The organism is Inquilinus limosus DSM 16000, assembly GCF_000423185.1.
GTDB lineage: Bacteria > Pseudomonadota > Alphaproteobacteria > DSM-16000 > Inquilinaceae > Inquilinus > Inquilinus limosus.
Genome location: NZ_AUHM01000019.1, coordinates 1 through 56,651, shown reverse-complemented (window position 1 = coordinate 56,651; position 56,651 = coordinate 1). Strand labels below are relative to the sequence as shown.

53 protein-coding genes (1 of these 53 running past the window's edge) are annotated in these 56,651 nt (G+C 70.3%); 28 read left to right on the top strand and 25 right to left on the bottom strand.

What is annotated here, in order from left to right; genetic code table 11:
• On the top strand, nt 1–340 hold the 3' portion of the coding sequence (locus tag G537_RS0117380; RefSeq protein WP_064742162.1) for an NADPH-dependent FMN reductase. Its footprint begins 236 nt before the window's first position; 340 of the gene's 576 nt are visible here — the last part of the coding sequence; its start codon lies off the left edge, out of view; its stop codon occupies nt 338–340.
• 51 nt (nt 341–391) lie between these two features.
• Nucleotides 392–880 carry a VOC family protein gene (locus G537_RS0117375; RefSeq protein ID WP_026871207.1) on the top strand — a complete coding sequence of 163 codons (489 nt, stop codon included), beginning with the start codon at nt 392–394 and terminating at the stop codon, nt 878–880.
• A gap of 147 nt (nt 881–1,027) precedes the next feature.
• Here the strand turns inward: G537_RS0117375 and G537_RS0117370 are convergent, their stop codons facing one another.
• From G537_RS0117370 to G537_RS0117355, 4 genes are all read right to left on the bottom strand, one after another.
• A complete protein-coding gene (locus G537_RS0117370; RefSeq protein WP_026871206.1) occupies nt 1,028–1,933 on the bottom strand; it encodes a DMT family transporter in 906 nt (301 codons plus the stop codon).
• Between the two features lie 15 nt (nt 1,934–1,948).
• Nucleotides 1,949–2,725, bottom strand: coding sequence for an SDR family oxidoreductase (locus tag G537_RS0117365; RefSeq protein ID WP_026871205.1), 777 nt, complete (start codon nt 2,723–2,725; stop codon nt 1,949–1,951).
• 151 nt (nt 2,726–2,876) lie between these two features.
• Nucleotides 2,877–4,259 carry a glutamine synthetase family protein gene (locus tag G537_RS0117360; RefSeq protein ID WP_051248523.1) on the bottom strand — a complete coding sequence of 461 codons (1,383 nt, stop codon included), beginning with the start codon at nt 4,257–4,259 and terminating at the stop codon, nt 2,877–2,879.
• 191 nt (nt 4,260–4,450) lie between these two features.
• Nucleotides 4,451–5,968, bottom strand: a complete 1,518-nt coding sequence (locus G537_RS0117355) for an amino acid permease (RefSeq protein ID WP_026871203.1) — start codon at nt 5,966–5,968, stop codon at nt 4,451–4,453.
• Between the two features lie 170 nt (nt 5,969–6,138).
• Between G537_RS0117355 and denD the strand changes: the two genes are divergently transcribed.
• Entirely contained in the window at nt 6,139–7,137 is a 999-nt protein-coding gene (gene denD, locus G537_RS0117350; RefSeq protein ID WP_026871202.1) for a D-erythronate dehydrogenase, read from the top strand.
• Between the two features lie 161 nt (nt 7,138–7,298).
• On the opposite strand, the gene G537_RS0117345 is transcribed toward denD, so the two are convergent.
• Entirely contained in the window at nt 7,299–8,105 is an 807-nt protein-coding gene (locus G537_RS0117345) for an alpha/beta fold hydrolase (protein WP_026871201.1), read from the bottom strand.
• 373 nt (nt 8,106–8,478) lie between these two features.
• Between G537_RS0117345 and G537_RS0117340 the strand changes: the two genes are divergently transcribed.
• The 11 genes from G537_RS0117340 (at nt 8,479) to G537_RS0117290 (ending at nt 17,575) form a co-directional block, all read left to right on the top strand.
• Nucleotides 8,479–9,537, top strand: coding sequence for an ABC transporter ATP-binding protein (locus G537_RS0117340; protein ID WP_026871200.1), 1,059 nt, complete (start codon nt 8,479–8,481; stop codon nt 9,535–9,537).
• A 53-nt stretch (nt 9,538–9,590) separates the two neighbouring features.
• On the top strand, nt 9,591–10,907 hold the full coding sequence (locus G537_RS0117335) for an ABC transporter substrate-binding protein (protein ID WP_026871199.1): 1,317 nt from the start codon (nt 9,591–9,593) through the stop codon (nt 10,905–10,907).
• Between the two features lie 197 nt (nt 10,908–11,104).
• Nucleotides 11,105–11,881 (top strand): pentapeptide repeat-containing protein, encoded by a 777-nt coding sequence (locus G537_RS0117330; protein WP_051248522.1) that lies wholly within the window; start codon nt 11,105–11,107, stop codon nt 11,879–11,881.
• A gap of 89 nt (nt 11,882–11,970) precedes the next feature.
• Nucleotides 11,971–12,915, top strand: a complete 945-nt coding sequence (locus G537_RS0117325; protein ID WP_026871197.1) for a carbohydrate ABC transporter permease — start codon at nt 11,971–11,973, stop codon at nt 12,913–12,915.
• Entirely contained in the window at nt 12,915–13,799 is an 885-nt protein-coding gene (locus G537_RS0117320; protein ID WP_034852054.1) for a carbohydrate ABC transporter permease, read from the top strand. The genes G537_RS0117325 and G537_RS0117320 overlap by 1 nt, the downstream gene beginning before the upstream one ends.
• A 22-nt stretch (nt 13,800–13,821) precedes the next feature.
• Complete coding sequence (locus tag G537_RS0117315) at nt 13,822–14,715, top strand: alpha/beta fold hydrolase (RefSeq protein ID WP_026871196.1); 894 nt, start codon at nt 13,822–13,824, stop codon at nt 14,713–14,715.
• 156 nt (nt 14,716–14,871) lie between these two features.
• Nucleotides 14,872–15,969, top strand: a complete 1,098-nt coding sequence (locus G537_RS0117310) for a DUF1176 domain-containing protein (RefSeq protein ID WP_162146121.1) — start codon at nt 14,872–14,874, stop codon at nt 15,967–15,969.
• 122 nt (nt 15,970–16,091) lie between these two features.
• Entirely contained in the window at nt 16,092–16,670 is a 579-nt protein-coding gene (locus tag G537_RS0117305) for a TetR/AcrR family transcriptional regulator (protein WP_051248521.1), read from the top strand.
• Between the two features lie 43 nt (nt 16,671–16,713).
• A complete protein-coding gene (locus G537_RS43690) occupies nt 16,714–16,869 on the top strand; it encodes a hypothetical protein (RefSeq protein WP_155888640.1) in 156 nt (51 codons plus the stop codon).
• 68 nt (nt 16,870–16,937) lie between these two features.
• Entirely contained in the window at nt 16,938–17,177 is a 240-nt protein-coding gene (locus G537_RS0117295) for a type II toxin-antitoxin system VapB family antitoxin (RefSeq protein WP_026871193.1), read from the top strand.
• Complete coding sequence (locus tag G537_RS0117290; protein ID WP_026871192.1) at nt 17,177–17,575, top strand: type II toxin-antitoxin system VapC family toxin; 399 nt, start codon at nt 17,177–17,179, stop codon at nt 17,573–17,575. The genes G537_RS0117295 and G537_RS0117290 overlap by 1 nt, the downstream gene beginning before the upstream one ends.
• 112 nt (nt 17,576–17,687) lie before the next feature.
• On the opposite strand, the gene G537_RS0117285 is transcribed toward G537_RS0117290, so the two are convergent.
• Both G537_RS0117285 and G537_RS38450 read right to left on the bottom strand, forming a co-directional pair.
• Nucleotides 17,688–18,434 carry a DsbA family protein gene (locus G537_RS0117285; protein WP_026871191.1) on the bottom strand — a complete coding sequence of 249 codons (747 nt, stop codon included), beginning with the start codon at nt 18,432–18,434 and terminating at the stop codon, nt 17,688–17,690.
• Nucleotides 18,435–18,534: 100 nt separating this feature from the next.
• Complete coding sequence (locus G537_RS38450) at nt 18,535–19,875, bottom strand: M48 family metalloprotease (protein WP_064742161.1); 1,341 nt, start codon at nt 19,873–19,875, stop codon at nt 18,535–18,537.
• Nucleotides 19,876–19,979: 104 nt separating this feature from the next.
• On the opposite strand from G537_RS38450, the gene G537_RS0117275 reads away from it, so the two are divergent.
• From G537_RS0117275 to G537_RS0117245, 7 genes are all read left to right on the top strand, one after another.
• Nucleotides 19,980–21,122: an aminotransferase class I/II-fold pyridoxal phosphate-dependent enzyme gene (locus G537_RS0117275; protein ID WP_026871190.1), complete on the top strand. Its 1,143-nt coding sequence runs from the start codon at nt 19,980–19,982 to the stop codon at nt 21,120–21,122.
• Between the two features lies 1 nt (nt 21,123).
• Nucleotides 21,124–21,891 (top strand): monofunctional biosynthetic peptidoglycan transglycosylase, encoded by a 768-nt coding sequence (gene mtgA, locus G537_RS0117270; RefSeq protein WP_081688869.1) that lies wholly within the window; start codon nt 21,124–21,126, stop codon nt 21,889–21,891.
• A gap of 134 nt (nt 21,892–22,025) precedes the next feature.
• Entirely contained in the window at nt 22,026–23,519 is a 1,494-nt protein-coding gene (locus G537_RS0117265) for a hypothetical protein (protein ID WP_162146120.1), read from the top strand.
• Nucleotides 23,482–24,315 (top strand): hypothetical protein, encoded by an 834-nt coding sequence (locus G537_RS0117260; protein ID WP_026871187.1) that lies wholly within the window; start codon nt 23,482–23,484, stop codon nt 24,313–24,315. Before G537_RS0117265 ends, G537_RS0117260 begins: the two co-directional genes overlap by 38 nt.
• Nucleotides 24,312–25,415, top strand: coding sequence for a hypothetical protein (locus G537_RS42135; protein ID WP_026871186.1), 1,104 nt, complete (start codon nt 24,312–24,314; stop codon nt 25,413–25,415). Before G537_RS0117260 ends, G537_RS42135 begins: the two co-directional genes overlap by 4 nt.
• 182 nt (nt 25,416–25,597) lie before the next feature.
• On the top strand, nt 25,598–26,443 hold the full coding sequence (locus tag G537_RS42130; protein ID WP_162146119.1) for an OmpA/MotB family protein: 846 nt from the start codon (nt 25,598–25,600) through the stop codon (nt 26,441–26,443).
• A gap of 216 nt (nt 26,444–26,659) precedes the next feature.
• Nucleotides 26,660–29,017 carry a xanthine dehydrogenase family protein molybdopterin-binding subunit gene (locus G537_RS0117245; protein ID WP_026871185.1) on the top strand — a complete coding sequence of 786 codons (2,358 nt, stop codon included), beginning with the start codon at nt 26,660–26,662 and terminating at the stop codon, nt 29,015–29,017.
• Nucleotides 29,018–29,297: 280 nt separating this feature from the next.
• On the opposite strand, the gene G537_RS0117240 is transcribed toward G537_RS0117245, so the two are convergent.
• From G537_RS0117240 to G537_RS0117220, 5 genes are all read right to left on the bottom strand, one after another.
• Complete coding sequence (locus G537_RS0117240; RefSeq protein WP_026871184.1) at nt 29,298–30,815, bottom strand: tripartite tricarboxylate transporter permease; 1,518 nt, start codon at nt 30,813–30,815, stop codon at nt 29,298–29,300.
• 11 nt (nt 30,816–30,826) lie between these two features.
• Nucleotides 30,827–31,318 (bottom strand): tripartite tricarboxylate transporter TctB family protein, encoded by a 492-nt coding sequence (locus tag G537_RS0117235; RefSeq protein WP_026871183.1) that lies wholly within the window; start codon nt 31,316–31,318, stop codon nt 30,827–30,829.
• On the bottom strand, nt 31,315–32,262 hold the full coding sequence (locus tag G537_RS0117230; RefSeq protein ID WP_026871182.1) for a Bug family tripartite tricarboxylate transporter substrate binding protein: 948 nt from the start codon (nt 32,260–32,262) through the stop codon (nt 31,315–31,317). The genes G537_RS0117235 and G537_RS0117230 overlap by 4 nt, the downstream gene beginning before the upstream one ends.
• A gap of 230 nt (nt 32,263–32,492) precedes the next feature.
• On the bottom strand, nt 32,493–34,982 hold the full coding sequence (locus G537_RS0117225; protein ID WP_026871181.1) for a HAMP domain-containing histidine kinase: 2,490 nt from the start codon (nt 34,980–34,982) through the stop codon (nt 32,493–32,495).
• Nucleotides 34,979–35,656 carry a response regulator transcription factor gene (locus G537_RS0117220; protein WP_026871180.1) on the bottom strand — a complete coding sequence of 226 codons (678 nt, stop codon included), beginning with the start codon at nt 35,654–35,656 and terminating at the stop codon, nt 34,979–34,981. Before G537_RS0117220 ends, G537_RS0117225 begins: the two co-directional genes overlap by 4 nt.
• A 297-nt stretch (nt 35,657–35,953) precedes the next feature.
• Between G537_RS0117220 and G537_RS0117215 the strand changes: the two genes are divergently transcribed.
• Entirely contained in the window at nt 35,954–36,661 is a 708-nt protein-coding gene (locus G537_RS0117215; protein ID WP_026871179.1) for an SDR family oxidoreductase, read from the top strand.
• A gap of 204 nt (nt 36,662–36,865) precedes the next feature.
• Here G537_RS0117215 and G537_RS38435 read toward each other — a convergent pair whose 3' ends face one another.
• Entirely contained in the window at nt 36,866–37,924 is a 1,059-nt protein-coding gene (locus G537_RS38435; RefSeq protein WP_064742160.1) for a bile acid:sodium symporter family protein, read from the bottom strand.
• Nucleotides 37,925–38,062: 138 nt separating this feature from the next.
• Nucleotides 38,063–38,551 (bottom strand): class I SAM-dependent methyltransferase, encoded by a 489-nt coding sequence (locus G537_RS0117205; protein WP_034852051.1) that lies wholly within the window; start codon nt 38,549–38,551, stop codon nt 38,063–38,065.
• Nucleotides 38,552–38,696: 145 nt separating this feature from the next.
• On the opposite strand from G537_RS0117205, the gene G537_RS0117200 reads away from it, so the two are divergent.
• Nucleotides 38,697–40,316, top strand: a complete 1,620-nt coding sequence (locus G537_RS0117200) for an OpgD/OpgG family glucan biosynthesis protein (RefSeq protein ID WP_026871177.1) — start codon at nt 38,697–38,699, stop codon at nt 40,314–40,316.
• Between the two features lie 21 nt (nt 40,317–40,337).
• Here G537_RS0117200 and G537_RS0117195 read toward each other — a convergent pair whose 3' ends face one another.
• Nucleotides 40,338–41,009, bottom strand: coding sequence for a hypothetical protein (locus tag G537_RS0117195; RefSeq protein ID WP_155888637.1), 672 nt, complete (start codon nt 41,007–41,009; stop codon nt 40,338–40,340).
• A gap of 11 nt (nt 41,010–41,020) precedes the next feature.
• Nucleotides 41,021–41,533: an RNA polymerase sigma factor gene (locus tag G537_RS38430; RefSeq protein WP_245579044.1), complete on the bottom strand. Its 513-nt coding sequence runs from the start codon at nt 41,531–41,533 to the stop codon at nt 41,021–41,023.
• Here G537_RS38430 and G537_RS43685 point away from each other — a divergent pair.
• Nucleotides 41,487–42,848, top strand: a complete 1,362-nt coding sequence (locus G537_RS43685) for a hypothetical protein (RefSeq protein ID WP_211230420.1) — start codon at nt 41,487–41,489, stop codon at nt 42,846–42,848. The genes G537_RS38430 and G537_RS43685 overlap by 47 nt on opposite strands.
• 39 nt (nt 42,849–42,887) lie before the next feature.
• Here G537_RS43685 and G537_RS0117180 read toward each other — a convergent pair whose 3' ends face one another.
• The 3 genes from G537_RS0117180 to G537_RS0117170 form a co-directional block, all read right to left on the bottom strand.
• On the bottom strand, nt 42,888–43,340 hold the full coding sequence (locus G537_RS0117180) for an anti-virulence regulator CigR family protein (RefSeq protein ID WP_026871175.1): 453 nt from the start codon (nt 43,338–43,340) through the stop codon (nt 42,888–42,890).
• 73 nt (nt 43,341–43,413) lie between these two features.
• Nucleotides 43,414–43,728 (bottom strand): hypothetical protein, encoded by a 315-nt coding sequence (locus G537_RS38420; protein ID WP_034852048.1) that lies wholly within the window; start codon nt 43,726–43,728, stop codon nt 43,414–43,416.
• Between the two features lie 86 nt (nt 43,729–43,814).
• The gene (locus G537_RS0117170; protein WP_026871174.1) at nt 43,815–44,603 is read right to left on the bottom strand and encodes an aldolase; all 789 of its coding nucleotides are present in this window, start codon (nt 44,601–44,603) and stop codon (nt 43,815–43,817) included.
• Nucleotides 44,604–44,732: 129 nt separating this feature from the next.
• Between G537_RS0117170 and G537_RS0117165 the strand changes: the two genes are divergently transcribed.
• Nucleotides 44,733–45,566, top strand: coding sequence for an AraC family transcriptional regulator (locus tag G537_RS0117165; protein ID WP_026871173.1), 834 nt, complete (start codon nt 44,733–44,735; stop codon nt 45,564–45,566).
• On the opposite strand, the gene G537_RS38415 is transcribed toward G537_RS0117165, so the two are convergent.
• The 5 genes from G537_RS38415 to G537_RS0117140 all read right to left on the bottom strand — a co-directional run bounded on the left by G537_RS38415 (nt 45,497) and on the right by G537_RS0117140 (nt 51,290).
• Nucleotides 45,497–46,276: a helix-turn-helix transcriptional regulator gene (locus G537_RS38415; RefSeq protein ID WP_051248513.1), complete on the bottom strand. Its 780-nt coding sequence runs from the start codon at nt 46,274–46,276 to the stop codon at nt 45,497–45,499. The genes G537_RS0117165 and G537_RS38415 overlap by 70 nt on opposite strands.
• A gap of 142 nt (nt 46,277–46,418) precedes the next feature.
• Nucleotides 46,419–49,076, bottom strand: coding sequence for an ATP-binding protein (locus G537_RS0117155; RefSeq protein ID WP_026871172.1), 2,658 nt, complete (start codon nt 49,074–49,076; stop codon nt 46,419–46,421).
• Nucleotides 49,077–49,167: 91 nt separating this feature from the next.
• Nucleotides 49,168–49,788, bottom strand: a complete 621-nt coding sequence (locus tag G537_RS0117150) for a LysE family translocator (RefSeq protein WP_051248512.1) — start codon at nt 49,786–49,788, stop codon at nt 49,168–49,170.
• 162 nt (nt 49,789–49,950) lie between these two features.
• Nucleotides 49,951–50,496 (bottom strand): hypothetical protein, encoded by a 546-nt coding sequence (locus G537_RS0117145; protein WP_155888635.1) that lies wholly within the window; start codon nt 50,494–50,496, stop codon nt 49,951–49,953.
• Nucleotides 50,497–50,714: 218 nt separating this feature from the next.
• A complete protein-coding gene (locus tag G537_RS0117140; protein WP_026871169.1) occupies nt 50,715–51,290 on the bottom strand; it encodes a hypothetical protein in 576 nt (191 codons plus the stop codon).
• A gap of 170 nt (nt 51,291–51,460) precedes the next feature.
• On the opposite strand from G537_RS0117140, the gene G537_RS0117135 reads away from it, so the two are divergent.
• Together G537_RS0117135 and G537_RS0117130 are read left to right on the top strand one after the other, a co-directional pair.
• Complete coding sequence (locus G537_RS0117135; protein ID WP_026871168.1) at nt 51,461–52,891, top strand: hypothetical protein; 1,431 nt, start codon at nt 51,461–51,463, stop codon at nt 52,889–52,891.
• 107 nt (nt 52,892–52,998) lie between these two features.
• Nucleotides 52,999–54,657: an NAD+ synthase gene (locus tag G537_RS0117130; RefSeq protein WP_026871167.1), complete on the top strand. Its 1,659-nt coding sequence runs from the start codon at nt 52,999–53,001 to the stop codon at nt 54,655–54,657.
• A gap of 38 nt (nt 54,658–54,695) precedes the next feature.
• Here G537_RS0117130 and G537_RS0117125 read toward each other — a convergent pair whose 3' ends face one another.
• The gene (locus tag G537_RS0117125; RefSeq protein ID WP_026871166.1) at nt 54,696–55,028 is read right to left on the bottom strand and encodes a four-helix bundle copper-binding protein; all 333 of its coding nucleotides are present in this window, start codon (nt 55,026–55,028) and stop codon (nt 54,696–54,698) included.
• Nucleotides 55,029–55,602: 574 nt separating this feature from the next.
• Between G537_RS0117125 and G537_RS0117115 the strand changes: the two genes are divergently transcribed.
• Complete coding sequence (locus tag G537_RS0117115; protein ID WP_026871165.1) at nt 55,603–56,409, top strand: sulfite exporter TauE/SafE family protein; 807 nt, start codon at nt 55,603–55,605, stop codon at nt 56,407–56,409.
• The last annotated feature ends 242 nt before the right edge of the window (nt 56,410–56,651 follow it).

Here is a 56,651-nt window from a genome sequence, read left to right as displayed (position 1 = left end):
GTACAACCACGCCTATCCGGCCGTGCTGAAGTTCATGATCGACTGCGCCTATGCCGAATGGCAGGCCAAGCCGGTGGCCTTCGTCTGCTACGGCGGCATCTCCGGCGGGCTGCGCGCGGTGGAGCAGCTGCGCCTGGTCTTCGCCGAGCTGCACGCGGTGACGCTGCGCGACACGGTCAGCCTGGCCTTCGCCCCGCGCCGCTTCGACGCCGCCGGCCGGCTGGTCGAGCCGGAGCAGACGACCGCAGCCATGACGGTGATGCTGAAGGCGCTGCGCTGGTGGGCGACGACCCTGCGCCAGGCCCGCGCCGTCGCCCCCTATGCCGAGGCGCTGGCGTAGGCGGATCTGGTGTCGAGCCGAGATGCTCGTTCGACCGAAGGGAAGGCGGCCATGGCGGTTGTTCCAATCCGCTCACTCTACGAAACGCACCTGACCGTCAGCGATCTCGATCGCTCCATCCTGTTCTACCGGGACGTACTGGGGCTCGAGATGGCCCACAGGGTGCCGGAACGCCACGCTGCGTTCTTCTGGGTCGGCACGAGGGAACGAAGCATGCTGGGGTTGTGGTCGATCCACTCCTCTCCCCTGCGGTTCCGGCTGCACATTTCCTTCAGGGTCGATCTGGAGGATGTGAGCCGCTCGATCCAGGCCCTTCGCGCGGCCGGGGTCGAGCCGAGGCCGGCTTTCGGCCTGCCCGCAATGGAGCCGATTGTCTTCTCCTGGATGCCGGCCGCCAGCGTCTTCTTCGATGATCCGGACGGCCACTCCTTGGAGTTCATCGCAGGCCTTCCCGAGGAGCCCAGACCGGAACTCGGGGTCGTGTCCCTCGGTCGCTGGCGGATGCTCAATCAAGCCGACAATGCCGAGACATCGGGGTAGGCGTTCCCGGCCGGCGAAAAAAGAACCCCGCCGGAGGAGGCGGGGCTGAGGGGTCCAGTGGTGGAGGGAGCTTGGCCCCCCGTAACCAGAGACGATCCGGGGGCGCTCCTTATTCCAAAAAAATCGCATGCGGAGGTCGGCCCCGCCTCACCGCGCCAGGGCGGCGAGGGCGACGCCGCCGAGGGTCAGGGCCAGGGCGGCGATCTCGCGCAGGCCGAACGGGTCACCCAGCATCGCGACGGAGGCGAGCACGCCGATCACCGGCGCCATCAGCGACCCGATGGTGGCGACCAAGGCCGGCAGCCGCCGCAGCGCCGCGAACCAGGCGACATAGGCGAGGCCGAAGGCCAGGGCGCCGCCATAGACCAGCGCCAGCCAGCCGAAGCCGTCCAGCGCCGCGAAGTCCGGCTGCTCGAACAGCAGCCAGAACAGCAGCAGCGGCAGCAGGCCGAGCCCGGTCTGCCACGCCACCAGGGCGGTCGGCGGCATCGCCACCGGCGCCCGCTTGGCCAGCACGGTGCCGAGCGCGAACAGCATCGACCCGGCCAGGGCGAGGGCCACGCCCGGCAGCTTGGCGCCGATCTCGGCATCGCCCGGCGCCTCATGCGCCACCAGCAGCACGATGCCGGACAGGCCGAGCACCAGGCCGATGCCGCGGGCGAGCGTCGGCTTCTCGCCCAGCAGCGGCCAGGCCAGCAGCGCGGCCCAGAGCGGCAGGGTGTAGGCCAGGATCGTCGTCTCCGACGCCCGCAGCCACAGCAGCGACAGGGTGGTCAGCGCCATCCAGGCGGTGACGTTGAGGCCGGCGGCCAGGCACAGCCGGCCCCATTGGCCGCGCGGCGGGCGCAGGGATTCGCGGCGCGCCAGCGCGATCGCCAGCACGATGGCCGTGCCGATCAGCCCGCTGGCGGCCCGGACGGAGAAGGGCGGCAGCACCGTCACCAGATGCTTCACCAGGGGCCAGTTGAACCCCCACATCAGGCTGGTCGCGACCAGGAAGCCCAGCCCCTGGACCGATACGCCCGGCGCCCTGGATGCGGCGTTCGTCGCCATCGGCGAGCGGCCGCCTCAGACGAGGACGGGGCTCTGCAGCCCGTCCATGCTGATGTTGACGCCGGTGATGTAGCTGGCCTTGGCCGAGGCCAGGAACAGCACGGCGTCGGCGATCTCCTCCGGCCGCGCCGGGCGGCCGAGCGGGATGCGCGACACCGCCCGCTGCCGCGCCTCCTCCAGCGAGATGCCGTGCAGCCGGGTCTCGGCGGCGAGCCCCTCGGCCACGCGCTCGGTCTCGGTCAGGCCGGGGTTGAGGCCGACGACGCGGACGCCCTTGCCGGCATAGGCGGTGGCGAGGCCGGCGGTGGCCAGCATCAGCGCGGCGTTGGCGGCGCCGCCGGCGATATGGACCGTGGCCGGCACCTTGCCGCCATTGCCGATGATGTTGACGACGACGCCGGCGCCCCGCGCCGCCATCCGCTTCACCACCGGGTCGATGACGCTGATGTAGGAGAAGAACTTGGCGTCCATCGCCGCCCGGTAGGCGGCCGGCGTCAGCTCGTCGGCCGGGGTGCGCCGCGCAGCGCCGGCCGAGTTGACCAGGACGTCGATCGGGCCCAGCGCGCGCTCGGCCGCCTCCACCGCCGACAGCGCCGCCGCGGCGTCGGTCAGGTCGGCGGCGATGGCGACGGCGCCCGGAAGCCCCGCCGCGGCGCGGTCGAGATTGGCCTGGCTGCGCGAGGCGATGGCCACCCTGGCGCCCTCCGCCAGGAACGCCTTGGCGCAGGCCAGGCCGATGCCCTTCGATCCGCCGGTCACCAGCACGGTCTTTCCGGTCAGGCCGAGATCCATGGAACGCTCCTCTATGGCAGCGCCGCCGGTCCCGGCTCGTCATTGCGAGGAGGCGAAGCCGACGAAGCAATCCAAGGGCCGGTGCGAGCAGCCCTGGATTGCTTCGCTTCGCTCGCAATGACGCGTTGGAGTGCGTAGCCGGTACGGCGACTCAGATGATCTCGAAGTACCGTGCCAGTTCCCAATCGGTGATGTGCTTGCGGAATTCGCGCTCCTCCCATTCGCGGGTGGCGGCGAAATGCTCCACCCAGTCGTCGCCGAACAGGGCGCGCGCCGGCTTCGAGGCGCGCAGCCGCTGCGCCGCCTCCCACAGGGTGCGCGGCAGCTCCATCTTGCGCGGGAAGGTCTTGGCGTAGGCGTTGCCCTTCACCGGCTCGCCCAGCTCCAGCTGCCGCTCGATGCCCCACAGCCCGGCGCCCAGGGCCGCGGCCAGGACGATGTAGGGGTTGGCGTCGGCGGCGGCGATGCGGAACTCGACCCGCTGGCTCTTCGGCCCGCCCTGGATCACGCGCAGCGCCGTGGTCCGGTTCTCCACCCCCCAGGTCGCCGAGGTCGGCGCCCAGAAGCCCGGGATCAGCCGGGAATAGGCGTTCACCGTCTGCGCGATCATGGCCAGGAACTCCGGCATCAGCGCCTGCTGGCCGGCCACGAAATGGCGCATCGTCGCGCTCATCCCGTGCGGGTCCTTCGGGTCGTGGAAGGCCGGCTTGCCCTTGGCGTCGACCAGCGACATGTGGATGTGGCCGCTCTGCCCCGGCACCTCGTTCGACCACTTCGACATGAAGGTGGCCATCAGGTTGTTGCGCTGGGCGACGACCTTGGTGAAGGTGCGGAAGATCGTCGCCTTGTCGGCGGCGGCGAGGCCGTCATCGACCGCGATCGCCGCCTCCAGCACGCCGGGCCCGGTCTCGGTGTGCAGCCCCTCGATTTCGCAGTCCAGCGCCTGCATGGTGCCGAGCAGCTCGTGGTACAGGTCCGACCACACCGAGCTGCGCAGCACCGAATAGCCGAAGAAGCCGGGCGTCAGGCAGGTCAGGTTGCGGTAGTGCTTCTCGCGCACCGAATGCGGCGTCTCGTCGAACAGGAAGAACTCGTATTCGAACGCCGCCTTCAGGCCGAAGCCCATGGCCTTGGCCTTGTCCAGGACCCGGCGCAGCAGGGCGCGCGGGCACACCGCCTCGGCCTGGTCGGCCAGCTCGCACAGGAAGAAGGGCAGGTCGTTCTCGAAGGGCAGGCGGCGCATCGTTTCCGGCAGGATGCGCACCGGCGCGTCCGGATAGGCGGTGTGCCAGCCGGTGTAGCGGGCGTTGTCGTAGAGCTGGTCGTGGCTGTCCCAGCCCACGATCACGTCGCAGAAGCCGAAGCCCTTCTCCAGCGCCGACAGGAACTTGTCGCGCGAGATGTACTTGCCGCGCAGGATGCCGTCGACATCGGTCAGCGCCACCTTGACGTGGCTGTATTCGCTCTCCTCGACCAGCTTGCGGGCATCGACCGCGGTCACGGGGGCCGCGGCCCGGGTGGTGGGTTGCGCCATGATCTCTCGAAGTCTCCCGTTTCCTGTCGCCCGCTCTTGCGCCCGGTCCGTCCGGCGCGGGTCGTGATCTGCGGCTCTATTCTGAGCACGCCGAGCGAAGCGGCGGCAAGAGAGGCTGCGCCGCCTCCGGATGACTCGCGAGCTGTATCGAAATGGCCGGGGAGGGGCCGCGCCGGCCCCTCCCGCAGCCGTCAGTGCGACTCGTAGGCCGCCTTGCCGCGCTCCAGCGCGAACTTCTCCTCCGGCGACAGCACCAGCTTGTGCCGGCCCCAGATCAGGAAGTAGGCGAGCCCGATCAGGATCCAGACGGCGACCGGCAGCACCGCCTGGCGGTAGGCGGCGTCCTGCATCTGGAAGCCCAGCGTCACGATCGCGATGCCGGCCGTCAGCACCGCGCCGGGAATGCCCAGCGGGCTGCGGTAGGGCCGCTCGATATGCGGCAGCCGGACCCGCAGGACGATGAAGGAGATCGCCTGCAGCAGGTAGGACAGCATCGCCCCGAACACCGCCATGTTCAGCAGCGTCGTGCCGATCACCGTGGTGGCCACGCTGGTGTCCGTGGTCAGCCAGATCACGATCATTACCGCGAAGCCGACCACCGCGCCCGCGATCAGGGCGAGGTGCGGGGTCTTGCGCGTGCCGTGCGTGACCGACAGGCCGCGCGGGAAGTAGCCGGCCCGCGACAGCGAATAGATCTGCCGGCCGAAGGCGAAGATGATGGTGTGGAAGCTGGCGACCAGGCCGATCACCGCGGCCAGGGCCAGCAGCTTGGCCAGCCCCTCGCCGTAGAAGGCGCGGAACCCGTCCAGGATCGGCTCTCCCGACGACCCCATCGTGGCCGAGCCGCCGCCGACGCCGGCGACCAGGAACAGGGTCAGGAAGGCGGTCAGGATCAGCGTGAAGATGCCCAGCAGGATGCCCTTGGGCATGTCCCGCTTCGGGTCGTGGCTTTCCTCCGCCGCCAGGGGCAGCTGCTCGATCGCCAGGAAGAACCAGACGGCGAAGGGCATGGCCTTGAGAATGCCCTCGACGCCGAAAGGCAGCCAGGCGGAGTGGCCCTCGGCCGGCGGGATGTTCAGCGCCAGCGCCATGTCGAAATGCGGTATCGCGCTGATCCAGTAGATCGCCAGCACCGCCAGCGCCAGCACCGTGACCAGCACCGAGATGCGGAAGGACATCTCGACGCCGACGATGTTGAGGCCGACGAACAGCAGGTAGAAGCCGGCCCACCACAGCGGCATGGCGGCGGCCGGCGTCTCGAAGATGCTGCCCATATAGGTGCTGATGAAGAACACGATCACCGCGGGGGTGAGGATGTATTCGACGTTCTCGGTCAGGCCGGTGATGAAGCCGGCCCAGGGCCCCATGGCCGAGCGGGCGAAGGAATAGGCGCCGCCCGTGTGCGGCATCGCCGGCGACATCTCGGCCAGGCTGAAGGTCAGGCCGAGATACATGATCATGATGATGATCGTGGCATAGAACAGCCCGCCGAAGCCGCCGGCGCCGAGGCCGAAATTCCAGCCGGAGAAGTCGCCGGAGATCACGGCGCCGACCCCGAGGGCCCAAAGCGAGGCGACCCCTGCGTACCGTTTCAGGCCGCGCTTCTCGAAATAGCTGCGGTCGACCGTCTCGTAGCGGACGGCGCCGGTCTGCGCGCCCCCAGCCTGCGCGCCATCAGTTTGCGCGCCCGTTGACTCTTGATTTGTCATACAAACGCCCCCCTTATTGATCCACGGCCAGCGTGGACTCCTCGATCAGACACCCGATGGGGGAGGTTTCACAAGGTCCGCTGAGAAAACGGGCGTCGCCGCCGGCGGCGGTCTATCGTGGTGTTGGGGCCGTCGGGGGATGCCCGGCGGCAGCGGAGGAGCGTTCGGATATGAAGGTCGTCATCACCGGTGGTCTCGGTTTCGTCGGGCTGAACTTGGCCCGGGCGCTGCTGAAGCGGGGCAGCCTCACCGGCATCTCCGGCCAGCAGGAGCCGATCGACGCGATCACCCTGTTCGACATGGCGGCGCCGGCCGAGCGGCCGGCCGGCCTCGACGACCGGGTGTCGATCGTCACCGGCGACATCTCGGACCGCGCCACGGTCTTCGGCCTTGTCGACCGCGACGACATCTCGGTCTTCCACCTCGCCTCGATCCTGTCGGGCGGCGGCGAGAAGGATTTCGACCTGGCGCTGAAGGTCAATCTCGACGGCGGCCTGAACGTGTTCGAGGCGGTGCGGGCCCGCAAGGGCGTGGCGCAGCGCCTGGTCGCCGCCAGCTCGATCGCCGTGTTCGGCGGCTCGGTGATGCCGAAGGTCGTCACCGACGAGACCAAGCAGACCAGCCAGACCACCTACGGCATCACCAAGACGATCTGCGAGCTGCTGGTCAACGACTACAGCCGCAAGGGCTTCTTCGACGGCCGCTCGGCCCGGCTTCCGACCATCTTCATCCGCCCGGGCAAGCCGAACTCCGCCGCCTCCAGCTTCTGCTCCGGCGTGTTCCGCGAGCCGCTGAACGGCGAGGAATGCGTGCTGCCGGTGACCCGGGCGCAGCTGCCGATGCTCGGCTACCGCAACTGCATCGCCAGCTTCATCGGCCTGCACGAGGCTCCGGCCTCGGCCCTGGGCGACGACCGCGCCGTCAACCTGCCGAGCCGCGCCTACACGATCGAGGACATGGTCGCCGCGGTGAAGCGGGTGGCCGAGAAGTACCAGATCAAGCTCGGGCCGATCACCACCAGGCCGGACCCGGTGATCCAGGCGATCGTCGACGGCTGGGCCACCGACGCCTCCTGGGACCGCGCCCGCGCGCTCGGCCTGCCGATCGACGAGAGCATCGACCGCGTGGTCGAGGACTATATCGAGGACTTCCTGCCCAGCCGTCACTGAGGCCGCCCGATACTGCTACTGGTGTGGCCGTCTGACGGCGGTTTCTCCGCTTCCGGTGCTCACGGACTTTCACGTCCGCTGCGCTCCGGTTCTCGAAACCACCGCCAGCCGACTCACACCAGCGCAGTCTCGGACGACCTCACGCTGCATTCGCCTCCTCGTCACGCCGCGCCGGCGGCCTCCAGGATCAGCGCCGCGATCTCCTTCGGATGCGAGACGATGCCGAGATGGCTCGACGGCAGCTCGATCGTCTTCGCGTTCATCCGCCTGGCCATGAAGCGCTGCAGGTCGGGGTTGATCGTCCGGTCCCGGGCCGAGACCTGGTAGAAGCTCGGCTTCGACCGCCATGCCGCCTGCGTCACCTTGGCCGTGAACAGCGTGTCGGAGACGCGGCCCTGGACGGCGTGGAGCACCCTCGCCCTGGCCGGGTCGACGTCGCCGGCGAAGTCGCGCAGGAACGCCTCCTCGTTGAGCCAGAGAGAGCCGCCGGCATGCACCAGCCCCGCGCTCGCCGGCGGGGTCGGGTAGGTCTTGGCCAGCGCCGTGTAGTCCTCGTCCGCGTCCGGCGCGCGGGCGGAGCAGTAGACGAGGGCCGAGACCTTGGGGTGGACGCCGGTCTGGGTGATCACCTCCCCGGCATAGGAATGGCCGACCAGCACGGTCGGACCGTCCTGCAGGTCCAGGATGCGCTGGGTGAAGGCGCAGTCCTCGGCCAGGGACTGCAGCGGGTTCTGCACCGCCGTCACGGTCAGCCCGGCCTGCTGCAGCCGGGGGATGATCTCCACCCAGCAGGATCCATCGGCATAGGCGCCGTGCACCAGCACGACGTTGCGGGCGCGAGGCGCCGCGACCGGCGTAGCCGGTGCGGCCGCCGCCGCGGCGCGGGCATGACCGGCCGCCAGCACGGCCGCGCCGCCGGCGGCGGCCAGGCCCATCAGGAACTCACGGCGATCGATGGCGTTCAGCATGGTCTCTCTCCGCAATGCAGGGGGCGCCTCCGGCCCTTCCGGAGGCGGCGCTCGATCGCCTCTGTATGTGGAGTGCGGGTCTGAGCGGCATCTGTGTATTCGGATGCTGTCAAAGGATAGTTTCATGAATACGTTGTAATGATCGTCGTCGGCCGAGGCCCTTCGCGACGGAGGGCTGCCGAGGCTGGTTTTCGGGTTCCTGCGCCGCTATCGGGGCGACCATCTCGGCGCCCCGCGCCGTGAGCGGTTGATACCGGTAACAAATTTGTACGATCAAAGCGCCGAATCCGTTTGACCCGCCCGGGCCATCCGCTACCCTCTGCGGCAACGATCGGCGGCCGTAAGCCTCCGGCATCGCTCATAGGGAGGGGGAATGGCCTCGGTCTCGATCCGTGGTGTCACCAAGAGCTTCGGCACCGTTCCGATCATCCATGGCGTCGACATCGAGATCGGCGACCACGAATTCGTGGCGCTGGTCGGGCCCTCCGGCTGCGGCAAGTCCACCCTCCTGCGCATGATCGCGGGGCTGGAGCGGATCACCGGCGGCGACATCTCCATCGCCGGCCGTCGCATCAACGACGTCCCGCCGAAGGAGCGGGACATCGCCATGGTGTTCCAGAACTACGCGCTGTATCCGCACATGACGGTGCGGGACAACATGGCCTTCGCCCTGATGCTGGCCAAGACCGACAAGGCCGAGATCGACCGGCTGGTCGGCGAGGCCGCCGGCATCCTCGGCCTGTCGGCTCTGCTCGACCGCTATCCGCGCCAGCTCTCCGGCGGCCAGCGCCAGCGCGTCGCCATGGGCCGCGCCATCGTGCGCAACCCGCAGGTGTTCCTGTTCGACGAGCCCCTGTCGAACCTCGACGCGAAGCTCCGCGTACAGATGCGCACCGAGATCAAGCTGCTGCACCAGCGGCTGAAGACCACCTCGATCTACGTCACCCACGACCAGGTCGAGGCCATGACCATGGCCGACCAGATCGTGGTGATGCGCGACGGGCGGGTGGAGCAGGCGGGCGCGCCGCTGGAGCTCTACGACAACCCGGCCAATGTCTTCGTCGCCGGCTTTATCGGCTCGCCGGCGATGAACTTCATCGACGGCACGGTGGCCGACGGCGGCGTCCGCGCCGGCGACGGCACGCTGCTGCCGCTGCCGCCGGGGGCGAAGATCGAGGCCGGCAAGCGGGTGCGCTACGGCGTGCGGCCGTCGCATCTGCGCGTCGCCGCCGACGGCGCCGGGCTGCCGACCGAGGTCGAGGTGGTGGAGCCGACCGGCGACGACACCTTCGTCTACGGCCGCATGGCAGGGCAGGAGATCTGCGCCATGTTCAGCGAGCGCCAGAGCTTCGGCCCGGGCGACGTGATCCGGCTGCAGCCCGATGTCGGGCGCATCCACCTGTTCGACGCGGACACCGAACGCCGCCTCTAGGCGGCGGCTTTCAGACAGCGATTTTCAAGCAAAGAGCAGACGGGAGAGGAAACATGGCTGAGTTCACGCGGCGCGACGTTCTGAAGACCGGGGCAGGCCTTGCCGCGGCCGGCGCCCTCGGCGGCACCGGACTGATCCGCCCGGCCCACGCCCAGGACCTGTCCTATACGCCGGAATCGGGCGCGTCGCTGCGGGTGCTGCGCTGGGCCAAGTTCGTGCAGGGCGACGAGAACCAGTGGCTCGCCAACACCAAGGCGTTCAGCGACAAATACGGCGTCCCGGTGCGGGTCGACAGCGAGGGCTGGGAGGACATCCGGCCGAAGGCGGCGGTGGCCGCCAATGTCGGCAGCGGGCCCGACATCGTGCTGGTCTGGTTCGACGACGCGCAGCTCTATCCCGACAAGCTGCTCGACGTCACCGAGCTGGCCACCTATCTCGGCAACAAATACGGCGGCTGGTACGAGGGCCTGCAGGGCTACGCCCAGCGGGACGGCAAGTTCATCGGCCTGCCGCTGGCCGCGATCGGCAACGCCATCTGCTACCGCGAGAGCTGGGTCAAGGAGGCCGGCTTCTCCGAATTCCCGAAGGACACCGACGGCTTCCTGGCGCTGTGCCGCAAGCTGAAGGAGAACGGCCATCCGCCCGGCTTCACCCTCGGCAACGGCGTCGGCGACGGCAACAATTTCGGCCATTGGATCATGTGGAGCCATGGCGGCAAGATGGTCGACGAGCAGGGCAACGTCGTCATCAACAGCCCGGAGACGATCGCCGGGCTGAAATATGCGGCCGAGCTGTACAAGACCTTCGTCCCCGGCACCGAGGCCTGGCTCGACACCAACAACAACCGGGCCTTCCTGGCTGGCGAGATCAGCCTCACCGCGAACGGCGTGTCGCTCTACTACGCCGCCAAGAACGACGCCAATCTGAAGGAGATGGCCAAGGACATCCGCTGCGTGCCGCTGCCGGTCGGCCCGGTCGGCAAGCCGGTGGAGCTGTGCCAGACCACCTCGGCGGTGATCTTCAGCTACACCAAGTTCCCGAACGCGGCGAAGGAGTATCTGCGCTTCATGTGGGAGAAGGAGCAGTTCTTCCCCTGGATGGAGCAGTCGAGCGGCTATTGCTGCCAGCCGCTGAAGGGCTATGCGGACCATCCGATCTGGAAGGCCGACCCGAACCATGCCGCCTATGCCGGCGCGTCGGAGCGGCTGCGCCCCAACGGCTATGCGGGGCCGCTCGGTTATGCCTCGGCCGCGGCGATGGCGGACTACATCGTCGTCAACATGGTAGCCGAGGCCGCCACCGGCCAGCGCACGCCGGAGGAGGCCGCCGCCCGCGCCCAGAAGCGGGCCGAGCGGTACTATCGGGTGTAAGCTGCAGGCGCCGGAATCGCTGGATGGGCCGGAGCCGCCCCCTCACCCGAAATCGCTGGCGCGATTTCGACCTCTCCCCGAGGAGAGGTGAAAAACCCTCTCCTCGGGGAGAGGGAGGGGCCCGACGCCGAAGGCGGCGGGAGGGTGAGGGGGCGGGCCGCGCCGCCGGGTACGGTTCTCCGGCAGGGAGGCTAGGCATGGTGTTCGGCTGTCGGATCGTGCTGGCGGTGCTGTTCGCCGCCCTGGCCGTGCCGGGCTGGAGCGCCGACCTGACGCGCGACCAGGTGGTGGCGACGCTGTCCCGCGCCTCCCCGGCCGCGCCGGCCGATTTTTCCGGCAAGTCGCTGGAGAAGGTCGATCTCAGCGGCCTCGACCTGTCGGGGGCGAAGCTCGCCGGCGCCGATCTGTTCGCGGCCAAGCTGGAGGACAGCAATCTGACCGGGACCGACCTGACCGGCGCCAATCTCGGCCTCGCCTGGGTGATCCGGGCGAACTTCACCGAGGCCGACCTGTCCGGCGCGAATGTCCAGGGGCTGGTCGTCGCCTCGGGCCTCCAGACCAACCCGGCCGAGGCCCCGGTCTTCGTCCGGACGAAGTTCGTGGGCGCGCGGGTGATCGCCCGCTTCGGCGGCTTCGACCTGCGCGGCGCCGACTTCACCGATGCCAGGCTGGCGGTCGACATGCGCAACCAGTCGATGGGGATCATGCGGGCCGACTTCTCGGGCGCCAGGCTGGAGGGCGCGAACTTCACCCGGGCCGATCTCGGGCGCGCCTGGTTCCGGTTCGCCAAGCTGCAGGGGGCCCGTTTCACCGGGGCCAGCCTGCTGCATGTCGACTTCTCCGGCGCCGACCTGACCGGGGCGGATCTCACCGGTGCCGACGCCACCGGGGCGGATTTCGGCTCGGCGATCCTGACCGGCGCCACCGGGCTCGACACGGTCAAGGGGCTGGATCCTGCGGTGCCGCGCCGGTAGCGCCGGGGTCATGACGGACAACTTCAGCGCGGCCTGAGGCCGCAAGCCGGGCCGCCCGCGGAAGGCGTCCGGCATCTTGTGGAGGACAGATGTCGACGATCGCGCAGCGAAGATCGCCGCCCCCCGCCGCCTCGTGGATGGCGCGGATGATGGAGAGCCGCAACGCGCTGGGGCTGGCCTTCCTGCTGCCGGCCGCGGTGATCCTGCTGCTGTTCCTGACCTATCCGCTCGGCCTCGGCGTGTATCTCGGCTTCACCGACACGCGGCTCGGCCGGCCCGGCATCTGGATCGGGGCCGAGAACTACGAGTTCCTCTACGAGGATTCGATCTTCTGGCTGTCGGTGTTCAACACCATCCTCTACACGGTCGTCGCCAGCATCTTCAAATTCGTGCTCGGCCTGTGGCTGGCGCTGCTGCTGAACCGGCACCTGCCGTTCAAGGCCTTCCTGCGCGCCATCGTGCTGCTGCCCTGGGTGGTGCCCACGGTGCTGTCGGCCATCGCCTTCTGGTGGATCTACGACGCCCAGTTCTCGGTGATCTCCTGGGCCCTGATCCAGCTCGGGCTGATCGACACGCCGATCAACTTCCTCGGCGACGTCGCCAACGCCCGCGCCTCGGTGATCGCCGCCAATATCTGGCGCGGCATTCCCTTCGTCGCCATCACGCTGCTGGCCGGGCTGCAGACCATCCCGCAGTCGCTGTACGAGGCGGCGGTGCTGGACGGCGCCAGCAACTGGCAGCGCTTCCGCTGGATCACCCTGCCGATGCTGTCGCCGATCATCGCGGTGGTGATGACCTTCTCGGTCCTGTTCACCTTCACCGACTTCCAGCTGATCTACGTGCTGACCCGCGGCGGGCCGCTGAACGCCACCCATCTGATGGCGACCCTGTCGTTCCAGCGCGCCATCCCCGGCGGCCAGCTGGGGGAGGGGGCGGCGATCGCCTCGGCCATGATCCCGTTCCTGCTGGCGGCGGTGATGTTCAGCTATTTCGGCCTGCAGCGGCAGCGCTGGCAACAGGGAGGGCGCGACTGATGGCCGTGAAGAACGACGTTGTCGCCGACGAAGGCGGCATGGGCTATCTGGAGAAGCTGCCGCGCCGGGTGGTGACGGTCTACCTGCCGCTCGCGGTGTTCGTCTTCGTGCTGCTGTTCCCGTTCTACTGGATGGCGGTCACCTCGATCAAATCGAACGCCGAGCTGTACAACTACAAGGACTTCAACCCGCTCTGGGTGGCCGAGCCGACGCTGCGGCACATCCAGTTCCTGCTGTTCGAGACCTCCTATCCCGCCTGGCTGTGGAACACGATGGTGATCGCCGTCGGGTCGACGGTGCTGGCGCTGGTCTGCTCCGTCCTCGCCGCCTATGCGATCGAGCGGCTGCGCTTCACCGGGGCGCGCTTCGTCGGCCTCGCCATCTTCCTGGCCTATCTGGTGCCGCCTTCGATCCTGTTCATCCCGCTGGCGGTGCAGCTCAGCGGGCTCGGCCTCCTGAACAGCCAATGGTCGCTGATCCTGACCTACCCGACCTTCCTGGTGCCGTTCTGCACCTGGCTGCTGATGGGCTATTTCCGCTCGATCCCCTTGGAGCTGGAGGAATGTGCCATCATCGACGGCGCCTCGCGGCTGCAGATCCTGCGCCGCATCACCCTGCCGCTGGCCGTGCCCGGCCTGATCTCGGCCGGGATCTTCGCCTTCACCCTGTCCTGGAACGAGTTCATCTACGCCCTGACCTTCATCTCGGATTCCGAGCGCAAGACCGTGCCGGTCGGGGTCTTGACCGAGCTGGTCCAGGGCGACACCTACCAGTGGGGCGCCCTGATGTCCGGCGCCCTGCTGGGATCGCTGCCCGTGGTGCTGCTCTATTCCTTCTTCGTCGAGCACTACGTCTCCAGCATGACCGGCGCCGTGAAGGAGTGATCCCGGAGAGAGGGAGAGAATCGTGACCCGCACCGCGTCCGTCGACACCCCGCTGCTGCGCGTCGCCTACGAGGAGTCGGGGCCGGGCGGCGGGCCGCCGCTGGTGCTGCTGCACGGCTGGCCCGACCATCTGCGCACCTGGGACCGGGTGCTGCCGGCGCTGCACGACGCCGGGTTCCGCACCCTGGTGCCGAATCTGCGCGGCTTCGGCGGCACCGCCTTCCGCGACCCGGGCACCATGCGGTCGGGCCAGCTCTCGGCGCTGGGGCAGGATGTGCTCGACTTCGCCGACGCGCTCGGCCTCGGGCGCTTCACCGTGGTCGGGCACGACTGGGGCGCCCGCGCCGCCTATATCGCCGCCGCCCTGGCGCCGGATCGGGTCTCGCACTGCATCGCCATGTCGGTCGGCTGGGGCACCAATTCGCCGGACCAGGAGCTCAGCCTGACCCAAATCCAGAACTACTGGTACCACTGGTACATGGCGCTCGACCGCGGCGCCGACCTGGTGCGCAGCGACCGCCGCGGCTTCACCCGCCACATCTGGCGGATCTGGACCCCGGGCTGGAACCTGCCGGAGGAGGAGTTCGAGGAAACGGCCGCCGCCTTCGACAATCCGGACTGGGCCGAGGTCGTGCTGCATTCCTATAGGGTGCGCTGGGGCCTGGCGCCGCGCGACCCGCGCTACGATGAGCTCGAGGCGAAGCTGGCCAGCGATCCGCAGATCGCGGTGCCGACCCTCGTCCTGCACGGCGGGTCCGACCCCTGCAACGACTGCGCGACCTCGGCCGGGAAGGAGAAGTTCTTCAGCGGCCGCTACGAGCGCGACGTGCTGCCCGGCATCGGCCACTTCCCCCAGCGCGAGGCCCCGAACGCGGTCGCCGAGGCGATCCTGCGCTTCCTCGCCCAGAAGGGGTGAGCCGGGGATCCGCCAGGCACGGTTCTCACGCGCCTGGTCCGGACTCGGTGGGAACGCCCGCCTATGCCACAATTCCGGGCCAATCGGCCGCTAGGCATGGCGGGCGTTCCTGACGCTCGAGCGCCGGGGGCGGGCGGCCGGCATATGGAGGACGGATTGAGAGCGGCAACGGGCGTGGTTCTGGCCTTCACCGGCCTTCTCGGCGTGACCCTGCCGGCGGCGGCCGCTCCGCCCGGTCTGCCGCTCTACCGGGAATTCCGGGACTGGCAGATCGCCTGCGACAACACCGGGCGCTGCGAGGCCAAGGGCTTCGGCCGGGAGGACTCCGACGTCATATCGGTGATCCGGGTCACGCGCGAGGCCGGGCCCGAAGGGGCGGTCGAGGTCGGCCTCGAAAGCGATGCCGCCTTTGCTCCTGCCGATATCCGGATTATCGGAGGCAGTGCAAAACGTGGCGGGACCGGCTCGCGGGTCGATGCGAAGCTGTGGGCCGACGAATCGACCGGCCACGGAGACGCCCAGCTGGTGCTGCGCGATCCGGCCGGCGCCGCCGCCTTCCTGAATGAGCTGCGGGACGCGGACAGCCTGAGGCTGGGCCAGGCCGGGACCGTGTCCCTGGACGGCATGACCGCCGCCCTCCTGGCCATGGACGACGCCCAGGGCCGCGTCGGCACTGTCACCGCCCTGGTCCGCCCGGGCACCAAGCCGGCGAGCGCGGTTCCGGCGGCCCGCCCCCTGCCGGCAGCGCCGGTCCCACCGCCCGCGCCGCCGGCCATCGCCGACGCAGCCGCATCCCGGATCGCCGCCGCGGTGCGCTCGGCGCAGAAGGATCTCCTGTCGGCCTCGGGCTGCTCGGCCGACGCCACCGGCGGCCAGGTCGTGCCGCTGACGGCCACGGAGGCTCTGGTCATGCTGCAATGCGGCCAGGGCGCCTATCAGTCCGGCTATCTGCTGTTCCGGACGCCGCTGCAGGATCCGGGCGCGGCCCGCCACCTGGTCCCGGCGACCCCGAAGGCCGGCTGGGCCGGTGACGTCGACGATCCGTCCGGAAGCCTGATCGAGCCCGACTACAACCCGGCCACCGGAACGCTGATGTCGGCCGGCCGGGGCCGCGGCATCGGGGATTGCGGCTCCTCGGCCAGCTGGGTGTTCGACGGCACGGACTTCCGGATCGCGCGGTACAGCTTCCAGGACAGCTGCCGCGGCTTCCCCGGCGACTGGCCGGCCCTGTGGCGGACCACGCCGGAAAACTGACCAGGCCGCGCCGGGGCTGAACCGTCGAAGCGATTGCCCCGCCCGCAACACGGGCGGGGCATTGACATCTCCGCCTGTCACGACATAGTTAGTTAACGATCACTAACTTCTTGAGTCGTGGCATGGCCGGCAAGGGCAGGGACACGAGGGCGCGGATCGAGGAGGCGGCCATCCGCCTGTTCGCCGAACGCGGCGTCGAAGGTACCTCGGTGCGCGACATCGCCGCCGCGGTCGGCGTCAGCGAGGCGGCGCTGTACCGCCACCTGGCCTCGAAGGACGAGTTCGTGGCCGAGCTGTTCGCCGCCCGCTATGTCGAGCTCGGCCGCCAGGTCCATACGGCGCAGCAGGGGCTGGCCGGCTTCGCCGCGCGGATGCGCGCGATGGTGGAGGCCTGCTGCCGGCTGCACGACCGCGACCCGGCGCTGTTCCGCTTTCTGCTGATCGTCCAGCATCGGGCGCTGCCCGGCCTCGCGGCGGGGGAGCCCAATCCCGGCGACGTTATCGGCGCGGTGATCGCCGACGGCATCCGCGAGGGCGCCGTGACCATCGCCGACCCCAGGCTCGCCACCGCCATCGCCTTCGGCTGCGTGCTGCAGCCGGCGGTGTTCCTGCTCTACGGCCGGTTGGACGGCCGCCTGTCCGACCACGCGCCGGCGATCGCCGACGCGATCCTGCGGGCGCTGGGCGGCCCCGCCGCCTGACCTCCGCGCCAACTCCCATCCGTCTCAGCGCAAGGAGACGTCCATGATCGACCCGTTTGTCTTCCTGTTGATGATCGCCGCCATGATCTGGCTGGGCGTCCAGGTCCTGACCCAGCGCAGCGCCATCCGCGAGCTGGAATCCAGGCTCGATCTGATCGATGAAGGCGATGTGCCCGCTGGCGGCCCCCGCAGGTCGTAGTATCTCGATGTTTCATGGTGTATATACGTCATGATAGGATCGTCATGACGTATATATGGATGATCGCAATGCCGCTCAGCATCCGGGATGAGCTCACGGACAGACTGGTCCGGAAGCTCGCCAAGCGGAAAGGCCTGGGCCTTACCGAGGCCGTGCGCCTGGCCGTCGAGAACGAGCTGCGCCGGGAGGAGGAGGCCGTTCCCTTGCGTGAGCGGTTGCGGCCTTTGCAGGACCGCATCGCCGCCCGGCCGGCGACCGGGCTCGAGGCGGACAAGGCGTTCTACGACGAGCTGAGCGGCGATCTTTGATGTTCGTCGATGCCTCGGCCATCGTCGCCATCCTTACCCGGGAAGACGGCGCCGACGCGCTGGCCGACCGCCTCGAGGCGGCGCGGCAGCCGATCACCTCGGCCATCGCGGTCTTCGAAGCGGTGCTCGGGATCTGCCGAAAGCGCCATGCCAGCATCGATGAGGCCGAGAACGACGTCCGGGAATTCCTCGCGACGGCGAAGGTGCAGGTCGTCGGGATCGACGCCCGAGAGGCGTCGGCGGCACTGAAGGCCTTCGATCGCTATGGCAAGGGAAGGGGGCATCCGGCCCAGCTGAACATGGGTGACTGCTTCGCCTATGCCTGTGCCGTCAGCCACAACGCTCCCTTGCTGTGCAAAGGGGACGACTTCGCCCGGACTGACGTGCAGCTTGCGTGACGGGCCGCAGAGACCGTTTGGAATAGCCGGCTGGTGGCGGTTTCGAGAGCCGAAGCGCAGCGGACATGAAGTCCGTGAGCGCCGGAAGCGCAGAAACCGCCACAACGGGCTCTCAGCCGGCCCGGTCCTTGTCGACCTGGCTCTTCAGCGCGTCGAAGCCGACGGCGCCCGGGATGATCTGGTCGTTGATGACGAAGGCCGGCGTGCCCTGCACCCCCAGCGCCTCGGCCAGGTCCATGTTGGCGCGCAGCTCGGCCGCCACCGACGGGTCGTTCATGTCCTGCTTCAGCTTGTCGAGGTCGAGCCCGACCTGCTTGGCGGTGTCGAAGATCGCCTGGTCGGTCAGCTGGCCCTTGAACGCCATCAGCTTGGTGTGGAAGTCGAGATACTTGCCCTGCTTCTGCGCCGCCAGCGAGGCGCGGGCCGCGGTCACCGAAGCGGGCCCGAGGATCGGGAACTCCTTCAACACCACGCGCAGCCCGCTGTCCTCCTTCACCAGCCGCTCCAGGTCGGGCTGCGACCGCTTGCAGTAGCCGCACTGGTAGTCGAAGAACTCGACCAGGGTCACGTCGCCCTGCGGGTTGCCGATCACCGGCGAGGACGGGCTGCGGAAGATCTCGTCGGCCCGGCTGGTCAGCATCTTGGCCTGGCTGGCGCGCTCCTGCTCCTCCTTCTTGGCCTGATAGGCGTCCAGCGCCTCGACCACGATCTCCGGATGGGCGCGGATGTAGTCGCGCACGATCTGCTCGATCGCGTCCTTCTGCGCCGGGTCGATCATCTGCTGGGCCCGCACCGAGGGCGCGGCGACCGCCACCGCGGCGAGGACGGCCAGGTTGGCGAGGCGGCTGGGGCGGACCATCGGGGAATCCTTTCGCTGCAACATCCCTCACTACTCGCCTTTCGCGGCGGGTTGATCAAGCGTTACACGGCTCCGGCGACAATTCGACCGCAAGGCCGCGCTATCCGGGGCGATCCTCGGCCTCCCGCTGCAGATCCTGGGCCCGCCGCCAGCCGGGCGAGCCGCGTGGCAGCAGCTGCAGCGCCCGGTCGACCTGGGCGCGGGCGTTGCGCCGGTCGCCGCGGGCGAGGTTGTCCTCGGCCAGGGCCAGGGCGGCCTTGCCCATGTCGCCGACCTTGCCATAGGCGGTGCCCAGCAGCCGCCAGACGATCGGCGGCGTCTTCTCCGGATCGACGCTGGCCCGCTCCAGGTCGCGGATGGCGCTGCGCAGCTCGGCGTCCGAGCCGCGGTCGATCTTGGTCTGGGCCAGCGGGATCAGCAGCAGCGGCTCGTTCGGGAGGAGGGCCAGGGCGCGCTCGTAATAGGGGCGGGCCTCGGCAAGCCGCCCGGTCTCCAGCAGGATCTGGCCGCGCAGCTCGAGGAAATAGGGGTTGCGCGGCTCCGCCTTGATCAGCGCATCGGTGCGGGCCAGCGCATCGGCGAAGACGTTGTTGCGATAGGCGGCGATCGCCCGGGCGTACTGCGCCGGGACGCTGGTGTCGCTCGCCGGATAGACCCGCGCCACGCTCGTCGGCTGGGTGAAGCCGAACAGCTTGGCCCGCATCCGCGCGAACATGTCGTCATAGCCGGGCGGCATGGGCTGGCCGCGCAGCGGCGACTTTGCCACCGCCTCCTGCACCGCCTCGATCCGGTCCTGGGTCAGCGGATGGGTGCGGGTGTATTCCGAGCCGGTCGGGCGGGCCAGTTCGGCGTCCTGCATGCGCTGGAGGAAGCTGAGCATGCCGTCGGCCGGGATGCCGGCCTGGGCCAGGAAACGCAGCCCCGCCTGGTCGGCCGAGCTCTCGATCCCGCGAGTGAAGTTGACCATGTTCTGCCGGACCATGTCCTGGGCGGTCACGGCGCCGGCCATGGCGGCGTCGCCGCGCCCGGCCGCGGCGCCGGCGGCGGCGCCCAGCAGCGAGCCGATGGTGGCGATCAGCCGGCTGCGCTCCATCTGCTCGGCGCCGCGCGCCAGATGGCCGCCAGCGATATGGCCGGTCTCGTGCGCCAGCACGGCCAGCAGCTCGCCGGCGCTGCGCGTCTGCAGGATCAGCCCGGTGTTGACGAAGAGGTTCTGGCCGCCGGCGACGAAGGCGTTCACGTCGTCGTCATTGACCAGGTAGATGCCGACCGCATTCGGGTTCAGCGATGCCGCCCGGAAGATTGGCGTCATCATCCGGCGGATGGTAGTTTCGATCTCGGCGTCGCGGACCACCGGAATGCGTTGCGCCTGGGCCTCCGCCAGGGGCCCGACGATGACCGCCGCCAGTGCCAGCACCAAGATCCGAATGACCCGCCTCAACGCTCCGCTCCCTCCGCGTCCGCGATCCCTTCCGCTGAATGATCACGCTAGAGGCCGACTGTGTCGAGCCGGTGGCGCCGTTGCCGTCCGGGAGGTCTGACGCCATGAAGATCTCCCGCCGCGGCCAGGTGCCGCCCTTCATCGTCATGGATGTGATGACCGCCGCCGCTGCGCGCGAGAAGACGCATGGCGACGTGCTGCATCTCGAGGTCGGCCAGCCCTCGACCCCGGCGCCGGCCGGCGTGCTGGCCGCGGCCCAGGCGGCGCTGGGTCAGGACAAGATCGGCTACACCGTGGCGCTCGGCATCCCGCCGCTGCGCCAGGCGATCGCCGGCCATTACGGCCGGGCCTACGGCACCGCGGTGACGCCGGAGCAGGTGGTGGTCACCACCGGTTCCTCCGGCGCCTTCCTCCTGGCCTTCCTGGCCGCCTTCGACGTCGGCGACCGGGTGGCGCTGGCGGCGCCGGGCTATCCGGCCTACCGCAACATCCTGACCGCGCTGGGCATCGAGGCGGTGGAGATCCCGGCCGGGCCGGAGACGCGCTACCAGCCGACGCCGGAGCTGCTGGAGCGGCACGGCGGCAGGCTCGACGGGCTGATCGTCGCCAGCCCGGCCAACCCGACCGGCACCATGCTGTCGCCCGAGGCGCTGGCCGAGCTGACCGCTTATTGCGAGGCCAGGAGCATCCGCCTGGTGTCGGACGAGATCTATCACGGCATCACCTACGGCACGGGCACGGCCACGGCGCTGGAGACCAGCCGCAGCGCCATCATCGTCAACAGCTTCTCGAAATACTATTCGATGACCGGCTGGCGCCTCGGCTGGCTGGTGCTGCCGGAGGATCTGCTGCGGCCGGTCGAATGCCTGGCGCAGAACCTGTTCATCTCGCCGCCGACCCTGTCGCAATACGCGGCCGTCGCCGCTTTCGACTGCGGCGAGGAGCTGGACCGCAACGTCGCCCGCTACGCCCGCAACCGCAGCCTGCTGCTGGAGGCGCTGCCGCGCGCCGGCTTCGACCGGCTGGCCCCGGCCGACGGCGCCTTCTACCTCTATGCCGAGATCGGCCACCTGACCAACGACAGCGTCGAGTTCTGCCGGCGCATGCTGGCCGAGACCGGGGTGGCGGCGACGCCGGGCGTCGATTTCGACCCGGTCCGCGGCCACGCGACCATGCGCTTCTCCTTCGCTGGCGCGACCGAGGAGATGGCCGAGGCGGCGGAGCGGCTGCAGCGCTGGCTGCGCTGACATGGCGCGGGCGGCGCGGCGTCGGGCGTCCGGCTGGCGGCTGCCGCGCCTGCCCCGTCTCGGCCTGCCGGGCTGGCTCGGCCGCTGGTGGGGCCGTCGGCGCTGGTGGTCGAAGATCCTGTGGGGCCTCTTCGCGCTGCTGTTCCTGGCGCCGTTGGCGCTGACCATCGTCTACCGCGTGCTGCCGGTGCCGGCGACGCCGCTGATGGTGATCCGCCTGTTCGAGGGCGAGGGGTGGCACCGCGACTGGGTGGCCTGGGACGACATCGCCCCGGTGATGGCCCGGGCCGCGGTGGCGGCCGAGGACAACCTGTTCTGCCGGCACGACGGCTTCGACTGGGAGTCGATGCGCAAGGCCTGGGACCGCTACCAGTCCGGCATCGGCCGGCTGCGCGGCGGCAGCACCATCTCGAACCAGACGGCGAAGAACGTCTTCCTCTGGGACGGCCGCACCTTCGTCCGCAAGGGGTTGGAGGCCTATCTGACCGTGATGATCGAGGCGCTGTGGCCGAAACGCCGGATCATGGAGGTCTATCTCAACGTGGTCGAGCTCGGCCCCGGCATCTACGGGGTCGAGGCCGCGTCGCAGGCCTATTTCGGCAAGAGCGCGGCCCGGCTCTCGGCGCGCGAGGCGTCGCTGCTGGCCGCGGTGCTGCCGAACCCGCGCGGCTGGTCGGCCGGCAAGCCGTCGCGCTACGTCGCCGGCCGCGCCGCCACGATCCAGCGCCGCATCGGCCAGCTCGGCGACCTGCTGGGCTGCGTGGAGTAGCGGGCCGGCGGTCGTGCCTGACCACACGGCCATGACCCCTCATCCTTTCGGCTCTTGGAACGAGGCCGCAATTGACGCACCCTCCTCGACGGTGGATATGTCTGTCCATACGGTGAGCAGATTTGAGTCGGATTATGGGATCGCCACTGAAGTCGTTGACGGCTGTTCTGAATCTGGCGCCAAGCAACATTGACGCTACGACTACGGTATTTCCATCGATCAGCAGTGAATCTATCGCCCGGCGGCTGGATCTCGAGCGGGAGGCGGAGCGCAGAGGCAAGGAGGACTTGCCGCAGGCCGATGCCATCGACCTGGATGTTGTGCAGAGCAAGATCGTCGATGAAGTTTCGGAAATACGCCGGGTCGGATTGACCGCCTATGAAAGCGAGATGCGGGTTTACGCGGACCGCATGAGCAGCTTGGACATCGAAGGCAAAGTGTCCGAAATCGACGTCTCGATATCAAACGGCATATCGGCGTTGCGGGAGCGGGTGCATATCGGCACGGATCATCTTTACCTTCAGGGCGAAAGACTGAAGCTGCTGCGGGAGGAACTTGAACGGTTCCGCCATCGCCACCGCCTGGACAGAACCGCTCATCTGCCGACATCGGCCAAGCGCCACATCATGCAGGCGGTGATCCTTCTGATGCTGGCCGCGGAGTCGATCATCAACGGCAGCTTCTTCATGGAGTCGAATGAGCTGGGCCTGATCGGCGGCGTGTTCACCGCCTGTACGGTTTCGGCGATCAACATATTCTTTTCTTTTCTGTTCGGAAGGATGGCCATCCAGGTCAATCATCGGAATTGGATCAGGAAGCTGGTCGGAGCGGCCGCCTTCCTGGCGTTTCTGGCATTTGCGATCGGATTCAATCTCTTCGTCGCGCATTTCAGAGAAGTTGCGGGCCTGGTTAATTGGGAGGCTGCCGCGCGGCAGGCGGCAGGCCAGTTCTGGGCAGACCCGCTCGGCCTGACGATCTTCAACTCATGGATCCTCGTCTTCGTCGGCTTTGCCTTCGCCACGGTGGCTTGGATCGAAGGATACGGATGGGACGACCCCTATCCGGGCTTCGGCAATGTGTGGCGGCGATGGGAGCGCTCGATCGCCGACTATGCGCATGAGAAGGAGATCCTGCTGGAGGAGCTCCGGGACACCAAGGACGAGGTGCTCGACACCATCAGGAACGCGCGGGCGGATATCGCGTCGCGGGTCAGGAACTACCTCCAGGCGTCCGATTATCGGGATCACCTGCGGCTCGCGCTTCCGGTCTTCCTGGAGCAGACCCAGCAGGCTGCGAATTCCCTTATCGGGCAATACCGGGAGATCAATCTCCGGCACCGGTCCTCTCCCGCGCCGGAGTATTTCGCAAGACCGGTCTCTCTCTCGCAGGTTCAGCCGATTGTCGGCGAGGCGGAGGCGTCCGCCAGGCGGGCGGAGCTGGGGAGCCTCACCGAGCGGGCCGACGCCATCCTCTCGGATCGAACGGCGGAGCTGCTGACGAATTTCGAGGCGGCGTTCGGCGAGTATGAGCGCATCAGCCGATTTGCCAGGGGGTTGAGTGCCCAGGGGTTGAGTGGCAGGGGGTTGAGTGATGGTCGCGAGACGCCGTCGCCTGCGGACAAGGCGTAGCGCATCGGATTCCGCCGGCCTCTGGAAGGCCGGCCTCATCGCGGCGGCCGCCTGCGCCCTCTTCGCCGGCGGCGCATGGCTCTACGTGGAGGCGGCAAGGGCCAATCCGAAGATCGATCCGGTGACGCTTTGTCCCGCCGGCGGCCCGGCGGGGGTGGCCGCTGTCCTCATCGACACGACGGATGCGCTTTCGCCGGTGCAGCGCATCGACGTCCTCAACAAGCTGCGTGGGCTTCGCGAGGAGCTGCCGCGCGGCTGGCTGGTTGCGGTCTACCCGGTCAAGCCGGCGCCGGAGCCGCAGCCCAGGGCATCGCTGTCGCTGTGCAACCCCGGCCGAGGGGAGGGGCTGAGCCAGCTGACGTCGAACCCCGCCCTGGTGGAGAAGCGGTGGCGCGAGGCCTTCGATACGCCTCTCCAGGATCTTCTCGGCAGCCTGGTTTCGGAAGGTCAGGGAACCTCGTCTCCGATCATGGAGACGATCCAATCCGTCGCCGTCGTGGAGTTCGGGGATCCCGACAAGAAGGACCTCCCGAAGCGGCTCGTTCTGGTGTCCGACATGCTTCAGTACAGCCAGAAGTTCTCTCAATACAATGGCCTCAAGACGTTCAGTGAGTTTGTAAAGACGGACGCCTATCGATCTCTGAGGAGCGATCTCAGAGGTGTCGATGTGGAGATACTCTACGTGAATAGAGCGAGCCAGGAGCGGCGCCAGAATGCGGATCATATCGAATTCTGGACGGATTTCTTTGCCGATGATGGCGCCAGCATAGCGAGAATCGTGAGGATATTCGGATGACCCACGGCCTGTCAGCGCAGCCGCGCCGAGCCTTCCAGCTCCAGGTCTCCGGCGCGACCGACAAGATCCTGTTCGCGGGCGCGTTCGCATTGGGGGCCGGCGCCATCATCGCCCTCAAGCTCTACGAGGCGAAGCAATGGGTGATCAGCCTCTTCGTGGCTGCGTGCATGATCGGCTATGTTGTGGTCTGCCTGCGCGCCCAGATCGCCCAGCTCCGCGAGGATATTGTCGCGGACAACGTCTATTACCTGGGGTTCCTGTACACCCTGACCAGCCTGGGGATGGCGCTCTATCAGATTGCGTCGGTCGAGGACGACCGGATCATAGAAGAGCTGCTGTCGAATTTCGGAATCGCCCTTCTGTCGACGATATTGGGGATCTTCCTTCGGGTCATGGTGAGCCAGCTCCGGCGCGACCCGGTGGAGGTCGAGCGGGAGGCCCGTCTCGAACTGATCGAGGCCGCGACAAGGCTCAAGGGCGAGCTTCGCGGGACGATCCTTCAGTTCAACGACTTCCGGACGGAGATGACCCAGATCCTCCGGGAAGGGACCGAGCTCACGATCACGCATCAGGGCGAGGCGTTGCGGCACTATGGCGAGATGCTCGGAAAGGAAATCCACACCATCGCGGAGCGGGTCTCGGCCGATCTGGCGGTGCCGCTCGAAAGCGGGGCCCAGGATATCGGGCGGGCGACGGGCGCTCTTCGGTCCCGCGCCGATGAACTGGCCCAGCAGCTGTCCGCATCCGCCGTCGAGCTGAAGAAGGCCACCGGCTCGTTCACCAAGTCGCTGGACGATTCGGCCAGGCGGGCCGCTTCGATGGCCGAGCGCTTTGCCGACGAAACGGGCCGCGTGCACGGCCAGGCGCTCGACCTGTCCGGCACCCTCGTGACCCAGCTCGCGCTGCTCCGGACCGATCTGGGCCGGCTCCGGGACGCGATGGCCCAGAATTCGGAGGCGATGAGCGCCGTCCGCGCCGCCGGCCGCGAGGATGCGGCAACGGTGGCGCAGGCCCTCCGCGAGCTCGGGGCGCGGATCGACCGGGGCGCGGATGCGGATGGCGAACCGGCGCCATCCAGGAGCTGGTGGTCGCGCTCATGATCGATGATCAGCCGACGCCGAGCCTCCCGCTTTCGGATCGGCGATCCTACCGCCGCGGCGTGATTCTCGGCCTGACCGTGGCCGAGTTCTTCCTTCTGCTCTCATTCGTTCTGGTCCTGTCCCTGGCCCTGTTCCTGGCACGCCAGTCGGGCGACCGGGCGGCGCTGAGAGAGGTCCAGCAGATGCTGGTCGATGCCGGATCGCGGGACAGCGTGCGAGCCGTCCTCGACCGCATCGCCATTCTCGAAGAGGGCGTCCGCAGCCGGGATGAGAGGATCGCGGCGCTGCTGGCCGAAAAGGAGAAGGCTCGCCCGATCCTGGAGGCAACGGCGGGAATGGACAGGAAGGAGATCGAGAACTTCATCGAATTGGTGCGGGGAATTTCGTCCAGGAAGCGGAACGGTGAGATCACCGCCGACGAGATCGCCAGAATTGCCGGGAATGCGGATCTGGTCGAGACGGTCCGCGGCATCACCGACTCCTGGGAGGATTCGAACCGCAGGATCGGACAGGCGCTGGAGGCGGAGTTCGGCAAGGATCTGTCACGCTGGAACGCGGAGATCGACGACGACGGCTCGGTGTTCCGCTTCCTGGCTCCCGATGTGCTGTTCGATCAGGGCCGCGCCACCCTGACGCCGGCGTTCAGGGGAACGCTCGCGGATTTCTGTCCGAGATTTCTGCGGCTGCTGCACGAGCGCCGCGACGCGATCGCGGAGATCCGGATCGAGGGGCACACCTCTTCGGAATGGCGGCAGGCCACCGTTGCGAGGGAGGCCTATTTCCTCAACATGGAGCTCTCGCAGGAGCGGACGCGATCCGTGCTGGAGTATTGTCTGGGGCTGGGCGGCGTCGCGCCCGTCGAGGACTGGGCGAGGCATATGCTCGTCGCGGTCGGCATGTCCTCGAGCCGCCCGGTGCTGGACCGCGGCGGCGTCGAGGATCTCGACCGGTCGCGCAGGGTGGAGTTCCGCGTCGTCACCGATGCGGAGGCCCGCATCGGCGAAATCGCTCACCAGCTGTCCCAATAGGCCGGTCAGAGTCGAAGGAATTCAGGCTGGCATCCGGACCGGCCGGACCGCTATCCTGTCCAGGCCTGCGCCCGGCCGGGGAGCGTCGCCGAAACGGTGCCTCCCATCCCGGGCCCCGCCCGTAGTCTGGATTCCACCATCTCTCGAGAGCCAGGGCAGACGCCTCGCCATCGAGCGTGAGCCTTGGTTCCGTCCTCAGCGATCGAGGCTCTGCCGATGAACGATGTCTTCAAGGCCGAGGATTCCGCCGCGCTCCAGTTCGGCATCGGCCAGCCGGTGTCCCGGATGGAGGACCCGGTCCTGCTCCGGGGCGAAGGCCGCTACACCGACGATGTCAGCCTGCCCGGCCAGGCCTACGCCGCCTTCGTGCGCAGCCCCCATGCCCATGGCGTCATCGCCGGCATCGACACCGACATGGCCCGCGCCATGCCGGGCGTGCTTGCGGTCTACACCGCGGCGGACCTCGCCCCGATGGGCTACGGGCCGCTGAAATGCCTGTTCGCGTTCCAGAACCGCGACGGCTCGCCGATGGCGCGGCCGCTCCGCCATGCGCTCGCCTCCGAGAAGGTGCGCTTCGTCGGCGATCCGGTCGCGGTCGTGATCGCCGAGACGGTCCATCAGGCGCGCGATGCGGCCGAGGCCGTCGCGCTCGATATCGATCCGCTGCCGGCGGTGACGCGCGTGGCGGAGGCGGTCGCGCCGGGGGCGCCCCTTCTCTATGACGATGCGCCCGGCAACCTGGTGCTCGACTACCACTACGGCGACTCCGAAAAGGTGGCCGAGGCCTTCGCCAGGGCAGCCCATGTCACCCGTCTGGAGATCCTGAACAACCGCGTCGTCGTCAACGCCATGGAGCCGCGCGCGGCGGTGGCGGGCTACGACGCCGAAACCGGCCGCTTCACGGTCTACGCGCCGAGCCAGGGCGTGTTCGGCAAGCGCAACAACCTGGCCGAGGCGATGGGCGTCCCGCCCGACCGGATCCACCTGATCACCGGCCATGTCGGCGGCTCCTTCGGCATGAAGGGGGCGGTGTTCCCGGAATATGTCTGCCTGCTGCACGCCGCCCGGGCGCTGGGCCGGCCGGTGAAGTGGACCGACCAGCGCTCCGACAGCTTCGTCTCCGACCATCACGGCCGCGACATGGAGGTGGTGGCCGAGCTGGCGCTCGACGCCGAAGGGCGCTTCCTCGCCACCCGCTTCACCGGGTACGGCAATCTCGGCGCCTATGTCTCGCAGGTCGGACCGATGATGACGACGCTCAACATCGCCAAGAACTCGATCGGCATGTACCGCACGCCGCTGGTCGAGGTGAACACGATCTGCGCCGTCACCAACACCGTGCCGATCGGCGCCTATCGGGGCGCCGGGCGGCCGGAGGGCAACTACTACATGGAGCGGCTGATCGACACGGCCGCCGCCGAGCTCGGCATCGACCGGGTCGAGCTGCGCCGCCGCAACATGGTGACGCCGGACCAGCTGCCCTGGAAGACCCCGGCCGGGACGGCCTATGACAGCGGCGACTTCCCGGGCCTGCTGGCCCGCGCCATCGAGGCCGCGGACTGGGACGGCTTTCCGGCCCGGCGGGAGGAGAGCGCCGCCTGCGGCAAGCTGCGCGGCCGCGGCATCGGCTGCTATCTCGAGGTCACGGCGCCGCCGGCGAACGAGATGGGCGGCATCCATTTCGAGCCGGACGGCACCGTCACCATCGTCACCGGCACGCTCGATTACGGCCAGGGCCACTGGACGCCCTTCGCCCAGGTGCTGCATTCCAAGCTCGGCGTCCCGATCGACCGCATCCGCCTGGTCCAGGGCGACAGCGACCGCCTGATCGCCGGCGGCGGCACCGGCGGCTCGAAATCGATCATGGCCAGCGGCGCCGCGATCCTGGAGGCGGGCGACCTGGTGATCGAGAAGGGCCGGCAGATCGCCGGCCATCTGCTGGAGGCCGGCGCCTTCGACGTCGAGTTCGGCGACGGCCGCTTCACCGTGGCCGGCACGGACCGCGGCATCGGCCTGATGGAGCTGGCCGGCCGGCTGGCCGCGGGGCTGGAGCTGCCGCCCGACGTGCCGGACTCGCTCGACGTCGACCATGTCTTCAAGCAGGCCCCGTCCGCCTATCCGAACGGCTGCCACATCGCCGAGGTCGAGATCGACCCGGAGACCGGCGCCACGGCGGTGGTGCGCTATGTCATGGTCAATGACTTCGGCACGCTGGTGAACCCGCTGCTGGTCGAAGGCCAGCTGCATGGCGGCGTCATCCAGGGCGTTGGCCAGGCGCTGATGGAGCGCACCGTCTACGATGCGGAGGGCCAGCTGACCACCGGCTCCTTCGTCGACTACCAGATGCCGCGTGCCGCCGACGCCCCGCCGGTCTTCACCTTCGAGAGCCGCCCGCAACCCGCCGCGACCAATCCGCTGGGCGCCAAGGGCTGCGGCGAGGCCGGCTGCGCCGGATCGCTGCCGGCCGTGATGAACGCGGTGGTCGACGCGCTTTCCGGCCTCGGGATCCGCCACATCGACATGCCGGCGACGCCGCTCGCCATCTGGCAGCAGATCGCGGCGCGGCGGGCCTAGAGCGGGACGAGTTTGAGCCAGATCGGGTCATCCCGATCACATCATGGCGGTGAGTTGTTGCCTCTCCCGCTTGCGGGAGAGGTCGGAGACGCGAAGCGGCTCCGGGTGAGGGGAATTTGTCGAGGCCTGGGCCAGCCCTCACCCGGTCTCGCTGCGCGAGCCCGACCTCTCCCGCGTCCGGCGGGAGAGGCAACGCGAAGACGCTCGACATCCTGTCAGCCCCTGCCCGAATGCACTGACGTGACCCGACCTCAATTCATTCCGCTCTAGGGTCTGCCGCTCAATCCTCCTCGGCCGCGAGCTGCGCCAGGATCCGGCCCTTGCCCATCTGGCGCAGCACCAGCGGCACCACCACGACGAGGACGGTGATCACCAGCAGGGTGATCGAGATCGGCGAGGAGATCAGGATCATGGGGTCGCCGCGGCTGTTCTGCAGCGCCCGGCGCAGCGGCAGCTCCGCCATCGGCCCCAGGATGAAGCCGACCACCACCGGTGCGATCGGGTAGTGGAAGCGGCGCAGCAGGTAGCCGAGCAGGCCGAAGGCCAGCAGCAGCCCCAGCTGGAACGACGACGGGTTGGCGCCGATGGTGCCGAGCGTGGCGAAGACCAGGATGCCGCCATAGAGCCAGGGGCGGGGGATCGACAGCAGCCGGACCCACAGCCCGACCAGCGGCAGGTTCAGCACCAGCAGCATCGCATTGGCGACGAACAGGCTGGCGATCAGCCCCCAGACCAGGGCCGGGTTGCTCTGGAAGAGGAGGGGGCCGGGCTGGATGTTGTACTGCTGGAACCCGGCCAGGAGGATCGCCGCCGTGGCAGAGGTCGGCAGGCCGAGGGTCAGCAGCGGCACCAGCGTGCCGGCGGCCGACGCGTTGTTCGCCGCCTCCGGCCCGGCCACGCCCTCGATCGCGCCGTGGCCGAACTCCTCGGGGTGCTTCGACAGCTTCTTCTCGGTGGCGTAGGACAGGAAGGTCGGGATCTCGGCGCCGCCGGCGGGCATCGCCCCGATCGGGAAGCCGAACAGCGTGCCGCGCAACCAGGGCTTCCAGGACCGCTTCCAGTCCGACCGGCTCATCCAGATCGAGCCGCGGATCGGCTCGACATGCTCCTCGGTGCGGCCCTGGCTGCCGGCGACCGACAGGGCCTCGCCGACGGCGAAGAGGGCGACCGCCAGGATGGTGACGCCGATGCCGCCCAGCAGCTCCGGGCTGCCGAAGGTCAGCCGCGCCCGGCCGCTCAGCTCGTCGAGGCCGATCAGCCCGATGGCGAGGCCGATGGCCAGAGAGGTCAGGCCGCGCATCGGCGAATCGCCGAAGGCGGCGGAGACGGTGACGAAGGCCAGGATGATCAGCGCGAACTTCTCCGGCTCGCCGAAGGAGATCGCGATCTTGGCCACCTCGGGCGCGACGAAGGCCAGGGCCGCCGTCGCGATCAGCCCGGCGACGAAGGACCCGATCGCGGCCGTGGCCAGGGCCGGGCCGCCGCGGCCGGCGCGGGCCATCTTGTTGCCCTCCAGCGCGGTGATGATCGAGGCGCTCTCGCCCGGGGTGTTGAGCAGGATCGAGGTGGTCGACCCGCCATACATGCCGCCGTAGTAGATGCCGGCGAACATGATCAGCGATCCGCCGGGGTCGAGGGAGTAGGTCACCGGCAGCAGCAGCGCCACGGTCAGCGCCGGGCCGATGCCGGGCAGCACGCCGACCGCGGTGCCGAGGGTGACGCCGATCAGGGCGTAGAGCAGGTTGATCGGCTGCAGCGCGACGGCGAAGCCGTGGGCGAGGAAGGCGAAGGTGTCCATCGATCAGGCCTTCACTGCAAGAACAGCCGTTCCAGCGGCCCCGCCGGCAGGGTCAGGTCCAGCCCCTTGGTGAAGATGAACCAGACCACGAAGGCGAAGACGATGCCGATCGGGATGGTCCGCCACAGCGGGCCGCGGCCGAAGCCCCGGACGGTCGCGGCGAACAGCAGGCCGGTCGCGATCGAGAAGCCGGCCGTGGTCAGCAGCAGCATCTGGGCGGCCAGGCCGCCGACGATCCAGGCGATGGGCGGCAGGTCGTCCTTCTCGCGCGGCGGCGGGTTGCCGCGCCAGGCGTCGACCGCCGTCCACACCGCCAGGATCAGCAGCAGCCCGCCGATCAGGCGGGGGAAGATCGCGGGCCCGAACCGGGCCGCGAACCCCCTGACATTGAGCTGGCCGGCGTCCCAGAACAGCACCACGGCGACGACAGCCAGGGCCGCGGCGATCCCCAGGACCGGCCAGTCCGGCCGACGTTTCGTGGCGTGTTCCGGGGCGGTGCTCATTCGGCCAGACCGACGTCCTTGAGGATCTGCTCGGTGGTGCTGATGTCGGTGGCGAGCTGCTTGTCGAAATCGGCGCCGGCCAGGTAGGTGTCGGTCCAGCCCTTGGTCTTCAGCGTCTCCTGCCAGGTCTTGGACTTGGCCAGCTTCTCGATGTCGGCGGCGACGGCGGCCTTCTGCTCGTCGCTCAGCCCCGGCGCGGCGGCGACCATGCGCCAGTTCTGCACCACCACGTCCAGCCCGGCCTCCTTCAGCGTCGGGGCCTCGACGCCGGGCAGCCGCTGGTCGCTCGACACCGCCAGGACCCGCAGCGCCCCGGCCTTCACCTGGGACTCGAACTCGCCATAGCTGGAGATGCCGGCCGTCACCTGGCCGCTCAGCACCGCCGCCAGGGCCTCGCCGCCGCCGGAATAGGCGATGTAGTTGATCTCGGTCGGGTCCACCCCGGCCGCCTTGGCGACCAGGCCGACGGTGATGTGGTCGGTGCCGCCGGCCGAGCCGCCGGCCCAGGTCACGCCGCCCGGATCCTTCTTCAGCGACTCCACCAGGTCCTGGATCGTCTTGACCGGCGAATCCTTGGGCACGACGATCGCCTCGTACTCGCCGGTCAGGCGGGCGATCGGGGTGACGTCGGCCAGCGTCACGGGCGACTTGTTGGTGATGATGCCGCCGACCATGACATAGCCGCCGACGATCAGGGCCTTCGGGTCGCCCTTGTTCTGGCTGACGAACTGGGCCAGGCCGACCGTGCCGGCGGCGCCGGGCACGTTGACGACCTGGACGCTGCGCGAGATGCCCTCGGCCTGCAGCGCCTGCTGCATCGATCGCGCGGTCTGGTCCCAGCCGCCGCCGGGGGCGGCCGGCGCCATGATGGTGTAGTCGTTGGCCCGCGCTGCGAAGGGCAGCGCCAGCACGGCCGCAACGGCGGCGATCGCCAGTCTCTTCATGAACATTCCTCCCAGGAAATCGGTTTGGTTTTGGCCGAAAGCATAGCATCCCGCGCCGTCAGGGCGCAGGCCGGTCGCTCATCGGCCGCTGATGGTGGATGGAACTCGGATGGGCCGCCGGTCGCGGCGCTCTTGCGTCTCGGGTGAAATCGGGACCTCCCTGGCCTGTTGCTTCGCCCCGGGCATCGCGATCGGCCCGGTTCCAGGGATCAGTCTAGCCGCCGAACCTGTCAGCGTCCTGTCATCGGCGTCCCGTCGGAGACGAGGCGCCGCCAGGTCTCCAGGAACCGGTCTCGGCGGCGCTCGTCCAGCGCCACCAGCAGCGACGGCCCCAGCGGGATCGGCTGCAGCGCGCCCTCGGCCTTGCCGGCGATGCTGCCGGCGGTCCATGGGCCGGAGATATCGGGCATGATCGCGCCGAGGCCGGTGACCCCCGCCGCCAGGGCCTGGCCGCGCGGCGACAGCAGGTAGTCGACGAAGGCGCGGGCCAGCTCGGTATTCGGGGCCGTGCGCGGGATCAGCGCCACCCGGGTCATCACCAGGGCATAGTCCTCGGGCACCACCACCCCCAGCCGCTTTCCGGCGGTCTGCCGCGCGAAGGCGTAGGAGCCGAGCAGGTTGTAGCCCAGGATCAGCTCGCCGCTGACGATCCGGTCCAGCATCTCCGGGCTGCTGCCGCTCAGCTTCGCGTCGACCCGGCCGAAGGCCGCGGCCAGCCGCCAGAAGTTGGAGGAGATCAGCGCGTCCTGCGTGGCCAGCAGGTGGCCGATGCCGCTGATGGCGATGTCGTAGGTCGCGACCCGGCCGCGGAACCGCTCCGGCTGCGCCTCCAGCAGCGCGATCAGCTCGGCATGCGACCGCGGCACCTCCGCCTCGGGCAGCAGGTCGGGGTTGTAGGCGATCACCGCCGGCTCGAAGGTGAAGCCGATCGCCTCGCCCCGCCACTGCGCCCAATGCGGCAGCCGGTCCAGCCAGGGCGAGGCATAGGCCTGGGCGAAGCCGTCATTGGCCAGCTTCACCTGCAGGTCGGGGGCGGAGCTGATCAGCAGGTCGGGCATCGGGGACAGCTGCCCGCTCGACGCCGCCTGATACATCGGCAGCGTGTCGGTCTCCTGGTACACCACCCGGATCTCGGGCCGCAGCGCCTGGAAATCGGCGATGAAGCGGGCGAAGAGGGGGGTGTCGGTGGCGCCGAGGATGGTCAGCGTCCGCTCCCCGCCGGCCGGCGCGGGATAGACGGTGGTACCGGGCGCGGCGCGGCTCGGTTCGATCGTCGTCGCCAGCAGCGCCCCGGCCAGCAGCAGCGCCGCCGCCGGCCCGTGCGGCCGTCGTCGCGCTGTTTTCGCCACCGGCAGCGCGACCTCGACCCGCAGCCCGCCGCCCGGCCGGTCCAGCAGCGACAGCGTGCCGCCATGGGCCTCGGCCACGGTGCGGACGATCGACAGGCCCAGCCCCGATCCCGGCCGGTCCCGGCTGCCCTGGCCGCGGGTGAAGCGCTCCAGCACCAGCGCTTTCTCGGCCTCCGGGATGCCCGGGCCGCGGTCGGAGACCCGGATCACGGCCCGGCCGCGCTCGACGGTCGCGTCGATCTCGACCGTGCTGTCCGGCGCATGGGTCAGGGCGTTGTCGACCAGGTTCCACAGCATCTCGCGTAGGGCCACGCGGTCGCCGCTGATCTCGGCCCGCGCCGCCTCCGGCGCCAGCGCGACCGAAACCCGCCCGGCCTGCTCGGAATCGAGGCGCTGGCGCACATCCTCGACGATCGCGTCCAGCGGCACCGCCGTCGCCTCGCGCGCCTCCAGCCGGTGGCGCACGGTCGCGTCCATCAGCAGCTGGTTGACCAGATGGCTGGCCTGGACCGCGTTCTGGTGGATGCGGACCACGCGGTCGCGCAGCCGGGCGGGATCGTCCTCGTCGACCGCGACCTCGGCCTGGGCGCGCAGCGAGGCCAGCGGCGTGCGCACCTGATGCGCGGCGTCGGCGACCAGGCCGCTGACCCGCTCCATCACGCTGCGCAGCCGGCCGATGAAGTCGTTCAGCGCGCCCGTCAGCTGCTGCACCTCGATCGGCACCGGCACCTGCACCGGCGACAGGTCCTCGGGCGCGCGGCGGCGCAGCTCGCGCTCCATCACCACCAGCGGGGCGAAGGCGTAGCGGATGCCGAACCAGACGAGGCCGAGGGCGACGAGGCCGAGGGCGGCGAGGGGCAGGGCGGCCTGGCCCAGGATCTCCGACGCCAGGGCCGAGCGGGCGCCGCGGGTCTCGGCGACGCGGATGGTGGCCCAGCCGGCCTTGCCCTCGACGAAGACCAGCCGGCCGACCGTGGCGATCCGCACCGTCTCGCCGTGATAGGTGCCGTCGCTGAAATCGGGCGTGGCGGAAGTGGCCGGCGGCAGCCCGGCGCCGAGGTCGCGATAGCCGGTGACAAAGGCGCCGTCCGGCGCCGCGACCTCGTAGAAGACGCGGTCGTCGTCGGAGAAGTCCAGCATCGCCAGCGAGGCGGTGGGCAGCTCGACCGTGACCGCCCCGTCCTCGATCTGCACCGCGCCGGCGATGGTGAAGGCGGACGCGGCCAGCAGCCGGTCGAAGGCGCTGTCCGAGGCCCCGCGGGCATAGTCGCGGATCAGGGCCACCAGGCCGATCCCGGCCAGCAGCAGCGCCAGCACGGTCAGCGCCAGCATGCGCCGCCGGATCGAGGCGCGCCCCGCCCTGGTGGTCACTCCGGCGTCCCGCGCGGCTGTGCCCGGTAGCCGGTGCCGCGGATGGTGACGATGTCGATGTCGGCGCCCTCCAGCTTCCGGCGCACGCGCGAGACCAGTAGCTCCAGCGCGTTGACCGACACGTCGGCCTCGTCGCCGAACAGCTGCGTCATCAGCCTGTCCTTGGCCGCGACCTGGCCGGCGCGGGTCAGCAGGATCTCCAGCAGGCGGAACTCGCGCCGGCCGAACTCGACCAGCCGGCCGGCGACGGTGACCGTGTGGCCGGCCAGGTCCAGCGTGACGTTGCCCTGTGACACGGTGCTGCTGGTCTGCCCCGTCGGCCGCCGCAGCAGGGCGCGCAGCCGCGCCTCCAGCTCGCGTAGGTCGAAGGGCTTGACCAGGTAGTCGTCGGCGCCGAGGTCGAGGATGCCGACCTTGTCGTCGATCTCGGACCGGGCCGTGATCACCAGCACCGGGGCGTCGACGCCGCGCCGGCGCAGGTCGCGCAGCACGGCGAAGCCGTCCTGGCCGGGCAGCATGATGTCCAGCAGCACGGCGTCGAAGGCGTCGTGGCCGGCGGCCTCGGCGGCGGCCAGCCCGTCGCGCACCCACTCCACCGAATGGCCGGATTTGCGCAGCCGGTTCTCCACCGCCTCCCCGAGATCGGGATTGTCTTCGACCAGAAGGATCCGCATGCGCTCTTCTTGTCGGAAAGCGCGAGGCGCCGCAAGCGGGCGCGGATTGCTCTGCAACCGGACCTTTCCAGAAGCCCCAAACCGTCATTGCGGGGAGGCGAAGCCGACGAAGCAATCCATGCTTCCGCTCTTGCCGCCCTGGATTGCTTCGCTGCGCTCGCAATGACGATCGTGGAGGGATCCGGAATCGTCGATAGCAGACCCTTAGCTTTCCTAACCCTTGGGCGAAGAACTTCCCGTTTGTCTCCTCCGCCCGGCGGGCGCATCTGTCAAGCACGGCCGAAAGGAGACTGAAGCATGAGCACGACCGAACGGGTGGCGATCGTCACCGCCGCCAGCAAGGGCATGGGCGCCGCGATCGCGCGTGAGCTGGCGCAGCGCGGCTACAGGCTGGCGCTGTTCGCCACCTCCGACGCGGTGGAGGCGCTGGCGGCGGAGCTCGGCGGCATCGCCGTGCGGGGCTCGGTGACCGAGCCGGCAGACCTGCAGCGCCTGGTCGACGCGACGCTCGACCGCTGGAGCCGGATCGACGCGCTGGTCAACAACACCGGCCACCCGCCCAAGGGCGACCTGCTGGCCATCCCGGACGCCGATTGGCATCTCGGCCTCGACCTGATCCTGGTCAATGTCGTGCGGCTGGCCCGGCTGGTGACGCCGGCGATGGAGAAGGCGGGGAAGGGCGCGATCGTCAACATCTCGGCCTTCGGCGCGGTGCAGCCGGGCGCCGCCTTCCCGGTGTCCTCGGTGCTGCGGGCCGGGCTGTCGGCCTTCACCAAGCTGTACGCCGACCGTTACGCCGCGTCCGGCATCCGCATGAACAGCATCCTGCCGGGCTTCATCGACAGCTATCCGGAGAAGCCGGAGCTGATCGCCCAGATCCCGGCGAAGCGCTTCGGCACGGTCGGGGAGATCGCGGCCACCGCCGCCTTCCTCCTCTCCGACGACGCCGGCTACATCACCGGCCAGAACCTGCTGGTCGACGGCGGGCTGGTGAAGGGGATCTAGGCGCTCGCTATGGTTGGGCCGGAGCCGCCCCCTCACCCGAAATCGCTGCTGCGATTTCGACCTCTCCCCGAGGAGAGGTGAAGGAGCCGCGGCTCCTGTTTCCCTCTCCTTGGGGAGAGGGAGGGGTCCGACGCCGAAGGCGGCGGGAGGGTGAGGGGGATTAAGGCCGTGCCGCTGAGCAGCCCTATGGCTGAATAACTCGGTTCACGCCGCCCGTGCCGTCTGGCTGCGCGCCGGCTTTTCCTTCTCCTTCTCCGCCTTGCGGGCCTCGCGCACCTCCGCATCGGTCATCGGGCGGGCGGCGAGGCGGCCGGCGATGACGCTGACCGCCATCAGCTGGAAGAAGTGGAACACCATCACCGGCGCCAGCACCAGGCCGAGCTGCGGCGAGGTGCCGAACATCAGCCGGGCCAGCGGCACGCCGGTGGCCAGCGACTTCTTCGAGCCGCAGAAGGTGGCGGCGATGGTGTCGGGCAGGTCGAAGCCGACCAGGCGGCAGACGCCCCACATCACGGCGAAGGCGATGCCGAACAGCAGCACCACGCCGCCGACGATCTCGACCAGCACGATCGGGTCCTGCTGCGACCAGATGCCGGACGCCATCGAATCGGCGAAGGAGCCGTAGACGATTGCCAGGATGATGACCCGGTCGGCCATCTTGATCCGGGCATAGTGGCGGTTGGCCCAGGCGGCGAGCAGGGGCCGCACCAGCTGGCCGAGGACGATCGGCAGCACCACCAGCAGCGCCACCTTCAGCAGCACCGGGCCGATCGGCATCGGCGCGCCCTGGCTGTGGGTGTACCAGGCCATCAGCAGCGGCGTGATCGCGACGCCCAGCAGGCTGGACAGGGTGGCGTTGAAGATCGAGGCGGGCAGGTTGCCGCGCGCCAGCGAGGTCATCGCCACCGAGGAGGAGATGGTCGACGGCAGGGCCGCCAGGAAGAAGAAGCCCAGCAGCAGGTCCGGCTGGATCCAGTCCTCGCCCAGCTCGCCCACCCCCAGCACCAGGGCCGGGAACAGGATGAAGGTGCCGGCGGTGGCCACCAGGTGCAGCCGCCAATGCGATGCGCCGGCCTTCATCTTCTCCGGCGCCAGGGTCAGGCCGTAGAGGAAGAAGACGACCGAGACGCCGTAGGTCGAGATCCAGTCCCAGTGCAGGGGGCCGCCCGTGAGGCCCGGTGTGGGCCAGAGACACGCCGCAAGGGCGACGAGGGGAAGGGCGATCATGAACCAGTCGGGCTTAGCCCGGCGTGCCTTGCTCATCACTCACTCGCGTCTTGCTCGGGTGACCCGTGCATTCCGTATACAAGATAGGAAGGGATCCGCCCGGACCACCCCCGATCCGGCATGGGTGTGTTGCAGTGCGGGATGATGCCGCAGATGCGAAGGATGGCGCGGGCGTCAGCCCACGCGCCATAGGAAATAGGGCCAACCCTCGGTGTCGAAGGGCAGGGCGGTCCAGCGCGCCGCCTGCATCGGCCGGTCGCTGATGATGATGCCGCCGGGCGCCATCAGCCGGTCGATCAGCCCGGCCAGCCAGCCGGCCTGGGCGGCGTCGCGGGCGCGATCCTCGCTGCCGAAATCGGCATGGGCCAGGGCCGCCGGGACCCACGGGGCCCGGCCGGAGAAGGCGGGCAGGGTGTCGCGGAAATCGCCCAGCACCAGGTCGGCGCCGGCCGGGGCGGCGTCCGGCGGCGCATGCAGGTCGCGGTCGAAGGCGACGATCTCGCGCTCCGGGAACAGCTTGCGCAGATGGCTGTAGGTGCGGCCCTTGCCCAGGCCGATCTCCAGCACCGGGCCGGGCAGGCCGCGGATCTCCTCCGCCGCCCGCTCCAGCGCCCGGCGCTGGGTGACGAGGCGGGCGATCATGCGGTCGAGGCGGCTGTCCATCGGATCCTCCATGGGGATTCGTCATCTACGCCGCGATCGGCGGCCTTGCAAAGGGCCGGGCTTTGCGTCCCGCCGCTCGGCTTGGTAAGGAAGGCGCGCGTTCCCGGCCGGCCGGGAGATTGCAGCGAAAGGACCGACCAGAATCATGCTCGACCGCCGCACCTTGCTGAAGCTGGCCGCCGCCACCCAGATGTTCGGGATGTTCGGAGGCGCCTCCGCCCTTGCGGCGCCGCCGGCCGGGCTGCGCTACGGCGAGGCCGGCCCGTTCTCCTTTGACTGGCTGAAGGGCCGTGCGCGGGCGCTGGCGGCCGAAGCCTACGTCTCGCCGCCGCGGCCGAACCCGGAGATCGTGCAGGCGATCGACTACGACGCCCACGGCAAGCTGAAGTACAAGCCGGACTACGCCCTGTACGGCGACGGCCAGCCCGGCGCCTATCCGATCACCTTCCAGCATGTCGGCCGGTTCTTCCCGAAGACCGTGAAGATGCATGCGGTCGACCCCGCCGCCGGCACCGCGCGCGAGATCCTGTACGATCCGGAATACTTCACGGTCGGCGCCGACAGCCCGGCCGCCAAGCTGCCCTCCGAGCCCTCGGCCTTCGCCGGCTTCTGGATCCAGGAGGCGAAGGACGGCAAGAGCGACTGGAAGAAGGAGGAGCCCTGGGTGGCCTTCCTCGGCGCTTCCTATTTCCGCGCCAAGGGCGAGCTCGGCCAGGTCGGGCTGTCGGCCCGCGGCATCACCATCACCCCGGGCTCGGGCGGGCCGGAGGAGTTCCCGGACTTCACCTCCTACTGGTTCGAGCCGGCCAATTCCGACGCCGACGCGGTGACGGTCTACGCCCTGCTGGACGGCCCCAGCCTGACCGGCGCCTACCGGTTCCTGATGCGGCGCACCGCCGGCGTGGTGATGGATGTCGAGACCACGCTGTTCCTGCGCCAGCCGATCGAGCGCCTCGGCGTCGCGCCGCTGACCTCGATGTACTGGTATTCCGAGACGGTGAAGAAGACCGCGATCGACTGGCGGCCGGAGGTGCATGACAGCGACGGGCTGGCGATCTGGACCGGCGGCGGCGAGCACATCTGGCGGCCGCTGAACAACCCGGCGCGGATCGTCGTGTCCAGCTTCATCGACCAGTCGCCGAAGGGCTTCGGCCTGCTGCAGCGCGACCGCAACTTCGACCATTACGAGGACGGCGTGCGCTACCACCTGCGCCCCTCCGCCTGGGTCGAGCCGCTGGGCGACTGGGGCCGCGGCGCGGTGCAGCTGGTCGAGCTGCCGACCGACGACGAGATCCACGACAACATCGTCGCCTACTGGCACCCGGAGGCGCCGACCAAGGCGGGCGACGAGCTGCCCTTCGCCTACCGCATCCACTGGATGGCGGACGAGCCGTACCCGACGTCGCTGGCCCGGGTGGTGGCGACGCGCCTCGGCCGCGGCGGCCAGCCCGGCCAGCCGCGCCCCGAAGGCGTGCGCAAGTTCATGGTCGAGTTCCTCGGCGGCCCGCTCACCGACCTGCCCTTCGGGGTGAAGCCGGAGCCGGTGCTGTGGGCCTCGCGCGGCACCTTCTCCTCCTACATTCTCATGGAGGCGGTGCCGGACGACGTGCCGGGCCATTGGCGGGTCCAGTTCGACCTGGCGGTGGACGGCGACGACCCGGTCGAGATGCGGCTGTTCCTCAAGGCCGGCGATCAGGTGGCGTCCGAGACCTGGCTGTTCCAGTACCGGCCCTTCGTGTCCGACGCCCGGCCGGTGGGGAATTAGCCGGCCGGCGCGGCGGCCGGGTTACAGCGCCTGGCCGCCGTCCGGCTGGCCGCCCTCTTCCGGCCACCACAGGCGCCAGTCGCGCTGGCCCACCCGGCAGGCGATGCCGCCGCCGACGCTCCGGCCGTCCGGTCCCTCGATCGCCTCGGTGAACTCGCGGCAGAACCGGCCGGTGCCGTCGATGAAGGTGGAGACCGGCCGGACCCGCCCCGCGACCGCGCCGTCGCCGCTGCGCCAGGGCATCTCGACACCGTTCGGCGAACGCTCCAGCACATCGGCCCGGCCGCTCGTGATCGCCGTCCGCGCCGCCACCCGCTGCTGCTCCGCCACCTCGATGCGCGCGACCCGGCTCTCCAGCCCATCGATCACGCGCAGCGCGGTCCAGCCGCCGGCACCGGCGGCGACCAGCGCGACCGCGGCCGCGATCGCGCCCAACCACCGGGCCGCCGGGCGGCGGCGCCGGATCGACGGCGATGCAGCCACCGCGGGGGCCAGCAGCGCCGCCAGGGATTGCGGGGTCGGTTCTTCCACCGGGCGGAACGCGGCGGAGAGCAGGGTCGAGACCTCGCGCTCCCGCCGCAGCGCTGCGGCCAGGGCCGGGTCGCGGGCCAGGGCCGCGCCGACGAGGCGGCGGCGCTCCGGCTCCAGCTCGCCATCCGCATAGCCCGCGATCCAATCGGTGTCGATCGTCACGGTCGTCTCCATCAGCGGGGCGCCGTCGCGGCCACGACGCCGACCACGCGCCGCGACAGCAGGTGATGCAGCGCCTGGCGGCCGCGGTGCAGCCGGCTCATCACTGTGCCGACCGGCACCTCCAGCGCCTCCGCCGCGGCAGCGTAGCTGAGGCCGCCGGCCGAGACCAGCAGCAGGACGCTGCGCTGCTCCTCGGGCAGGCGGTCGATGGCGCGCTGCACCGCGGCCAGCATCAGGGTGGCCTCGACCTCGGCCTCGGCGTCGCCGCCCGGCAGCGTGTCCGGATCGATCGGCTCGGCCCCGTCGCCGCGGCGGCGCCCAGCCCGCAGCCGGTCGAGATGCAGGTTGTAGGCGATGCGGAAGATCCAGCCCTGCATCGTGCCGTTGGCGCCGGCCTGATGCGCCCGCTCCAGCGCCCGTTCGCAGGTCGCCTGCAGCAGGTCGTCCCCCTCGGGGGCGGAGCCGGCGAGCGCTCGGGTGAAGGCGCGCAGCCGCGGCAGCGATGCCAGCAGCGCTCCCTTCACGCGTTCGGCCGGATCGGACATCCCGTCACCATTCTGCCGCTGTTGCGATTCATCCATCCGGCCTATTAACGCACAATGGGGCGGTCCGGTCCGGGCAGGAAGCCGGATTTTGCGAAATCGCCCGGAATGGTGGCGGCCCCTCAGGCGTCTCATGGATGATAAGCGGGCCGTCGCGGCTCGTTCCGACACCACGGTTCTGGAGTTCCCGATGCGTATCCGCCCTGCTGCAGCACTGCCCCTCGTGGCGGCCTTGCTCTACGCGACGGGCGCGACGGCGGCCGTCTGGGAGGATCTCGCGACCATCTCGAAGCCGCAGTTCATCACCGTCAGGGACAATGGCGGCGGCAACGGCGGCGGGAATGGGGGCGGGAACGGCGGCAGAGGTGGTGACCGCGGCGGGGGCAATGGCGGCGGAAACGGCAACGGGGGCGGCAAGGGCGGCGACAGCGGCGGCAAAGGAGGCAGCGGCGGCAACGGGAACGGCGGCGACAGCGGCGGCAAAGGAGGCAGCGGGAACAACGGAAACAACGGCGGCGGCGGGAACGGCGGCGGCAGCGGCGGCAAGGGAAACAGCGGGAACAACGGGAACGGCGGCGGCAGCGGGAACGCCGGCGACAGCGGCGGCAAAGGAGGCAGCGGGAACAACGGGAACGGCGGCGGCAGCGGGAACGCCGGCGACAGCGGCGGCAAGGGAGGCAGCGGGAACAACGGCGGCAACGGGAACGGCGGCAACGGCGGCAAGGGCAACAGCGGGAACGGGAACGGGAACGGCAACGGCAGCGGGAACGGCGGCGGCAATGGCAACGGTGGCGGCAACGGCAATGCCGCGGGCGATGCCGACGACAGCCCTGGCAACAGCGGCAAGACCAAAGCCAGTCAGGTGCCCGGCAAGACCGACACCATCTCGCTCGACGACGACACCACCGCGGCGCTGATCGGCTCCGGCTGGTCGCCGACCGTCGGCAACGGGCCGTTCCGCACTCATGGCCAGCGCGTCTCCACCATGGTCAGCCTGGCCAGGGAACTGGGCTACGGCGCCAGCGTCGGCGCCATGCAGGCCAATTTCGGCACGCCGCAGGAGACGGGCATCCGCACCCTGCAGGAGCGGATCGCCGCGCTCAAGGCCGACCCGACCGCGGATCCGGACATGATCGACGCGCTCGAGGCGCAGCTCGACGACCGGATCCAGCAGGTCAAGCCCGGCACCGGGCCGACCGGCGATTGGGAGACGGTCAATCTGGATGTCGACGGGAACGGGGTGGTCGACGATCGCGACCTGGATCTCGCCCGCCAGGGCTTCCGCCCGTTCGACTGACGGAACGGCCGCCGGCGGTCCTGAACCGCCGGCGCGTCCTCAGTTCGTCAGGATGTCGATGATGATCCCGGTGGCGATCGCCGCCAGCACGATATCGCTTCCGACCATGTAATATTCATGGCCGTCATAGCGGGGCAGGCGCGCCAGCAGGTCCGGCGGCAGGGTCCGCTTGGCGATGCCCGGGGGCAGCGGCTTGCCTCGCGCGAGGTTGCGGGCGATGCCGGGCGGCAGCGCCTGGGCGCGCGGCCAGCCGCCATAGTAGTTCACGATCACGTCCCGGTCCCGCGGCGAGAACAGCGCCGCAGGGCGGGCATCGCCCTGGCCGTGGATCTTGCCCTGGCCGGGGGCGCCGCCCGGATTGCCGGGCACGACGACGGTCTGCTTCTTGCCGTGCCCCTGACCCTGGCCGTGCCCCTGGCCCTGGCCATGGGGCGGGGCCGCCATCGCCATGGTGCCCGCCGCCGACAGGCCGAGCGCGGCGGCCGCGATCAAAAGGGTCCGGACCCTGGAGGTCCGGGGCTCTCGTGTGTGCAAGGTCGTCATCCTCGTGTGGCGCGCGGTCGCGTCAGTCGAAGCGCAGCGGGATGTTGATGCTGATGCCCGGGGTCGGGGCGACGTAGTAGGGCGGCGGCTCGACATAGACCGGCGCCGGCCGGCGGTAATGGTAGTAGGGCCGCCCGTAATAGCCGTAATACGGCCGCTCGTAGACCACGACGGGCGGCCGCGGCCGCGCATAGACGATGCCCGGGCCGTGATAGGGCCGGGCCCAGGGCGGCCCGCCCCCGTGCCAGGGCTTGTGATGGGCCAGCGCCGGGCCGGCGGTCGCCAGCACCGCCAGGGCGGCCAGCGCGGGCACGAGGATGCGACGTCTGATGCTCATCTCGAAACGATCCCCTTCGCGGGCATCCGATCAGGCGGACGCCCCTCAGACCATGGACGGCCGGGCCGGGCGGTCTATTCCATCGATCATGCTGCGAAGCCGGGATCCTGCCGCATCAGCACGCGCTTGATGCTCTCGAGGTGCAGCCGGGCGCTCTCCGGGTCGCCCTCGCGCATCTGCCGGCAGGTCCGCCAGGCGATCTCGGCCGGCACCGGGCGCAGCGGCCGCCCGGTGCTCAGCGCCTTGACCTGCACCTCGGCCGCGCGCTCGAGGTAGTAGAGGTCGTCCCAGGCCTCGGCGATGGTCGGGCCGCACACCATCACGCCGTGGTTGCGCAGGAACACCACATCGGCGTCGCCCAGCGTCGCCGCGATCCGGTCGCCTTCGGCCTCGTCCAGGGCCAGGCCGTTATAGGCGTCGTCCACCGCGGTGCGGCCGTAGAACTTCAGCGCCGTCTGCCCGGCCCAGGCCAGCGGCTCGCCCTCGACCATGCTCAGCGCCGTGGCGTTGGGCATGTGGGTGTGGAACGCCGCCCGGACGCGCGGCACCTGCTTGTGCAGCCGGGCATGGATGTAGAAGGCCGTCGCCTCCGGCTTGCCGTCGCCGTCGACGACGTTGCCGTGGAAGTCGCAGACCAAGAGGCTTGAGGCCGTGACGTCGCCGAAGGCCAGGCCGTAGGGGTTGACCAGGAACAGGTCGTCCCGGCCGGGCACCATGGCCGAGAAATGGTTGCAGATCCCTTCCTCCAGCCCCAGCCGCGCGGCCATGCGGAAGCAGGCGGCCAGGTCGATCCGGGCCTGGCGCAGCGCCGCCCAGTCGATCTCGCCGATGTTCGACAGCCGGGACGGGTCGGCGGCGTGCAGCTCATGGGCCATGGCGGGTCGTCCTGTGCGGGCAGCGGGAAGATGGCGCATCCTTCAACAGCCGGCCCGGAGGCGCAATCGCGATCAAACGGGCGGCATCCGCCATCGGCACAGTGCCGGCGAACGCAGCGGGAGAAGGGCATGGGCGCGGTCGAGCGGGCGGTCTGGTACATCGAGAACCGGTTCTCGGCGGAGGTGACGCTCGACGCGATCGCCGAGGCCGCCGGGGTGTCCCGGTTCCATCTGTGCCGGCTGTTCGGCGTGGCCACCGGCCGCTCGGTGATGCGCTATGTCCGCGGCCGCCGCCTGACCGAGGCGGCCCGGGCCCTGGCGGCCGGCGCCTCCGACATCCTGGCGGTGGCGCTCGACGCCGGCTACGGCTCCCACGAGGCATTCACCCGGGCCTTCCGCGACCAGTTCGGGCTGACGCCGGAGCAGGTGCGCGGCCAGGGCCATGTCGACAACCTCGCGCTGGTGGAGCCGATCCGGATGGACGACACGCTGATCATCGACCTCGAGGCGCCGCGCTTCGAGACGGGCAAGACCCTGCTGGTGGCCGGGCTGGGCGGCCGCTACACCTTCGAGACCAACGAAGGCATCCCGGCGCTGTGGCAGCGCTTCGGGCCGCAGATCGGCCATGTGCCGAACCAGCTCGGCGACGCCACCTACGGCGTCTGCTGCAACGCCGACGACGCGGGCAATTTCGACTACATCGCCGGGGTCGAGGTCGCGAGCTTCGACGAGCTGCCGGCGGAGTTCGCGCGGGTGCGCATCCCGGCGCAGCGCTACGCGGTGTTCAGCCACCGCGGCCACATCTCCCGCATCCGGGCGACGCATTACACGATCTGGACCCGCTGGCTGCCGCAGTCGGGCCACGCCTTCGCCGACGCGCCGAACTTCGAGCGCTACAGCGGCGATTTCGATCCGTGGACGGGCACCGGCCTGGTCGAGATCTGGATGCCGCTCAAAGGCTGATCCGACCCCAGCCGGCCGCATTGCGTCAGCAGCCGGGCCAGCTCCGCCTGGCGGCGGGTGCCGGTCTTCTCGAAGATGCGGGTTAGGTGGGTCCGGGCGGTGCTGGGCGCGATCGCCAGGCGCTCGGCGACGGCCTGCAGCCCGTCGCCGCGGCTGATCTCGGCGGCGAAGACGGCCTCGGCCGCGGTCAGGCCGAACATCTCCTGCAGCAGCGCCGGGGCCGGCCCGTCCGCCGCGCCGGGATCCATGACGAAGAGGGCGACCCAGGGCGCCGTTGGGCCGCGATCGGCGTCGCGGCGCACCGGGATCACGGTGACCAGCAGCGGCGGCGATCCGGACGGGCGCGACAGCCGCAGCCGGGCTCCCCCCGCCGCGGCCGCGGCGATCGCCTGCCGCAGCCTGGCGGTCTCCTCCGGATGGGCCGCGGTGATGCCGAACGGCGTGGCGAACAGCCCGTCCTTCCGGGCCGCGATGGCCTCGGCGCGCCGGTTCAGCCGGATCGGCCGGGCCGAGGCATCGGCGATGATCACGCCGAGATCGAGCCAGTCCAGCAGGTCCTCGATGGCGGCGCCCGCGTCCCGGCCGGACCGGTTCGGCGCGCCCGGCCCGCCCGCATCGTCGTCGACGTCGCGGCCCGACAGGGCGGCGGCCAGGCCGGGAGCCATGGTCAGGGAATAGTCCAGATCCGCAGCGGCATCGATGCCCGTCATCGCCAGTGCCTCCGTGCTCGACGCGTTGTCCGCCCTGCGTCGAGATTGGCAGAGTCCGGGGGCGGAGCCGCGAGGCACACCCTAGGCGCCGCGGAACCGCTGCGCTTCGGGGCGGATGCCCAATTTTCGCGGGGGCGACTACCTAGTTTTCGCCGACGGACAGCAGCCAGGGCTCGCTGTGCAGGCGCAGCAGCACATCCATCCGGCTGCTGGCGTTCAGCTTGCCCAGCACCGCCGAGACATGGTGCTCGACCGTGCGGGGGGACCGCACCAGCCGGCGGGCGATGTCCCGGTTGCCCATGCCCTCGGCGAGCAGCTGCAGCACCTGCAGCTCGCGCCGGGTCAGGCCCAGCGGGTGGCGGCGGGCGACCGCATAGGGGCCGCGCCGCGCCTTCGGCAGCTGGTCGGCGACCCCCAGGCTCTGCGCGGTCCGGCGGGCCAGCAGGGCGGCGGGGCGGGCCTCGATCTCCTCCAGCATCGCCACGGCGCGGGCCAGGGCCGGCCCTGCCTCCGCGCCGCGGACCTGGGTCAGGGCCAGGGCCGCCTCATAGGGCAGGCCCAGCCGCGTCCACTCCGCCGCGGCCGCCAGTGGATCGCCGGACAGCTCCGCCGCCCGCGGCCTCGGGGCCCGTGCCGTCGCCGGCGGCAGAGGGGCCGCCATGCCGCAGCGGCGCCACCAGACCGCGAGCTCGCCGAGCACCCAGGGATCGAAGCTGTCGAGGTCCATCGCCGCCACCGCCGCGAGCTGCTCGTGACCGGCGCCGGGCTCGCCCGCCAGCCACGCCGCCTCGGTCAGCGCCAGGCGGACGGGCGCGATGAAATGCAGGTCCTCGGTCTCCAGCGCATGCTTCAGCGCCTGCTGCAGCAGGGCCGGGGCATCCGGCTCGCCCAGCCGCAGGCGCACCTTGCCCAGCACGATCAGGGCCGGGAGCCGGATCACCGGCGCCGTCTGCTGCAGGCCGACGACGCCGCCGGCGATCGACTCCGCCTCGCGGAGGCGGCCCTGCTCCAGGCGAAGCCGCGCCTGCCAGCCGATCTGGTAATGGGTCCAGGAATCGAGGTCGTGCCGGATCAGGAAGGCCAGCCCCTCCGCCGTGACCCGCTCGGCCAGGGCGAAGTCCTTGAACGCGACCGCGTATTCGGTGAAGTTCATATAGGCCCGCGCGGCGTGCTCGTGGAACCCGTGCTCCAGGGCCAGGGCCAGGCTCTCCTCCATCATCTCCCGCCCGCCCGGGCGGTCGACGAACAGCAGCGCGGTGGCGACGTTGTTGAGCGCGTGGATCCGCGTCTCGACATCGCCCAGCCGGTCGGCCAGGTCGATGGCGCGCCGGCCCCACTCGACCGCCGCGTCGACATGGCTCTGCTGCATGTGCAGCTGCGACCGCACGCTGCAGGCCATCGCCAGCTCCGGCCCGGGGGGCAGGCGTTCCAGTTCGCGGATCGCCTCGTCGACGCAGGCGCCGGCCTGCCGCACCTCGCCGCGCGACCACAGCAGTCGCGCCAGGGCCCGCAGGTTGAGGCCGACCTTGTCCATGCGGCCCAGCTTGCGCCACAGCGCGACGGCGTTCTGCCGCGCCTCGATCACCGTGTCGTCGATGCGCAGCGCCAGGGCGGCCTCGTTGGCCCAGTCCTCGTAGAGCTGCGCCGCCACGGCCTTCGGCGCCCGGTCGACATAGCGCAGCGCGGTCGCCAGATGGGCGGCGGCCTGGTGGTGCGCACCCAGGCGCGAGGCCTGCGCCGCGGCCTGCGGCGCCAGGGCCAGCACGCGCTCGCCGTCATCCGCGGCGGCGGCATGATGCACCTGGCGCGGCAGCAGCGCGATCGCCTGCCGGGCGGGGGCGTCGGCCATCGCCGCCTCGACCCGGGCGTGCAGCGATTGCTGGGCGGCCGGGGACAGCTGGTCGAGCGTGGCCAGCCGCGCCAGCTCGTGGCGGAAGCCCACGGCGCCCTGGTCGTCGCGCAGCAGCATGCCGCGGGCGATGCAGCGGTCGATCGCGGTGTCGGCCCGGGCGCCCAGCAGGGCTCGCGCCAGCCAGGGCTCGACGCTGCCGGGCACGATGCTGATCACCTCCAGCGCCTCACGCTCCTCCGGCGCCAGCCGGGACAGCCGCGACCATACCGCGTCGCGAACCGAGGCCGGGATGCTGCCCGGCGCCGTGTCCTGGCTGGCCAGCAGCTCGGTCACGAAGAAGGGGTTGCCGGCGGTGATCCGGTGCAGGTCGGCGGCGGAACGGCCGGCCTGCCGCGCCAGCGCGGCGACCGCCTCGGGCGACAGCGGCTGCATGGCGATGCGCGCGGCGGTGGCCGGCAGGTCGCCCAGCACCTGCCGCAGCGGATGGTCGGGGCCGGTCTCCTCGCTGCGGTAGCTCAGCACCAGCAGGGCCCGCAGCACCGGCATGCGGCGCCCGAGATACTTCACCAGGTCCAGCGTCGCATTGTCGGCCCAATGCACGTCCTCGAACACGAGGACGGTGGTCTCCGGCACCTCCTGCAGCGTGTTCAGCAGGGCCGGGAACAGGCGCTCCGGCGCGGCCGTCTGGTCCAGCAGCGCCGCAACGCGGGGGCCCAGGCCGTGCGCCATGTCCTGCAGCGGGCCCAGCGCGCGCGGCGTGAACAGCGCCTCGGACCCGCCCCACAGCACGCGGTGGCCGGGGCCGAGGCGGCGCGCGAACTCCTGCAGCAGGGCGGTCTTGCCGATCCCCGCCTCGCCGCTCAGCACGACGGTGCCGCCCTGGCCGGCCGCGGCCCGTCGGGCCAGGCCCAGCAGGCGCTCAAGCGGCTCCTCGCGCTCGATCAGCATGAAAACGGCAGCTCCCTGTCCCCTGGGGAGAGTTTCAGGCGAAAGGATCAGGGAAACAAGGGCTTCCGTCCGATTTCTGCGACGACCCCGGTCAGCCCTGCAGCATCGACGCGCCCATCCCCACCAGGGCGCCGCCGAACAGCCGGTTGCACAGCCGGGCGCGGCTCGGTTCCTGCAGCCAGCGCCGCAGCGCATGGGCGGCGACGGCGTTCAGCAGGATGCCGAGGAAGCTGATCGCGGTGAAGCTGGCGGCCAGCAGCGACAGCTGCGGCGTCGCCGGCAGGGCGGGATCGATGAATTGCGGGAAGAAGGCCGGGAAGAACAGCAGCGTCTTCGGGTTGGTGGCCGAGATCAGGAAGCCCTTCCAGAACCGCGCCCCGACCGGGACGGCGCCGCCGGCCTCGACCGTCATGCCGCCGCGGGCGCGCCATTGCTGGACGCCGAGATGGACCAGGTAGAGGGCGCCGGCCCAGCGCAGCAGGTCGAACCACTGGCCCAGCAGCGCCAGGAACGAACCGATGCCGACCACGGCCAGCGCCGCCTGGATGGCGATCGCCAGGGTCGCGCCCGCCACCGTCGTCACCGTGCGCACCCAGCCCAGGGCCAGGGCGTGCGACAGCGCCAGGATGTTCACCGGCCCGGGCGTGACGCCGAGGATCAGCGCGGTGACGAGGAAGGTGCCGTACAGGTGCCAGTTGATGGCCCAGGCCATGGTGCAAGCTCGGGGGAGCCGGATCGCAGCCGGGCGGCCGTCCCCGGGCCGCCGCGGCGAGTCGGATAATATTGTTGCGTGACGTAACATAATTACCCGGCCGTCGAGGCCTGCCGTCGCGGGAGGGGAGGCATGCGAATTTGCATGGAGGCATTAGGAACTTCATCCGATGCTTCGCGTTCCGGGCGCGATGCCTTCGGGGAGGGGAACAGCATGAGCCTGGCGCCGCTGCGTCGTGGAGAGGGAGTGCGGGCGCCGCAGCTCGGCGGTCGGGAAGAGGCGGCATTCGCCTCGGCGGTCAGCTGGGCGAAGGCGCACAAGCCGGTCCCGGCGGAGCGGGCGCGGCAGATCGACGAATGGATCCGGGACAAGGTCAAGGACCACACGCTGCGCTTCTGGATGGACGACGGTGCCGAGACCGCGGCGAAGGCGCTGCGGGGCGACAGCGACCTCGGCGGGCTGACGGCGGCGGAGCAGGTCCGGCTGGTCGACCGGGTGCTGCGCAAATGGCAGGGCGACGGCGCCGCCTCGGCGCGCGACCTGGCCGGGCGGGTGCGCGGCGACCGGGACCTGGCCCGGCTGGTGGCGCAGCGGCTGGTCGCGCGCTCGGTCGATCTGCAGGCCGGCCATCGCGGCGACGAGAAGCTGGACCCCGAGCTGACCGCCGCCCGGACCTTCGCTGAGGCGGCGCTGCTGGCGCTGGGCCACGACCCGGCGCGGCCGGACTACACGGCGGAGCTGGACACGGCCGGGCTGCAGGACCTGGTCGGGTCGCTGCCGCGGGACCAGGCCTCGGCCTTCGCCGCGATGCTGGCGCATCAGCCGCGGGCGCTGGCCTCGGCGGTGTCGGCGGTGGCCTGTGCTCCGGCGGGGGAGGCGCGGGATGCCTTCGCCCTCAGCGCCTTCGCCCTGGCGCGGGAGCAGACCTATTTCGAGGCGCCGGGCCTGGCCCGGGACATGGGGCAGACGCTCGCCGCCGCGCTCGGCCAGCCGGAGGAGGGGCGGCGGCTGGGCGACATCCTGGCGACGCCGGAGGGCCGCAGGCTGCTGGTGGAGCAGTTGCCCTTCCCGCAGCAGGGCAGGACCACGCCGGAGGCGCGGGGCCGGGTGCTGGCGCTGGTGCTGCAGCAGCGCGGGATCACGGCGGAGGTGCTGCAGCGGTCGCCGGGCGGCGACCCGTGGGCGTCGCCTTCGGTGGCGAAGCCGATGGCGCAGGCGGCGGCGGACCAGGCGCTGCAGGCCTCGGCCGGGAACAGCCGCGGGATGGAGCTGGCGGGGGCGGAGACGCTGGAAAGCCGGGTCGGCCGGGCGCTGGGGCTGGAGCACAGGGACGAGGACGGCAAGGGCATCGACAGGATCGCCGCGGCGATCCGGGAGCAGGGCGGCGCCGACGCCAGGGTGACGGTGCTGCCGGTGCAGTTCTCCAGCGCCGAGACGGGGGCGGTGACGCTGCCGCTGTTCCGGGTCGAGGGCCGGGACGGAACGGTGCGCTTCGTCGACAACCAGGGCGGCCGCTACGCCGATTTCGCGGCCTGGACGCGCGAGAGCCGGCTGCCGCCCGGCGGCATGACCTATCCACGCGACGGCGAGCTGCGCGAAGAGGGCGGGCACGCGGTGCTGGACAGCGGCCACGCCGCGGACGCCGGACAGCGTCGGCGAGCATGTCGAGCAGGTGCTGGACAAGGCGGCGCTGTTCGGCGGGGTGGTGGCGGGCGGGGCGATGGTGTTCGGCTCGGGCGGCACGCTGGCCCCGGCGGTGGCGGCGGGGGCCGGGGCGTGGTTCGCCTGGCGCGGCGGCCAGGAGCTGGGCGCGCTGGAGGAGCGGGGCCTCGACCGGTGGGACAATCCGGAATACCGCATGGCGTGGTTCAACACGGCGGCGGGCGGGGCCAGCGTGCTGCCCTTCGGCCGCCTGGCCTATCTGGCGCAGACCGGCAGGGCGGCGGAGGCCGGCGGGCTCTGGACGGGCCTCAACCGTGCGGCGGTGGCGGCGGACGGCGCCGCCGCGGCCAACAGCGGCTACACCCTGGCGGCCGATTGGGACGAGCTCTCCCCCGGCCAGCGCCTGGAGATGGGCCTCGGCCTCGCCCTCTGGGGCGGCCTGACGCTGGCGGTGGGCCGGTCCGGCCGGGCGTCGACGGCCGGCCGGACCGCCGCCGCGGAGGAGGGGCCGCAGGTCCCGCTCGATCCCGTGTCTCCGCCGCCGTCGCGCGGAGGCTGGGAGGCCGAGGCGGCCCGGGAGATCCGGAGCCTGGAGGGCGGCGGCACGGAGCTTCACTTCGTCGATCTCCGCCAGGTGAACCGGGACGGCGAGGGCGTGCTCACGGACGGGACGGCGGTATCGCCGCACGAGCTGGTGATCCGGACGGACAACGGGGCCCGCCGGGAGGAGCCGATCGTCCTCAACATGTCCGATTCCGCGGCAGGAGGCCGGCCATTCGCCCAGAGCCTCGCCGACACCGCCCAGGCCTCGGTCTATCTGCGGCAGGAGGCCGGCGGCTGGACGGTGCTCCGGCCCGCGAAGACAACGCAGGGCTGGTCGGTCGAGCTGGAGGGGCGGGTGCTCTACCGGGTGGAGCCGGACGGCACCCGGCAGCGGATCGAGTCCGTGGAGGACCATCTCGGGCCCCGGATCGGCGCCGGTCTCTACAAGACCGCCTTCTCCTTCGGGGACAAGGCGGTGGTCGTCATCCGGGATGGCAATCCCGTTCCCGGCTACAAGGAGATCGAGATGCTCAACCGGCTGGCGGCGGAAGGGATCCCGGTCGCGCGGCCGCTCGGGCTGGTGCAGGTGGACGGCCGTCCCGCGCTGCTGTTCGACCGCTATGTGGCCAACAGCCGGGGCAGGCTCGATCACGAGGGGAACATCGTCGACACCGTCGATCTGAACGAGAACAGCGTCGCCAGCCTGCGGCGGATCCGGGACACGATGCTAGAGAAGAAGATCGCGGTCGAGGATCTGCAGTTCCTGGTGAAGGAGGACGGCAGCTTCGTCGTCGCCGACCCTCGGGAGATCCATCCGGGCTTCGCCCCGTCCTGGGAGCAGGTGGCCGAGCTCGACCGGTTCATCGCCGCGATCGAGACGAAGCTCCGCCGCGAATGAGACGATCGTCTTGATTTTCTCAGTATGAGAATTAACTTCGAGGCAGCACCTTCAAGCCGGCGCGGTCGGCTGCTAGGGTGCCCCGACCGTCATCCGTGGACCCCGTCATGACCGATCGTCTCGTCATCGCCCTCGCCCAACTGAACCCGACGCTCGGCGACGTGCGCGGCAACATCGACAAGCTGCGCCGTGCGCGCGACGAGGCGCGCGCGGCCGGCGCCGACCTGCTGCTGGGCAGCGAGCTGGTGGTCAGCGGCTACCCGCCCGAGGACTTGGTGATGAAGCCCTTCTTCATCGACGCGGTGGAGGAGGGGGTGCGCGAGCTCGCGGCCGAGACCACCGAGGGGCCGGCGCTGCTGATCGGCTCGCCCTGGCGCGACGGCGGCAAGGTCTACAACGCCGTGCTGCTGCTGGACGGCGGCAAGGTCGCGGCGACCCGGTTCAAGCACGACCTGCCGAATTACGGCGTGTTCGACGAGAAGCGGGTCTTCGCCGCCGGACCGATGCCGGGGCCGATCCCGTTCCGCGGCGTGCGCCTCGGTGTGCCGATCTGCGAGGACATCTGGACCGGCGACGTGGTCGAATGCCTGCAGGAGACGGGGGCGGAGCTGCTGCTGGTGCCGAACGGCAGCCCCTACGAGGCCGGCAAGGCCGAACAGCGGCTGCAGATCGTGCTGAACCGGGTGACCGAGAGCGGCCTGGCCATGGCCTATCTCAACCAGGTCGGCGGCCAGGACGAGCTGGTGTTCGACGGCGCCTCCTTCGTCATCGGCCGGAACGGTGCCCTGCGGCGCCAGCTGCCCTCCTTCCGCGAGCATGTCGCGATCACCGAATGGGTGCGCGGGCCGGAGGGCTGGGACTGCGTCGAGGGCGAGCGCATCGCCCCGCCGGAGGGCGTCGAAGCGATCTACGGCGCGATGATGCTAGGCCTCAGAGATTACGTGAATAAGAACCGCTTTCCCGGTGTTCTGATTGGACTTTCCGGCGGCATCGACTCTGCGCTGTCGGCCGCCGTCGCGGTCGATGCGCTGGGCGCCGACCGGGTCCATTGCGTGATGCTGCCCTCGCCCTACACCAGCCGCGACAGCCTGGAGGACGCCGAGGCCTGCGCCCGGGCCCTCGGCGTCCGCCTCGACAGCATCTCGATCGAGCCGGCGATGCAGGCCTTCGGCACCATGCTGGCGCCGCTGTTCGAGGGCACGGCGCCCGACATCACCGAGGAGAACATCCAGTCCCGCGCCCGCGGCGTCACCCTGATGGCGCTGTCGAACAAGTTCGGCAAGATGGTGCTGACCACCGGCAACAAATCCGAGATGTCCGTGGGTTACGCCACGTTGTACGGCGACATGTGCGGCGGCTATTCGGTGCTGAAGGACGTCTACAAGACCACGGTCTACGAGGCGTCGCGCTGGCGCAACCAAGTGCATCCGGACGGCGCCATGGGTCCGGCCGGCCGGGTGATCCCGGAGCGGATCATCACCAAGGCGCCGACGGCGGAGCTGAAGCCGAACCAGACCGACCAGGACACGCTGCCGCCCTATGACGAGCTCGACGACATCCTCAACTGCCTGGTGGAGGAGGAGCTGGGCGTCGACGAGATCGTCGCCCGCGGCCACGACCGGGCCACGGTGGCGCGGGTGTGGCGCCTGCTCGACCGCGCCGAATACAAGCGCCGCCAAGCCCCGCCGGGCGTCAAGCTGACCCGCCGCAACTTCGGCCGCGACCGGCGCTACCCGATCACCAACTCGACGCTGAGCCTGATCTGAAGGGAAGGGGCGGCGGCGGTGCCGCCGCCCCCATCCGATCAGGCCGCCATCTTCCGGCACGAGGCCGCGCAGCGGCGGCAGGCGTCGACGCAGTCCTGCATGTCGCCGATCCGCTCGCAGTCGGTGGCGCAGGCATCGCAGATCTCCGCGCAGGCGCCGCAGACGCGGCGGTGGTGCTCGGTTCCGGTCAGCATGACATGGGCGGCCGCGCGGCAGATCTCCGCGCAGGCGGCCATCAGCCTGAAATGGGCGGGCTCGACATGCTGCCCGCCGGCTTCGAGGCAATGCAGCATCGCGGTCGACAGGCAGGTCTGGTAGCACCGGGTGCAGTCGTCGATGCAGGACCGGATGTCGGTGGACAGCTGATGCATGGGAAGGCTCCGTGTCTCGAGGTTCCGCCGGGCCGGGCTCATGCGGCATCGGGCCGGGCCGGCCGTGGCGGTCGAAAAGGGGGACGACGGCTGGGCGGCCTCAGCGTGGAGGGGGAGTCGGCCTGTCCAGGTCGATGCCCGCCCCGGCGGTGACGAGAGGATAGGGCGGGGCTATGGCTGCGCTGGCCGGCGGACCCACCGCCGGAACGCTGGCCGGCAAGGCCGGGACGCACAACATCCCGCAGCACGGCGCCTGGTGGCGGCCGGGATGGTGATCGGCGGCCACGGCGCCGGGCCCCTCCGCCGCCGTCACGCAGGACTCGTCGCCGGGCCGGAATTCCACCGCGAGCGTCGCCGCAGGCCCCAGGCCGAACGCCAGGGACGCGGCCAGGCACAAAGCCGCGACCAGTCGGCGCAACAGGAGTCCGGCGGAGCGTTCCACGATAGCCTCGCCAGTCGATTTCCACCGGACAACAGGACGACCGGACGATCGGTTCAGTGCTCAGGTCGACTCGCAGTGATGGCGATATGAGCGCGCTTGTGCCGATGCGTTATGTCCGGATAACTATATCGCATGGACCCGCATCAGCCCGTAGCAGTTCGACGCAGCCTCCCGGCCGGCTTTCTCGGGGGCGCGGCGATCGGAACGCTCGGCGGGCTGATCGGATTGGGCGGCGCCGAATTCCGGCTGCCCCTCCTGATCGGCCTGTTCCGTTTCGTCGCGCTGGAGGCGGTCATCCTCAACAAGGCCATGAGCCTTGTCGTCGTCGCCTCGGCGCTGCTGTTCAGGACGCGGGCTGTTCCGGCCGACGAGGTGCTGTCCCACTGGCCGGTGATCGTCAACCTCCTGGCGGGCAGCCTTCTCGGCGCATGGTTCGGTGCGGGCTGGGCGACCCGCCTGCGCTCGGAAACCCTCTACAGGGTGATCGCTGCCCTGCTGGTGGCCATCGCCGCCGTGTTGCTGCTCGAGCACCGGATCACGGGTGGCGCGGCGCTGTTCAGTGGCCCGGCGCAGCTTGTTGCGGGTGTCGTCGCCGGCTTCGGCATCGGCGTCTTCGCGGCCATCCTCGGGGTCGCCGGGGGTGAACTTCTTATCCCGACCCTGGTGCTGCTGTTCGGGGCGGACATCAAGCTTGCCGGAAGCCTGTCCCTCGCGGTGAGCCTGCCGACGATGCCGGTCGGGTTCGCGCGCTACAGCCGCGACCGGAGCTTCGGTGTCCTCGGCCGCAATCGGCCGTTCGTGCTGATGATGGCGGCCGGTTCCGTCGCCGGCAGCTATGTCGGCGGCCTGTTGCTGGGCGTGGTGCCGGGCGCGGTTCTGCTGCCGATCCTCGCGGCGATCCTGATCGTTTCGGCCGTGAAGGTCTGGCAGCACGGGTAGACGGACGGCCTCCGCGATCCGTCCGTTGCCGCCCGCACCGCCCAGCGTCGGTCGAGTTAACGCAATGTTCATTGCTTAACTGCGCACGCCTCGTTCATGATATGTTCCATGAACGCTGTGCCGCCCGATCTCGACATCCAGGCGTACTGCCGCGGCCTCGCGCTGCAGCAGGTCGAGATGCTCTCGCGTCTCGCCGAGATCGGCATGCGGCTGGCCGAAGGCGCCGGCGCCCGCGCCCTCGC

Coding starts and splice junctions, on each gene's coding strand:
- G537_RS0117375 (WP_026871207.1), top strand. CDS start 392: ATGGCGGTTGTTCCAATCCGCTCACTCTACGAAACGCACCTGACCGTC.
- G537_RS0117370 (WP_026871206.1), bottom strand. CDS start 1,933: ATGGCGACGAACGCCGCATCCAGGGCGCCGGGCGTATCGGTCCAGGGG.
- G537_RS0117365 (WP_026871205.1), bottom strand. CDS start 2,725: ATGGATCTCGGCCTGACCGGAAAGACCGTGCTGGTGACCGGCGGATCG.
- G537_RS0117360 (WP_051248523.1), bottom strand. CDS start 4,259: ATGGCGCAACCCACCACCCGGGCCGCGGCCCCCGTGACCGCGGTCGAT.
- G537_RS0117355 (WP_026871203.1), bottom strand. CDS start 5,968: ATGACAAATCAAGAGTCAACGGGCGCGCAAACTGATGGCGCGCAGGCT.
- denD (WP_026871202.1), top strand. CDS start 6,139: ATGAAGGTCGTCATCACCGGTGGTCTCGGTTTCGTCGGGCTGAACTTG.
- G537_RS0117345 (WP_026871201.1), bottom strand. CDS start 8,105: ATGCTGAACGCCATCGATCGCCGTGAGTTCCTGATGGGCCTGGCCGCC.
- G537_RS0117340 (WP_026871200.1), top strand. CDS start 8,479: ATGGCCTCGGTCTCGATCCGTGGTGTCACCAAGAGCTTCGGCACCGTT.
- G537_RS0117335 (WP_026871199.1), top strand. CDS start 9,591: ATGGCTGAGTTCACGCGGCGCGACGTTCTGAAGACCGGGGCAGGCCTT.
- G537_RS0117330 (WP_051248522.1), top strand. CDS start 11,105: ATGGTGTTCGGCTGTCGGATCGTGCTGGCGGTGCTGTTCGCCGCCCTG.
- G537_RS0117325 (WP_026871197.1), top strand. CDS start 11,971: ATGTCGACGATCGCGCAGCGAAGATCGCCGCCCCCCGCCGCCTCGTGG.
- G537_RS0117320 (WP_034852054.1), top strand. CDS start 12,915: ATGGCCGTGAAGAACGACGTTGTCGCCGACGAAGGCGGCATGGGCTAT.
- G537_RS0117305 (WP_051248521.1), top strand. CDS start 16,092: ATGGCCGGCAAGGGCAGGGACACGAGGGCGCGGATCGAGGAGGCGGCC.
- G537_RS43690 (WP_155888640.1), top strand. CDS start 16,714: ATGATCGACCCGTTTGTCTTCCTGTTGATGATCGCCGCCATGATCTGG.
- G537_RS0117295 (WP_026871193.1), top strand. CDS start 16,938: ATGCCGCTCAGCATCCGGGATGAGCTCACGGACAGACTGGTCCGGAAG.
- G537_RS0117290 (WP_026871192.1), top strand. CDS start 17,177: ATGTTCGTCGATGCCTCGGCCATCGTCGCCATCCTTACCCGGGAAGAC.
- G537_RS0117285 (WP_026871191.1), bottom strand. CDS start 18,434: ATGGTCCGCCCCAGCCGCCTCGCCAACCTGGCCGTCCTCGCCGCGGTG.
- G537_RS0117275 (WP_026871190.1), top strand. CDS start 19,980: ATGAAGATCTCCCGCCGCGGCCAGGTGCCGCCCTTCATCGTCATGGAT.
- mtgA (WP_081688869.1), top strand. CDS start 21,124: ATGGCGCGGGCGGCGCGGCGTCGGGCGTCCGGCTGGCGGCTGCCGCGC.
- G537_RS0117265 (WP_162146120.1), top strand. CDS start 22,026: ATGGGATCGCCACTGAAGTCGTTGACGGCTGTTCTGAATCTGGCGCCA.
- G537_RS0117260 (WP_026871187.1), top strand. CDS start 23,482: ATGGTCGCGAGACGCCGTCGCCTGCGGACAAGGCGTAGCGCATCGGAT.
- G537_RS42135 (WP_026871186.1), top strand. CDS start 24,312: ATGACCCACGGCCTGTCAGCGCAGCCGCGCCGAGCCTTCCAGCTCCAG.
- G537_RS42130 (WP_162146119.1), top strand. CDS start 25,598: ATGCTGGTCGATGCCGGATCGCGGGACAGCGTGCGAGCCGTCCTCGAC.
- G537_RS0117245 (WP_026871185.1), top strand. CDS start 26,660: ATGAACGATGTCTTCAAGGCCGAGGATTCCGCCGCGCTCCAGTTCGGC.
- G537_RS0117240 (WP_026871184.1), bottom strand. CDS start 30,815: ATGGACACCTTCGCCTTCCTCGCCCACGGCTTCGCCGTCGCGCTGCAG.
- G537_RS0117235 (WP_026871183.1), bottom strand. CDS start 31,318: ATGAGCACCGCCCCGGAACACGCCACGAAACGTCGGCCGGACTGGCCG.
- G537_RS0117230 (WP_026871182.1), bottom strand. CDS start 32,262: ATGAAGAGACTGGCGATCGCCGCCGTTGCGGCCGTGCTGGCGCTGCCC.
- G537_RS0117220 (WP_026871180.1), bottom strand. CDS start 35,656: ATGCGGATCCTTCTGGTCGAAGACAATCCCGATCTCGGGGAGGCGGTG.
- G537_RS0117215 (WP_026871179.1), top strand. CDS start 35,954: ATGAGCACGACCGAACGGGTGGCGATCGTCACCGCCGCCAGCAAGGGC.
- G537_RS38435 (WP_064742160.1), bottom strand. CDS start 37,924: ATGAGCAAGGCACGCCGGGCTAAGCCCGACTGGTTCATGATCGCCCTT.
- G537_RS0117205 (WP_034852051.1), bottom strand. CDS start 38,551: ATGGACAGCCGCCTCGACCGCATGATCGCCCGCCTCGTCACCCAGCGC.
- G537_RS0117200 (WP_026871177.1), top strand. CDS start 38,697: ATGCTCGACCGCCGCACCTTGCTGAAGCTGGCCGCCGCCACCCAGATG.
- G537_RS38420 (WP_034852048.1), bottom strand. CDS start 43,728: ATGAGCATCAGACGTCGCATCCTCGTGCCCGCGCTGGCCGCCCTGGCG.
- G537_RS0117170 (WP_026871174.1), bottom strand. CDS start 44,603: ATGGCCCATGAGCTGCACGCCGCCGACCCGTCCCGGCTGTCGAACATC.
- G537_RS0117165 (WP_026871173.1), top strand. CDS start 44,733: ATGGGCGCGGTCGAGCGGGCGGTCTGGTACATCGAGAACCGGTTCTCG.
- G537_RS38415 (WP_051248513.1), bottom strand. CDS start 46,276: ATGACGGGCATCGATGCCGCTGCGGATCTGGACTATTCCCTGACCATG.
- G537_RS0117155 (WP_026871172.1), bottom strand. CDS start 49,076: ATGCTGATCGAGCGCGAGGAGCCGCTTGAGCGCCTGCTGGGCCTGGCC.
- G537_RS0117150 (WP_051248512.1), bottom strand. CDS start 49,788: ATGGCCTGGGCCATCAACTGGCACCTGTACGGCACCTTCCTCGTCACC.
- G537_RS0117130 (WP_026871167.1), top strand. CDS start 52,999: ATGACCGATCGTCTCGTCATCGCCCTCGCCCAACTGAACCCGACGCTC.
- G537_RS0117125 (WP_026871166.1), bottom strand. CDS start 55,028: ATGCATCAGCTGTCCACCGACATCCGGTCCTGCATCGACGACTGCACC.
- G537_RS0117115 (WP_026871165.1), top strand. CDS start 55,603: ATGGACCCGCATCAGCCCGTAGCAGTTCGACGCAGCCTCCCGGCCGGC.